Here is a 55,085-nt window from a genome sequence, read left to right as displayed (position 1 = left end):
GTCGTTCCACCCGCGCCGCGGCAGCTTCGGAGTCAATGCGTAGTAGCGGTTGAAGAACCGCCCGTGGTGTGCGCAAACGTTACGGACGACGTTCAGCGCACGGAGCCATGTCTTCACCTGCGCGGCCGAGATTCCGAAGCAGTCGGCGACCTCATCGCGCACAGCTATCGGCGCGCAGTTGTAGAGGTGTGACAGGCTCCCCCAGTCGAGCACACCGACAGCAACCCAGATGGGTACCACGGAGTCACGATGCGAGCGATGGTGCATTATGTATTCTTCGCGCGAGTCCCGGATTTTCTTGTCCAGGTCACGAATCCACCGGTCGTAATCTTCTCCGTGATCGATGGTAAGAAGCCCCGGCTTCGTGTGAATAAGAGGATCACGCGCGCCAAGCCTGTACGCCATGAGCGCACGCAGATATGTCTCGACGTGCTGAATTAACGAAAATGCGGCGGTGCGCAGTCGGCAGTCAAACCACTAAAGTGACCCAACTTGCTCGATCGAGGTGCCTTGACGAAAACGATCGGAGCGGCTGCCGTCCAGGTTCTTGAGTCGAAACGGGTAGGAGTATCCGCTGAGCGCATAGTAGCCAACCCGTTGCAGCAACGCGACAGCGTCTGCCTCGTCGGCGACGGCCAGGCCTCGAGACTTGAGGAGTTCGAGCTGTTCGGCGTAAGTCTTGTGTGGCTTCGGTTCCATCATCCATCCCCCGTCCCGACCCTCGTGCAGAAAAAAAAAGACCGGCCCTGGACCCCTAGGGGCGGAACCGGTCGTGTTGCAGCCAGGGTAGCACGCGAGGCTGACAGTCAACCACGGCGACGACACTCATCTACAGTGCGTGCTTCATACGCATCTGCGGGATGCCAGCATCGCCGCCGCGTACGCTGATCGCATGCCAGCCAACCCCTTGCGCCGCGTCGCCGTCCTTGTGCTCGAGGGGGCGAAGCCGCTGGATGTCGGCATCCCTGCGCAGGTGTTCTCAACCCGGGCGAGCATGCCATACGAGGTGCGCGTTTGCGGTGCTGCACCCGGCCTCGTGGCCGGCGGCGACGGCCTGTCGTATCACGTCGCGCACGGCCTCGAAGCGCTTACCTGGGCCGACCTCATCTTCATTCCCGGCTACCGATTCCCCGGCCGGGACGACCCACCGCAGGCGGTTCTCGATTCACTCATCGCCGCGCACACCCGGGGTGCGCGGCTCGCCGCCATATCGACGGGCGCGTTCGCACTGGCCGCAACCGGGTTGCTCGATGGCAAGCGCGCCACGACGCACTGGCACTACACGCGCGCGCTTGAGGCGAAGCATCCGCTCGTGCGGGTCGACGAGAACGTGCTGTTCGTCGACGAGGGAAGCGTGCTGACCTCGGCGGGGGCGGCATCCGGAATCGATTTGTGTCTGCACATTCTGCGCGGCGATCTCGGTGTCGCTGCATCCAATCACGCGGCCAGACGGTTGGTCGCGGCCCCATACCGCAGCGGCGGTCAGGCACAGTATGTGCCTCGTAGCGTTCCGGAGCCGCTCGGCGAGCGGTTCGCTGCCACCCGCGAGTGGGTGCTGCGGCAGCTCAGCGAACCGCTCACGCTCGCCGCACTCGCCCGGCACGCCGCGGTCTCGCCACGCACGTTCTCGCGACGCTTCGTCGACGACACGGGCTACACGCCGATGGAGTGGGTCATGCGGGCCCGCATCGACGTCGCCCGGGAACAACTCGAGCGATCCGAGCGCAGCGTCGAACAGATCGCAGCCGAGGTCGGCCTCGGCACCGGCGCAAACCTGCGGATGCATTTCCAACGCATCCTCGGCACCTCACCAAGCGAATACCGGCACACCTTCGCCGCGCGAGCACCCCGGCGCGAGTAAGTCGCTGCGGGCGCTACTCATCCGCGGTCGGCGAGCGCACGCAGCTTGCGCTCGAGTTCGCCCCGCTCCGCGGCGTTCCCGCAGAGGCGCACAGCCTCCTGGAGTGCCGACCGTGCCTCGTCCCGACGGCCGAGTCGCACGAGCAACTCGCCCCGGATGGCCGGAAGCAAGTGCGAACCGGATAGCTGACCCCGGGCATCCATCGCATCGATCAGTAGGAGACCGTTCTCGGGTCCATTCGACGGACCGGATGCCATCGCGACAGCGACCGCACGGTTCAGTTCGACGATGGGCGACGGCGTCAGACGGCCCAATGCGCCATACAGCACGACGATTCGCTCCCAATCCGTTTCGGCGACAGATGGCGCAATCGCGTGGCACTCCGCGATGGAGGCTTGCAAGGCGTATGCGCCGAGCCCACGATCGTTCGCGATCGCCTGCGCGAGTGCCGCGCGCCCGCGCCGGATCGCCGACCGGTCCCACATCCGCCGATCCTGATCTTCGAGGAGCACAGGATGGCCGGAAGCGTCGAGTCGGGCGGGGAAACGGGCTGCCGTGAGTTCGAGCAGTGCGAGCAGGCCGAGCACGTCGGGCTCCGGCGCGAGCTGCGCCAGCACGCGAGCAAGCCGAAGTGCTTCGGAAGCGAGCTCCGTGCGCATCCATTGGTCGCCACCGGATGCGGACGAGCCCTCGGTGAAAATCAGGTAGACAACCTGGAGCACCGAACCAAGCCGCGCGGCCAATTCGTTCCGTCGAGGAATGGCGAATGGCACGTTCTCGCTGGCCAGCGTTTTCTTCGCACGCGTGATGCGCGCCTGAATCGTGGGCACCGGCACGAGGAACGCCTTGGCGATCTCCTCGGTTGTGAGCCCGCCGACGACTCGCAACGTCAATGCGATCCGGGCCTCTTTCGACAACACCGGATGACACGCGACGAACATCAAGGCGAGCACATCATCATTGATCGCATCCGGGTCGAACAGCCTGTCTGCGCCGGGAGCGTGGCTGTCGAGTTCGCGAGCGAGCGCCGCGTAGCGTTCATCGAGGGCGGATCGCCGCCGGAACGTGTCGATAGCCCGGCGGCGACCGACGGTCTGCAACCATCCGATCGGCTGAGCGGGCACACCGTCGATCGCCCAGGAGACGAGCGCCTCCGCGAGCGCCTCCTGGGCGAGATCCTCGGCGAGTGAGAAATCGCCGGTGTAGCGGGCGAGCGCGCCGACGATGCGAGCGGACTCCATCCGCCACACCGCTTCGACGGCGGCCCTCGCCGAGCCCGAGCGCGCGCCGCGCGTGCTCGCCGAGCTTGCCCTCGCCGCGCTGGTGCTCGCGGAGCTGCTGCTCGCCGTGAGAGTCAGAGCTGGCCGGTCCGCTCGCGCCACGCTCGCTCCTTCTGAATCCACGTGTTGTCCTGCGGGAACTCGTCGATCGACGGAACCCTGCGAATCTCGGCTTTGCTCCCCTCCATCATCGGCATGCGCTTGGCCCATTCGACGGCCTCCTGCTTTGAGGCGACATCGAGGATGTAGTAGCCGTTGAACAACTCCTTCGTCTCCCCGTATGGGCCGTCGGTGACCACCGGTGTCTCACCGGTGAAGTCGACGACAACGGTTTCGCTTGCATCCTCGAGGCCCTCGGCCGCAAGCAGAACGCCGGCGCGGATCAACTCATCGTTGAACTGGCCCATGGCATCCAGAATCTCTGCGAAGTCGATGCTCGCGAACTTCGCGTACGACTCATCCGTCGGGCGCATGATCAGCATGTATTTGGCCATCTCGAACTCCTTGTTGTTGTGAAGGTTTGTGTTCTGGAAGGTCGCTTCTCAACCTTCTCACCACAAGGTCGAACGGCGCCATGCCGAATCGACAGCGGCTGTCGATTCACTGTCGACAATTCGACGAAGGCTGCTGGTCGTGGGCGTCGGCGCAGAACGTGTGCATCGTTTCGCAGGCACGGAACGCGACCGGAGGTCGCCGAAGAGACTTGAGGGCGCTGGCGCTCTGGCGCGATCCTTTCGGACCATGGCGATCGCGCCGCTGTCGTGAACGGACGCTTCGCGAGAGTCTGGTAACGAAAGACAAAGAATGAGGACTTCACCCATGACCACTCGCATTGCAATCAACGGATTCGGACGCATCGGACGCAACGTGCTGCGCGCACTGCTCGAACGCAAGAGCGACCTTGAGGTCGTCGCCGTCAATGACCTGACGGAGCCGGCCACGCTCGCACGGCTGCTCGCCTATGACACAACCGGCGGTCGGCTCGGCCGCCCGGTGACCGTCGACGGCAACACCCTCGTCGTCGACGGCCGGCGCATCCAGGTGCTCGCCGAGCGCGACCCGGCGAAGCTGCCGTGGGCCGACCTCGGAGTCGATGTCGTGCTCGAGTCGACCGGTCGTTTCACGTCGGCCACCGCGGCACGCGTTCATCTCGAGGCCGGGGCGAAGAAGGTGCTGGTCAGCGCTCCGTCGGACGGCGCCGATGTCACGATCGCGTTCGGGGTCAACACGGATGCCTACGATCCGGCCGCCCACACAATCATCTCGAACGCGTCGTGCACAACGAACGCGCTCGCTCCGCTTGCACACGTGCTTGATGAGCTCGCTGGCATCGAGCACGGGTTCATGACGACAATCCACGCCTACACCCAGGAGCAGAATCTGCAGGATGGCCCACATCGCGATCCGCGCCGCGCTCGCGCCGCCGCGGTCAATATCGTGCCGACGACGACCGGTGCCGCCAAGGCGATCGGCCTCGTACTCCCGAACCTCAACGGAAAGCTGTCCGGCGACTCGATCCGCGTACCGGTTCCGGTCGGCTCGCTCGTCGAACTCAACACGGTCGTCGCACGCGATGTGACGCGCGATGAGGTGCTCGCCGCATACCGCACGGCTGCGGAGGGGCCGCTCACCGGCATCCTCGAATATTCGGATGACCCGCTCGTCTCCTCCGACATCACCGGCAACCCGGCGTCTGCCATCTTCGACTCCGCACTGACTCGCGTCGATGGACGCAACATCAAAGTGGTCGCCTGGTACGACAACGAGTGGGGATTCTCCAACCGCGTCGTCGACACACTCGAGCTGCTCGCCGGTCGGTGACCGGGCCGGGCGCGAACCTGCGCTCACTCGACGCCCTTCACCTGGCAGCCGCCATCCGAATCGGAGTGGAACACGTCGTGACCTACGATGCACGGATGGCCGACTCCGCCCGAGCGCTGGGCCTGTCGGTATTCGCCCCAGCCTGAACATCGACCGCGAGGCAATGATCAGCGACTTGGCACCAGTACATCCTTCGCAAAATCGACGTGGCCGATACGCTGGCAACGACCGGTAATGACTGTCCGAGGCTGAGTATCGCGCGATTTCCGGGCATCGCCCATGATGAAGAGGACCCCCGATGAACCACGCACCGCTGCCCGCGAGCACACCGTCCGCACAGGGCGTGGATGCCCGCGGCATCCTGCGCTTTCTGGATGCACTTGAGGGCTCGCCGACGCAGGATCCGCACAGCCTGATGATCCTGCGCCACGGCCAAGTGATCGCCCAGGGCTGGTGGACGCCGTACGCGGCGCAGCGGCGCCACCTGCTCTATTCGCTGAGCAAGAGCTTCACCTCGGCTGCGGCGGGCATCGCCATTTCAGAGGGTCTTCTGAACCTCGATGCCACGGCGATCTCCTACTTCCCCGAATTCGACGCCGACGTGACGGATGCCCGCAGCCGCTCGATCCTCGTGCGTCACCTCGCATCGATGGCGACCGGCCACACCTTCGACACGCTCGCTCAAGCAGGGCAGGCAGATCCAGAAAACCTCGTCCGAGGCTTTCTGATGCTGCCGCCCGAGCGCGATCCCGGCACCTACTTCGCCTACAACCAGCCGGCCACCTACACGCTCGCGGCCATCATCCAGAAAAAGAGCGGCCTGTCGCTCGCCGACTACTTGCGCCCCCGCCTGCTCGACCCGCTCGGCATCGGCCCGATCGGCTGGCAGCAGTATCCGCCCGGCCAAGACCTCGGCTTCAGCGGACTCTTCGCCACGACGGATGCGATCGCCCGCCTCGGTCAGCTGCACCTGCAGCGCGGCACCTGGAACGGCACGCAACTGTTACCCGAAGAGTGGGTCGAACAGGCCGGCAGTTTCCAGATCGCCACGACCGTTCCGTTCCCCGACGACCCGTCCGCCGGGCCGGACTGGCGGCAGGGCTACGGATTTCAATTCTGGATGTCGCGCCACGGCTACCGTGGCGACGGCGCGTGCGGTCAGTTCTGCTTGATCCTGCCCGAACAGGATGCCGTAATCGCCATCACGAGCCAGACCAACGACATGCAGGAAACGTTGGACATCGTGTGGCGCGAGCTCCTCCCCGCGCTTTCGGGAGTTGGCACGCCGTCCGCCGATGCCGACGACCGGCTGCGCGCGCGCATGGACGCCCTGCAGCTGCCGCTACCTCCGGGGAGCGCCAAGTTGCCCGACTCCGTTGGTCACCTCCGTTGGTCGAGTAGCGAGGAACGAGCGTATCGAGACCAAGAGACCGCCGACGAGGTCTCGCTCCACTCGCTGATGCCCGTTACTCGACCAACTGAAGACGTGTCATTCACCCCGGTCGGCGGCAGCTGCGAAGCGCAGCCGTCTCTGCATGCGGTGCACGTAGCGCAACAATCGGCGACCTGGCGGGTCACACTGGTCGACGAGTCCGGCGAGCTTTCGGCGCTTCTCAAGGCCGGCGAGTGGAACGTCGCGGACGCCGCATCCGATCTCGTGCCGATCGCCGTCGCGGGCGGCTGGTCGGATCAGCAACATCTCCGGTTCGACGTTGTCTTCATCGAGACGCCGCATCGGTTGCAAATCGCCTGCGACATCACGACGCACGAGTTCACGGCGCACTGGGTCACGACACCGCTCCACCTGGAGTCGACGCCGCTCAGCGACCTGAAAACGCCGCCGCCCCTCGGTTAGCGGGCTCGGCTACCGCATGAAACTCCGCCTGGTCAGCGGCGCACCGCGGGGCGACCAATCCACCGCGGCGTCGACGCGCGGTACTTCTCGTACTCGCGCTTGAACGTTTTGCTGAGCGCCTGCTCCTCTGCGGGCACTTGTGTGCGATCGAGCACCGCCACGAACCCGGCCACGGCCCCGAGCGCGACAATCGAGCGACGCAGCACCGCGTTGGCGACGAGTATGCCCGCGAGTGCGAGGTACACAGGGTTGCGCGAGACCCGGAACGGACCTTCGGTGACAAGCACCGCTGACTGCTCCGGATGCACCGGGCTGATCTCCGCGCCGGCTCGCACGAGCGTCGCTACCGACGAAATCGCGAGCAGGCCGGACGCAGCGGTAATCACGCCGGAAACGGTTCGCGAAGCCGCAGTGGAGGCTCGATTTCGCGACAGCATCCGTTGAACGATCAGGGTGGCCGCGAACCAGACGGGTGGCGGAACGTGACTTCCTCGTACTGTTGGCATGTGTCCAGGCTACGCCGCGCCAGAAACGACGATGGATCTCGAGTAGCGCACGAGCGCAGCGAGTACGCGTACCAGGTCTCGATACGCTCACTAGCGCTCGCTACTCGACCACCGAGGTTGCTGGTCGAGTACCGAACGAGCGCAGCGAGTACGCGTACCAGGTCTCGATACGCTCGCTAGCGCTCGCTACTCGACCACCGAGGTTGCTGGTCGAGTAGCGCACGAGCGCAGCGAGTACGCGTATCGAGACCACACCGTGCAGCACGGAAGACCCCTGGTCTCGATACGCTCGCTAGCGCTCGCTACTCGACCACCGAGGTTGCTGGTCGAGTAGCGCACGAGCGCAGCGAGTACGCGTATCGAGACCGCACTGTGCAGCATGGAAGACCCCTGGTCTCGATACGCTCGCTAGCGCTCGCTACTCGACCAACGCGGGCAGGATCGGCGTAGCGTTGGAGAGGTGAACCGACCAACCATTGCAACCCTTGGTGAGCTTCGAGCATCCGGGCACGGGCAGAAGACCCTGCGCGCAGAGATCCGCGACAACCTGCTTGACGCTCTACGTGACGGGCGCGACCCCTGGCCCGGCCTGCACGGGTTTGATTCCACCGTCATCCCGCAGCTCGAGCGCGCACTGATCGCCGGGCACGACATCGTGCTGCTCGGCGAGCGCGGGCAGGGCAAAACGCGAGTGTTGCGCACCTTGGCCGGCCTGCTTGATGAATGGACTCCGGTGATCGACGGTTCGGAGTTGGGTGAGCATCCGTACCAGCCGATCACGACCGCCAGCATCCGCCGTGCCGCCGAACTCGGTGACGACCTGCCCGTGGCCTGGCGCCACCGCGACGAGAGGTACGCCGAGAAACTTGCCACCCCGGACACGAGCGTCGCAGACCTGATCGGCGACGTCGACCCGATGAAGGTCGCAGAAGGGCGCAGCCTCGGCGACCCCGAAACGATCCACTTCGGCCTCATCCCGCGCAGCCACCGGGGCATCGTGGCCATCAACGAACTTCCGGATCTGGCCGAACGCATCCAGGTTGCGATGCTCAACGTCATGGAAGAACGCGACATCCAGATTCGCGGCTACGTGCTGCGACTCCCACTTGACGTGCTTGTCGTGGCCAGCGCCAACCCGGAGGACTACACCAACCGAGGCCGGATCATCACCCCTCTCAAGGATCGGTTCGGCGCGGAGATCCGCACACACTACCCGACCGAGTTGGAGGACGAGGTTGCGATCATCCGTCAAGAGGCAGAGCTGGTGGCGGATGTTCCCGACTACCTTGTCGAAATCCTCGCGCGCTTCACTCGAGCGCTGCGCGAGTCGAGCACGGTCGACCAGCGCAGCGGCGTGAGTGCTCGCTTCGCGATCGCCGGGGCAGAAACCATCGCGGCCGCCGCGCTGCACCGAGCCACGCGGCAAGGCGAGAACGAGGCCGTCGCCCGACCCGTTGATCTCGAGACGGCCGTCGATGTACTGGGCGGGAAAATCGAGTTCGAGTCTGGTGAGGAAGGCCGTGAGAACGAGATTCTCGATCATCTGCTCCGCGTCGCGACCGCGGAGGCTGTCAGGGCGCATTTTGCGCGGATCGACTTCGGAGTTCTGGTCGACGCCATCGAGGGCGGAGTCATGGTCACCACCGGTGAACAGGTCGCGGCGCGAGACTTTCTCACCGGGCTGCCGGTGCTCGGTGAGTCCGAGCTCTACGACGAGATCTGCGAACGACTCGACGCCAACACGGACGGCCGGAAAGCCGGTGCGATCGAGCTGGCGCTCGAGGGCCTCTACCTCGCACGCAAGATCAGCAAGGAGACCGGAGGAGGCGAGACGATCTATGGCTAGGGCCAATCATCGACTGCGCCGGGATTCCCGCTACGGCAAATACGATGGCGGGCCCGATCCGCTCGCGCCACCGGTCGACTTGTCCGAGGCACTTGCTGCCATCGGCGAGGACGTGATGTCCGGCTCGTCGCCCGAACGCGCGATGAGGGAATTCCTGCGTCGCGGCCCTTCGACAGGCTCACCGACCGGAAGGAAACGTGTTGGGCTCGACGACATCGCACGTCGCGTCGCCGAGCGTCGACGCCAGTTGACGCAGAAGCACAACCTCGACGGCACTCTGCAGCAGATCAAGGAGCTCCTGGACCGCGCCGTGCTGAACGAGCGCAAGCAGCTCGCCCGCGATGTCGAAATGGACGACGCCGACCGTGCACTGGCCGAGTTGCAACTCGACAACCTTCCCGCATCGCCCGCGGCCGCGGTCAGCGAACTGAGCGACTACGACTGGCGCAGCCGCGAAGCACGCGAAGACTACGAGAAAATCAAAGACCTCCTCGGCCGCGAACTGCTCGACCAGCGTTTCGCCGGCATGAAGAAGGCACTGGAGAACGCCTCAGACGCTGATCGCGCCGCAATCAACGAGATGCTGAATGACCTCAACGAGCTCTTGGATGCGCACCGGCGCGGCGAAGATACCCCCGAGCAGTTCGACGAGTTCATGCGCAAGCACGGCGAGTATTTTCCCGAACAACCACGCAACATCGACGAGCTTCTCGACGCGCTCGCCCAGCGGGCGGCGGCAGCCCAGCGGATGCGTAACTCGATGACCCAGGAACAGCGCGACGAACTCGACGCGCTCGCGCAGCAGGCGTTCGGCTCTGACGAGCTGATGCAGTCCCTCGGCAGGCTCGATGACAACCTCAGATCGTTGCGCCCCGGCGAGAACTGGGGGGGCTCCGAGCGAATGGAGGGCGAGGAGGGCCTCGGCCTCGGCGATGGCACCGGAGTGTTCCAAGACATCGCCGACCTCGACGAGCTGGCCGAACAGCTTTCCCAGTCATACAGCGGCTCCCGCCTGGACGACGTGGATATCGACAAACTGGCGCGCCAGCTGGGCGACGAGGCCGCAGTCGACGCGCGAACCCTGCAAGAACTCGAGAAGGCCCTACGCGACTCCGGCACCATGAAGCGCGGCTCCGACGGAGCGTACAAACTCACACCCAAGGCGATGCGCCGACTCGGAAAGACACTGCTTCGTGATATCGCGAGCACGATGTCCAGCCGCCAGGGCAACCGCGACGTACGCCAGGCCGGCGCAGCTGGTGAGCGCTCCGGCGCCACCCGCGAGTGGGCATTCGGCGACACCGAACCGTGGGATGTGACGCGCACGATCACGAATGCGCTCACCCGTGTTGCAAGTGAGGGGGACCTGAACGACGGCGACCCGAGTGGCGCAGGCGCGAATGGGGTCGGCTCGCGTGGCGCAGGCATCCGGATCGAAATCGGAGACGTCGAGGTTCAGGAGACCGAGGCGCGCACCCAGGCGTGCGTGGCCCTGCTGGTCGACACGTCGTTTTCGATGGCGATGGATGGCCGTTGGGTGCCCATGAAACGCACTGCATTGGCGTTGCACACGCTGATCACGAGCCGATTCCGCGGGGATGACCTGCAGCTCATCGGGTTCAGCAGGCACGCAGAGGTGATGAAGATCGAGCACCTGATCGGGCTCGACGCGTTCTGGGACAAGGGCACGAATCTGCACCATGCACTGCTACTGGCGAACCGCCACTTTCGCAAGCATCCGAACGCGCAACCGGTGCTTCTGATCGTCACAGACGGCGAGCCAACCTCGCATCTGGAGCCCGACGGTGAGGTGTACTTCAATTACCCGCCCGACCCGCTGACGATTGCATATTCGGTGCGCGAACTTGACAATTCCGGGCGCCTCGGAGCGCACACCACATTCTTCCGGCTCGGGGAAGATCCCGGGTTGGCCCGGTTCATCGACTCGATGGCACGGCGGGTGGGCGGCACGGTCGTCGCCCCGGAACCCGACGATCTCGGCGCCGCCGTTGTGGGCTCGTACCTCGGCTCGCGACGCGGAGACTGGGCTTCAGGCTCCGGCGGTTTCGACGGTCTCTTCGGGCGTGGCTGGGGTGGTTGAACAATCCCGTTGATCGAGTAGCGGGCGGCCTACTCGACCATCGAACGGGTTGATCAGAACAGCGGCCAGGGCATCGCGGGCATCTCGCCATGCGGGGCGGGAAAGCGCCGTCGAGCCAGTAGACGGTCGCATCGGGCCTGCAGTGCGGCAACCTCGGGCTCGGTCAGTAGTACGGCGAGCGCGTGGCTCAGGTCGCCGGCGCGTTGCAGCTGCGACCGCACGCGTTCAATCCCGCTGAGTTCGTCGCCGTTCAGTGGTTCACCCAACCACCCCCACAGGATGGTGCGCAGCTTGTGCTCCGCATGAAACGTCAGCCCGTGGTCGACGCCGTGACGGTGCCCATCCGTCATCGTGAGAATGTGGCCGCCCTTGCGGTCCGCATTGTTCACGACGATGTCGAACACGGCCATCCGCCTCAGTGCGAGCGAGTCCTCATGGATGAGCACAACGGGTTGATCATCGTCGTCCCGCCCCTCGAACACGAGGCGCCAGCCTTCGCTGGGCACAGCATGCGCTGCGACCAGATCGACGGCGACCTGAGCTGAATCGACGTCCTGCCACAGCTGTACCATCCCTGGGCCGAACGGCCCGTCGCGCAGCCACGTGCGGGGCACAACATTCCAGCCGAATGCCTCGGAGACGAGATACGCCGCGGTCTCCCGGCTCGCCAGGTCGCCGTCGGGGAAGTCCCAGAGCGGACGCTCGCCGGCAATTGGCTTGTAAACCACCGTGACACCGTCGATGCTTCCGAGGAACGTCGCGTTCGATGCCGAGGTGATCCGACCAGTGAGCGTGAGTTCTGCATTGTCAAGCCGACCGCGCTCAAGCCTGCCACGCTCGATCTGTCCGTGCTCGAACTGACCGTCATCCGGGTCGACGTTCGCCACCATCAGAAGTCGTCAGGTAGCGGGCAGACGTGCCCGCTCGCATCCATCGGATTGCCACAGAACGGGCAAACGGGCCGGCCCGCCCCGACCACTTCGCGCGTGCGTTTGGCGAACGCCCGAGCGGTGCCGACCGGAATGCGCACCAGCATCATCTCAGCAGGCGCCGCGGTCGCCAGATCGGAATCGGGGTCCTCCGCATCGACATATGGAAAGACCTCGATGACGACCTGCGCGGTTGCCGGGTCCCAGCCGAGCGTCATGGTTCCGGCGCGGAATTGCACATCGACGGGCTGTCGCAGTGGATCGTTGTCGACGAGCTCGATCGGCGTCACGGCCGGCACGCTGAACGGGTTGCCCTCCCCCGCCATCAGCTGATCAAGAATCTCGTCGATCTTCTCCCCGAGCACTGCCGACTGTTCCTTTTCCAGCATGATGTTGACGATTCGGGCACCGGTGCATGCCTGTAGATAGAACGTGCGCGACCCCGGTTCGCCGATCGTGCCGACGACGATCCGATCGGGCCAGTCGAAGACGTGGGCAATAGTGGGCATGTCGTAATCCTACGAGCGGCGCCTTAGTCGGTGCCGGGGACTTCGCCAGCGCCACCGCCAACTGGGGCATCTGCGGCCGCACGCGCAGCCCGAAGCCAAGACAGATCGCCCGCGATCGTGTTGGCGGCGTACACGCTGGGGCTGTTCGGCCCGTATCGCACGATCGAGATCGATGCGGGAGCAACATTGATGCGCTGGAACAGATCCAGGTGCATGCCGAGCGCGTCGGCCAGGATCGACTTGATGATGTCGCCGTGACTCACCGCAACCCAGACTGCTCCAGGCCCGTGCTGGGCAGCGAGCGCCGAGTCGTGACGCCGAATTGCGGCAACCGACCGCGCCTGCATTGCCGCAAGCGACTCGCCGCCCGGGAACACGGCGGCCGACGGTTGCGTCTGCACGATCGACCAGAGCTTCTCGGCGGCGAGCTCGCGGAGCGCTCGGCCCTGCCAGTCTCCGTAGTCACACTCGGTGATGCCCTGCTCGATCGCCCGTACCGGTGCGCCGGTCTGCCGGTCGACAATTGCACGGGCCGTCTGCCGGCAACGCTCCATTGGGCTGGAGATCACGGCAACGAGCGGAACGACGGCCAGGCGTTCCGCCAGTCGTGCGGCTTGCTCCCGTCCGACGTCGTCGAGCGCGACCCCGGCCGTGCGCCCCGAAAGCACGCCGTCGGCGTTCGCGGTGGTGCGACCGTGCCGCACGAGGATGACCGTCGCCATGCGACAAGCCTAGACAGTGCGGCTGACGGCGCCCCGGTGGTCGAGTAGCGAGCGCACCACAGGTGGTCGAGTAACGAGCGCCAGCGAGCGCACCACCGGTGGATGGTCCTATAGATGTCAAGTCCGGTTGAGGTCGGTTTTGAGGTCGTTGAATACTTGGCGGGCGAGGAAGCGTTTCAGGGCGCGTTTGATGTCATTTTTGGACAGTCCCTCGGCGAGTCGACGCTGGAGGTAGGCGAGTGTTTCGGGGTGGTTTTTCATCCGGCCGACGATGATCATGTGGAGGGCTTTGTTGGCTTGTCGGTCGCCGCCGCGGTGCAGGCGCATTCGGTGGGTTTTGCCGGAGGATACCGGGACGGGGGCTGCGCCGCAGAGCCTGGCGAACGCGGCATCGCCCGGGAAGCGGTCGATGTTCGCCGCGGCCGAGATCAGGAACTGCGCGGCACTGTGGACACCGATCTGGGGGCGGCTGATCAGGGTCGGCGCGGTCGCGGCAACGAGCACGCTCAGCTCTTGCTCGGCCGTGTTGATCTCGGCGGTGAGGGCGAGGACACGGTCCCCGAGCCGTTTCAGGACGAGTTTGGCGGCCTGCTCGGGCTCGGCCAGGCGGGCGGGGTCGGGGCGGAATCGGGTGGCTTCTTTCGCGAGGGCTTTCAGGCTCAACCCGGCAACACGTTCGCGTAGCACCACCGGAGCGGTGACCCGCAGGTCCTTGATCTGGTTGAGCGCCTGGGTGCGGTTGCGGACGGCTAAATCCCTGACCATCGACAGCATCCGGATCGACTCGATGACCCCGGTGGTGTCTTTCGGCGTCGCGGTGGCCATCCCAGCGAGGACTTTCTGGCCGGCCGCGATCGCGTCGATGCGGTCGTCCTTGCCGCGCCTGGCCCGGGTGGCTTTGTCCGTGGTATTGACTTCGAGGACCTGAACGCCGACCGCGTTCAGGTGCCGGGTCAGTCCGGCGCCGTAGGAGCCGGTCAGTTCCACGCCGATCCGGTCGATGACCCCGTAAGAGCCAATCCAGTCCAGCAGGGCCTGGTAGCCGGCCGGTGTGGTCGGGAACTGGGCGTCGCCCAGCACACCACCGGTCAGGTCCAGGACGGCCGCGTGGTGGGTGCTTTTGTGGGTATCGACGCCGGCGACGATAATCCGCGCCTGCGAGGGTGCTACCTGTGTGGTTACCATGATGGTGTCTCCTATCGGATAAACGATTGGATGACCGCACCGGGCCGGGCGGACAAGACATTGACGAGTCTGTGGACAGGGTCCTATTAGGTCACATCCCACGCCCGGTCCGGCCTTCCGAACAAGGGTGAATCGGTGCTTCCGAGCAGGCCGACAAATCCAGCGCAGGACATCAGAAGCGAGTCTGTCGAGTAGTAGGTCAGACCCGCCCGGAACCACCACCTCTATTCTCAATGTCGAGTAGCGAGCGCCAGCGAGCGTATCGAGACCGGGTACGCCGGCGTGTCGGGGTCTCGATACGCGTGCTCGCTGCGCTCGCGCGCTACTCGACCAGCAGGGTGCTCGCGCGCCACTCGACCAGCGGGGTGCGTACTCGTGGGCAGCTCTGTTGTACTCTCTGCATTGCAACCCGGTCCGCGCGGATGCCACGGATGACCACCGCGACGCCGCAGGACCACGCACTGTTGGAAGTGGTGTCTCGCGCCGGCCAACGGGTCCCGCCGAGCCTGCGGCTCCTGCCCGAATTCGATGCACTGCTGTGCGCATATGATCCCAAGGCGCGCGACCGCTTCGTGAGTCGGAACCATCTCGCTCGGCTGTGGCTCCGAGATCAAGGTGTGCAGCCTGCACCGCTGCTGTGCGATGGTCGTCTCACCGGCTTGTGGCGGCTGAGCGGCGTCGGGCGCAAACGCAGCTGCAAGGTGATCGGGTTCGCCGGAACCCGTCGCCCACGCAAATCGGAGCTTGAGTGCCCGCTCGCAGCGCTCGAGGCTGCATACGGCATCACTGTGACCGGCACGACGCTCACACGCGAGCAGTGAGCGATTCGATCGCTACCGGGCGACCAGTTCTTCGAGCCGCTCGTAGCCTTCGCGCATGCCACCTTCCATGCCGCTCGCGACCATGCCATCGCGGGCCTCGACACTCGGGTAGGTCGCGTGCCCACGCAGCCGAGTGCGCCCATTGCCAAGATCGTCGAATGTGAAAGATTCGATGCTGACGACATCTGGAACGCCCTCGAATTCGAAGGTCTGGATGGCGAACTCGTTCTCCCGCACAACGTGGAACACGCCATTGAAGGCGTACTCCTCGCCGGTCGGGGTGCGGTGCACATAGCGGTAGCCACCCTGTGAGACGAAGTCGTAGTGGTCGATGTCCATCTCGTAGCCGCGCGGACCGAGCCACTGCTTGATCAGCTCCGGCTCCTTATGGGCGCGGAAGACAGCGTCGATCGGGGCATCGAACTCACGCTCGAATTCAACGTAGGGAAGCCCTTCCGGCGCCGTGACGGTGAGTGCGTTGGTCATTGTTCTGCCTTTCTCTTCTGATTGCTTTCGTTCGGATCGTCGGTTTTGGTTGATTCGAGCAGCGCATCCAGCGCCCGGAACTGCTGTTCATGGATCAACCGGTAACGATCGATCCACGCGGTCAGCGCTTCCAGTGCGGCGACGTTCAAGTGCACGGGCCGGCGCTGCGCGTCGCGCGTTCGCGTGACCAGCTGCGCCTGTTCGAGCACTTGGATGTGCTTGGAGACCGCCTGCTTACTGATCGTGAACGGCTCGGCCAACTCATTGACGGTCTGCGGCCCACGGCTCAGTCGAGCGACGATCTGCCGACGAACCGGATCGGCCAATGCCATGAAGGCTCGGTCGAGCCGATCGTCGCTCGCAGGATCATCAATCATAATCAATCAATTCCTTTATCAATCACTTGATTGATTACAACGGTACGAGTCATACGGATGCCTGTCAAGACGCAATCTGCGCGCCCGGCAACTATGCAGGCAACTACGCAGGCAACTACGCGCTGGGCGTGGGCGATACCCGGTCAGGCGTCACTTCGAGCGGGAAGACCTCGAGCACCGTCGAGAGTTCCGCCGTGGAGCTGCCGCCGACCCACACGTCGAGCGTTGTGGCATCCTGCAGCCAGCCACGCGTGGCCGCACTCCAGTAGCGCAGCTCGTCGGCCCCGAGGCCGAACGTCACCGTGCGCGTCTCGCCGGCGGCGAGGTTTACGCGGTCGAAGCCTTTGAGCTCTCGCACAGGGCGAGACGACGTGCCATGCCGCTGGTGGATGTAGAGCTGCACGACCTCGTCGGCTTGCCGATCAGACGTGTTCGTGACATCGACAGAGACGGTTGTCGCCTCACCGACGGCAATCCGCTCTCGGTCGATCTGCAATCCCTCATAGCGGAACGAGGCGTAACTCAGTCCGTGTCCGAACGGATACAACGGTGTTGACGCCTCATCCCAGTACCGCTTGTCCTGCGCTTCCGGCTGGAACGTGCGCAGGTGGGAGTAGATCATCGGCACCTGGCCGACGTGGCGCGGCCAGCTGAACGGCAAGCGCCCGGCGGGTGACACGTCGCCGAAGAGCAGCCCGGCGACGGCCTCGCCCCCGCGCGTTCCCGGGTACCAGACCTGCAGGATCGCCGGAATATTCGCATCCGCCCAGCGCAAGTCGAGGGGGCGCCCCGACATCACAAGCAGCACGACCGGTGTCCCGGTTGCGGCAATGCGCTGCAGTTGCTCGAGTTGACGGCCCGGCAGGTCGATGGTCGACGTCGACGCATTCTCGCCGATCTGGTTCTGCTGCTCCCCCACAACGACGACCGCGACGTCAGCCGCGGTCGCAATCTCGACGGCACGCTCGATCTCGGCGTCGTCGTCGTAGTCGGCCGGTGTGTTCTGCGTGCTCGGGTCCATGCTGTCGAACATCGACGGGAACATCCGTGGCGGGATGCCTGCGCCCGGCGCGTACTCGACGCTCGCCTGGTTCCCGACCCGCGTTCGGATGCCGTCCAGGATGCTGACGGTCTCTTCTACGTCATGGCCGAACACCCACGGGCCCAGGGTGTCGCGCTTGCTGCCGGCCAGCTGGCCGATCACCGCGATGGAACTGAGGGCAGAGGCATCAATCGGCAGTACCGCTTCGTTCTTCAGAAGCACAGCCGTGCGCTCCGCTGCCGCGCGCGCAATATCGCGATGACCCGCCGTGCCGAGCACACGCTCTGACGCGTCTTCATCCGCGTACGGGTTCTCGAACAGACCAAGACGGAACTTAGCAGTCAGTACGCGGCGCACAGCGGTGTCGATCGTCGCCTCATCGACCAAACCTTGCTCAACGGCTTCCGGCAAACGGCTGAACGCGGGATCGAACATGCACATCTCCATGTCGAGACCGGCGTTCAGAGCGCGGGCACCGGCATCCGTCGCGGACGCCGCGAAGTGCTGCGTCTCGAGCGACTTGACGGCGTTGGCGTCGGAGACGACGAACCCGTCGAAGCCGAACTCTGCGCGCAGCACGTCGGTGAGCAGCCACGAATTGCCGCTCGCGGGCACCCCGTTCAGGTCCATGTATGCACCCATGATGTTCGCGGCGCCGGCGTCGATCGCCGCCTTGAATGGCGGAAGGTAGACGTTGTGCAGCTCGGAGTCGGAAATCTCTGCGTCCTCGTAGTCACGACCGCCGCGGGCTGCGCCGTAACCGGCGAAGTGCTTGGGACCCGACAGCACATTTTCCGGGCCGAATTCGCCCTGGAAGCCGCGCACGTGCGCAGCCGCAACCGCTGAGCCAAGGTAGGGGTCTTCACCGGCGCCTTCGACGATGCGGCCCCAGCGCGGGTCCCGTGCAATGTCGACCATCGGCGCGAAACTCCAATGGATGCCGACTGCGCGCGCCTCGCGCGCTGCAACAGCCTCGCCCGCAGCGATCGTTTCGGGGTCCCACGAGGCTGCCTGTGCGATTGGCACAGGGAAGATCGTGCGCAGGCCGTGAATCACATCGAAACCGAAGATCAGTGGGATCCCAAGCCTGGTGCCATCGACGGCGAGACGCTGCAACCGGTTCGCAGTCGCGGCATCCTTCACGAAAAGCGCGGACCCCGCCCCGCCGGCCGCGATCGCGGCTTCTGCCATTTGCGGTTGAAGGGCAAACGCCTGTTGCTCCGGCGGCAGGGTCGCGATGTCGAGATCGGCCGGAAACCCGCCCATCCCGCCAAAGTAGAAGTATTGGCTCAGCTGGCCGGCCTTCTCCTGCAGCGTCAGTCTCCCGAGGAGATCCTCGACGCGTCGGGCAACGGTCAGCGCTTGGTCACGGTACGGGAGAGGGGTCGTCATGGCTGCTCCGCCTTCGGTGTCGTCATTCTTCGGTGTTGTCATTCTTCAGTGTTGTCATTCTTCAGTGTCGTCATTCTTCAGTGTTGCCTATCAGTCTTGTCTATCAGCATCAGCGACCGGTCTCGTCGATCAGTCTCGAAGCTCACGATCACAACGCCTGCATGATCCGACTGCAGAAGGTATGCCAAACACGATGTCAGCAGTGAACGCGGTCGGGTGATCGCCTCCGACTGTGGCTGGCCGGTGCAGTCTTCCGCGCCGGGACGCCACCGATTCCTTTGAGTTTTCACAGGTTTCTCTCAAACATAGACAAACCGGCAGCCGAGGAATAATTTACGAGCAAGACGAAACGACGGCAGCAACGTGAACGGGATCGAGCGAAACACGCTCTCTGCAAACGGATGCGGTGCGAGCGCCGCCGAAACATCCGAATATTCACCGTCGAACGGATCTTGTGACTCGCATCACCTGTCTTCAGTTGTCGCCCGCAGTCGCCGACCTTGACACGAATCTTGCCCTTACAAGCGCTGCGATCCGCGAGGCGGTTGCGGCAGGCGCGCGTGTTGTCGTCGTTCCGGAACTGGCGACGTCGGGCTACATGCTCAGCTCCGTCGAGGAGGCGCGGTCCGTTGCAATCGCGCCCGCGCATCCGGTATTCGCCGAGTGGGCTGCCGCAGTGGCAGACGTCGACGGCGTCGCAATCGGCGGGTTCGCCGAGCTCGGCGAGGATGGGCTCGTCTACAACAGTGCGGCGGTGGTCGATTCGTCGGGCGTGCGCGCCGTCTACCGCAAAGTGCATCTGTGGGACAGGGAGAAGCTGATCTTCACGCCGGGGTCCGTCGCGCCGCCAGTCGTCGACACGCCTGTGGGCAAGGTCGGCGTCCTGATCTGCTTCGATTTGGAGTTCCCGGAGTTTCCACGCAGTCTGGCGCTTCGCGGAGCTGAGTTGATCGCGGCTCCAACTAACTGGCCCCGCGAGAGCGTTCCCGCCGGCGAGCGCGTGCCCGAGGTGACCGTCGCGATGGCCACCGCTTACAGCAACCACGTTGCAATCGCCTGCTGCGACCGGGCCGGTTCCGAGCGCGGGCAAGACTGGAACGAAGCCAGTTGCATCATCGATTCGCACGGCTGGGTGATCGCAACGACGGATGCGTCCGGCACCGCCGTCGCGGAGCTCGATCTCGCGCTCTCCCGCGACAAGACCATGAGCGACCTGGTCGATGTTTTCGACGATCGCAGACCTGAACTTTATGGTGCCCTCACCGCCTCCACCCCCGCCACGCTCCACCCAACCCGCTAAGGAATTCAGTATGAGTGCAACCCAGACCAAGCCACGCACCGGTGGCCTCGAGGTACGGTCGATCGACTACGTTCCGAAGAGCGAACGACACGGCAAGGTGTGGCACATCGGCCCACTGTGGTTCATGAGCAACGCGCAGTTGGCCACGCTCGCTGTCGGGGTCACGAGCTTTGCGCTCGGAGGCAACCTGATCTGGTCGATCATCGCCATCGCGATCGGGCTCATCATCGGCACCATCTTCATGGCCGCCCACTCCTCGCAGGGGCCGAAGTTGGGCCTGCCGCAGATGGTGCAGTCGCGCCCGCAGTTCGGCTACATCGGTGCTCTCCTGGTGTGGTTGTTCGCCTTCCTGCAGTACGCGGGATTCAACGTGTTCAACACGGTGCTCGCCGCCTCGGCGATCGACCAAGGGGTCAAGACTCCGGCAAGCTTCGACCCTTTCTGGGCGATCCTGATCACCGTCATCGGCGCGATCATCGCCCTGTTCGGCTACGACCTCATCCACCGGATGGAGCGCTACCTCGTGTACCTGACGGTCGTAGTCATGGCGCTGCTGAGCATTTCGGCCCTCATCCATCTGCCGTTACCGGGGGATGCCTTCAACCTCGCACACTTCTCCCCTCTCGCATTCTTCGCCCAACTCGGCGTGGTCGCCGGCTACCAGATCTCCTGGGCGATCTACGTGTCGGACTACTCTCGGTACCTGCCGGCCGACACTCCGACGAGCAAGACCTTCCGGTGGACCTTCTGGGGCAGTGCGTTCGGCGGCGCCTGGATCATGTTCCTCGGCGCCTACCTCGCCGCAGCGGTGAAGGGCTTCAACGCGGGTGACCCCGTCGCCGCCATTGAGACGGTCTCCAACGATCTGTTCCCAGGCTTCGGTACGATCGCCCTGATCGTGTTCGCGTTCGGACTCATTGCCGTCATCGTGTTGAACATGTACGGCGGGTCGCTGACGCTGATCTCCTCCATTGACAGCTTCAAGAAGGTGCGGCCGACGCTGTCGATCCGAATTGTCACCGTTGTGATCACCGCTGCGATTTCGGGTGTGCTGGCGATCGTCATCGCCGGCAGCTTCGAGGCATTCTTCGCCGGTTTCCTGTTCCTGGTCCTCTACTTCTTCATCCCGTGGACGGCGGTCAACCTGACCGACTACTTCATTGTTCGCCGCGGCCACTACGCCATCGCTGAGATCTTCAAGCCGCGCGGCATTTACGGGCGCTGGGGCTGGCAGGGCATCACTGCCTACCTGGTCGGCTTCGCATGCATGGTGCCGTTCTTCGACGTCTCGGGCTTCTTCGAAGGCTTCATTTCGCAGGCGATGGGCGGGGTGGATATCTCACTGTTCATCGGCCTTCCCGTTGCGGGCGTTCTGTACTGGGCATTCACACTCAGACTGGATCTGAAGAGTGAGCGGGCTCTTGCCGAGCAACAGGCCGCAGCGCTTGAAAACCCGGACGACGAACTCGATGACCTCGCCGGCGCGGTCGTGGATTAGACGAACACGTGGATTAGACGAACACGTGGATTAGACGAACACGTGGATTAGACGAACACGTGGATTAGACGAACATTCGGGCCGCCGGGCTACTGCACACTCGGCGGCGACGGGATCGGGTATCCCGAGGGCGCCACGTTGGCGTCGAGCGACTTCTTCCAGGCGCCTGACGAGATGTACTCCTTGAGGGCCGCACGCACCTGATCGATCCGGTTGTCGCCCTTCTTCAGGCCGATTCCGTAGTCCTCGTTCGTGAATCCCTTGCCGATGACGCGCAGCACGCCCTTGTACTGGGATTGCGAGGCGAACCCGGCGAGGATAACATCGTCGGTCGACACAGCATCCAGCGTGCCAGCTGCGAGGTCGCGCGCACACTCCGACCAGGACGGAACCTTGACGACGGTGATTTTGCCTCGATAGTGCGAGGTGAGGTAGTCGATCGATGTCGTGCCGACCGCAGCGCACACAGTCTTGCCGTCGAGCGTCTGCGGCCCGGTGATCGTGTCGTCATTTCGGCGGATCAGCAGATCCTGATGCGCTTCGAAGTACGGCCCGGCGAACTCGACCTGCTTCTCACGCTCCGGTGTGATCGAGAACGTCGAGACCACCAGGTCGACCTTGCCCGAGGTCAGCGCGCTCACGCGCTCGGCCTGGTCGATGCGCTGCCAGACGATGTTCTTGGTCGGCACGCCGAGCTTGCCTGCCACGTAATTGGCTGTGTCGATGTCGAAGCCGGCGTAGCCGTCGCTGGTCTTCAGGCTGATCCCGGGGAGGTCGTCGGCGATCCCGATCGTGATCGTGCCGTCGCCAGTCGCACTGTTGGTGCCGGTGGTCGTCGGCTGATCCGACGAGCAACCGGCGAGAGCAAGCACGACTGCGAAGGCACCGGTGGCGACCGCTGCGAGGTGTCGCATCTCACTTCCTCTTCTCGGGTCGGCCGTTTTCGTCCTCGTCCTCGTCGAGGTTGTCCCACTCGTGTTCCTCGAGATTGCTCCACTCGCTCGATTCGAACTGCACCGTTCCGAGTGCGGCGATCGGCTCGGTTTTCGGTCGCAGATCAGGAGGCGGGTAACGCCGGCCGGTGTCTGTCCACTTGCCGAGCATCCGCCCGTGTGTCTGCTCGGCGACGCGCCGCTTCACGATCAGCCAGCCGACCTCGAAGATGATGAACAGGGCCGGAATGCCGATGACCACCACGATGAAGCCGGTCTTGAGCCAGAAGTACGGCGACGACTGCCAGCCCGAGATGGCCATGCCGGCGACGACGAACACGAGGAAGGCGAGGCCGATGTAGCCGGTCCACGGACTGCCGGGCATCCGGAACGCGCTCGGTGGGAGCACCCCCTTGTCGGTGAGTCTTCGCAGTCGTAGCTGACAGAGGAAGATCGTTGCCCAGGTGAACAGAATGGCGATGGATGCCGCCTCGAGCGCGATCTCAAAAGCATCCGGGCTCACCGCGTTAAGCAGAGAGCCGAAGACATAGACAACGGCCGTCATGACGATACCGGCCCACGGCACGCCCGATTCGCTCATCTTCAACGTGAACCCGGGCGCCTGCTTCGCCATGCCGAGGCTGCGCAGCACCCGACCGGTGGTGTACAGGCCGGAGTTGAGCGACGACATCGCCGCGACGATGAGGATCGCCTGAATGACGGTGGCCATCCACGGCATGCCCATGCGCCCGAATACTGTGACGAACGGGCTGATGCCCGATGTGTACTCGCTCGTCGGCAGAATGCACACGAGCAACAACAGGGAACCGCAGTAGAACACGCCAATGCGGATGATCACCGCGTTGACGGCCTTCGGCACCTCGCGCTTGGGGTCTTCCATCTCGCCGGCCGCGATGCCGACCATCTCGATCGCTGCGTAGGCGAACACGACGCCCGACATGACGATGATCGGCCCGTACCAGGCGAAGCCGTCGCCGCTCGGCCAGAACCCGCCGGGGTTCGCCCACAGGTTCTGGATGCCTGCACGGTGCCCGCCGACGTCGAGGCTGAGTGCGACGACGATGACGCCGACGACGAGGAAGACGATGATCGCGGCGACTTTCGCGACGGATGCCCAGAACTCGAACTCGCCGAAGGCCTTCGCCGACAGCAGGTTGACGATGAGCACCACCGCAAGCGCGATGAGCACAGTCAGCCACGCCGGAACCTGCGGCCACCAGTACTGGATGTACAGGCCGACTGCGGAGAGTTCCGCGATGCCTGTGAGCGCCCAGTTGGTCCAGTACATCCAGCCGGTGTAGTACGCCGCTTTCTCGCCGAAGAACTCGCGCATCCACGACACGAACGCGCCGGAAGTGGTGCGATACAGCACAAGTTCGCCGAGCGCCCGCATCAAGAAGTAGGCGATCACGCCCACGAACGCGTAGCTGACCACAAGCGCCGGACCAGTATTGTGCAGCCGTGACGCAGAGCCGAGAAAGAGCCCCGTTCCGATCGCGCCGCCGATCGCGATCATCTGTACTTGACGGCGATTGAGGGTCTTCTTGTAGCCGGCCTGCTCCGCGTCGTGTTCCGCCCCGTGGTCGTCTTCCGAGTGCGAAGTGTTCATGGCATCCGTGCGCGACATCTGTTCAGCCCTCCTCTGACCGGTGGGGCGGGTCGCATCGCGACTCGGAGCATCGGCGCTGACGTGCTATTGAGGATGACAGATGTGTCTACCCTGGTCAATGATTTGCGGAGGCGGGTTGCGGTGTCGGGCCTCGGTGCCCGTTCGTTGAGATCGGCTCGTCCGTTCCGACATCCGTTGTCGTTCGCGCGCAGCTTACGTGCGACGCGACTTCGGCTTCTTCTCGGGCAACTCCGCGACGTCGACCAGTGCGCGCTCGATCCACTGAGCAAGCAGCTCCGGCCGCTGTGACCATGCCGTCGGCAGCGCGAGATAGCCGCCCATCGGGCGCTCGACCGGCCCGAACGGTCCCACGCCGTCGATGGCCGACAGCTCTGCCCGAAGTCCATCGTGCAGCACGCGAACGCCGATCGAGTCACCGAACAATCCGGCGAACATATTGCCGTTCACAAACGCGCCCAGGTTGCCGAACATCGGCTTGACGGCGACGCCCGGGGCATCCGGAATCACCGATTGGAAAAGTGCCTTCACCTGGTCGCTGGGCTTTGGAATCTGCATGATCGCGCCTCCTTGAAGGCCAGCGTAGAGCCTAGACGCCCTCCTCGACGCCTCTGTGTTTGTTCGACGACCAATTAGAGCCTCGTGAATCCGTCTGCACTCCACTGCTCGCTGCCCACCCCGTTGTGCACGAAGAACAATCCTTGCGGATCATAGGTCTTCTTCACCGCTTGGAGGCGCGCATAGTTCGATCCCCAGTACGAGTGCCGCCAGTCCGTGTCGAAGTAGTTGCTCTCCGACACGTACGCACCCGCGTCTTGTTTCGGCACCAGGCGATAGACCTCGGCCATTGCCGCGTCGATCGCCTCGCCGTTGAGTCGCACCTCGGCGAAGAACGGATCCCAAATGCCGTGCACTGTCGCGTCGTCGAGTCCGGCCTGAGCCATCGACACAACGACGGAACGGTCGGGAACGACGTGAAGCTGCTCACCCCAGTGTTCGTTGAACAGGTTGTCCGCGTAGAAGTCCACGACCCGCGCGATCAGTGCGCGAAATGTCTGGTCGCTGTCGGCTGCGATCGAGGCAGAGACATGCCCGAAGTGCTCAGGCAGGCCGTGGGTCTGCAGCGTGACGCGCGTGACCACGCCCAGGCTTCCACCGCCGCCACCCTTCAGACCCCAGAACAGCTCCGGGTCTTGACAGGCGTTGACGACGTGAATCGCGCCGTCGGCTGTCACCACCTCAGCCTCGAGCAGGCTGCCCGCTGCCGTGCCGTAGCGCTTCGAGAAGCTGCCGAATCCGCCGCTCTGGATCAGCCCGGCAACCCCGACGGTGAGGCACCCGCCTCCTTGGACATAGCGGCCATGCTGTCTGGTGACGGTGTCGTAGGTGGGCCCCCACAGGCATCCGGCCCCGAGACTGACCGCAGGAACTGAATCGGCCGCCCCATCGCATCCGGCCCCGACGAACGCGTCGTGCGTGGTCAGCGCGTTCATCCGTCGCGTCCAGATCAGCAGCGAATCCGGAGCGCAGGACGTGCCCTGGTAGCTGTGCCCACCACCGCGGATGACGAGGCGCAAGGCGTGCTCGCTGGCGAAGTTCACGGCGGCGGCCACGTCGCCGGGCGTTTCGGCGGCCACCGCGAATGCGCTCGGTTGGGTTGTCCAGGCGTCAAGCCATCCGGTGGTCTGGGTCAGGCCCGGAGTGTCGCCGATGTAGTAGGGATTCTTCAGCGCGCGGAAGACGGGATCCGTGGCTGCTGCATCCGCACCGACACAGGATTCGAGCGGCGAGGTGACCGGCAGCAGTTGCCCGGCGAGCGACTTACCGAGCGCCGCCCATTCGCTCGCGGTCGGCCATTCTGCATCTGCAGGCCTGACCCGGCGAAGCGCGTGCGGTCCGGACGCGTCGACCTCGCTCACCGGTCCTGCCTCATCGGCGATCACCGTCTGCACCTGCCTCTCGGGATGCCGTGCCCCCAACCAGCGGGAACACGCAGTCGTGCGCCCATCCTACGGGCGGTGTCGCGGATGCTGCGGGTGGTGGATGCCGCGGCGTGCGGATGCCGCGGCGTGCGGATGCTGCGGTGTTCGGATGCCGCAGCGTGCGGATGCTGCGGCTGGCGGCCACGGCGTGGTGGCAGTTCGCCCGACAACACCGTTGACACTGCAATTGGGCGGTGGTCAAATAAGGCATGAGTCGCGTCACGTGCCATGTGTCGATGTCGCTCGACGGCTTCATCGGCGGTCCGAACCAGTCACTGGACGACCCGGTCGGGGTCGGAGGAATGCAATTATTGCGGTGGCAATCGAGCAAGGATGACGCCGACGTTGCCGCGCTGAGCGAGTTGCTCGGCCCGATGGGCGCATTCATCATGGGGCGCAACATGTACGGTCCGATTCGCGGCCCGTGGTCCGGTGATTGGCGCGGCTGGTGGGGCGACGATCCGCCATATCACGCGCCCGTATTCGTGCTGACGCAGTTCGACCGCGACCCGATCGAGATGGCCGGTGACACGACCTTCCACTTCGTGACGGATGGCTTCGCCGTCGCCCTCGATCGCGCCAGAGAAGTCGCCGGCGATCAAGACATTCGGATCGCCGGTGGTGCATCGACCGTGCGGCAGGCGTTTGCCGCCGGAGTGATCGATGACATCTATCTCGACATCATTCCGATGACTCTCGGCCAGGGTGAGACAATTTTCGACGGCCCCGAGGCCGGGGCGTTCACGCAGCTCGACGTAACGCACTCGACGAGATACACGCACATTCACTACCAGGTCGACCAGGAGCGCACGCGGCGCGCATAGATCCCGATCCGCCGCTCCATGAATCTTTTCGGGGGTTCCCGGACAATACAGGGCATGAGGCAGTCCGTCGTGAGCGATGGCACGACGGTGGTCGGCCAGTTCGTCGTCGGCTCGCAGTGACCCGGCGCACGGCCGCGGACCGGCTGCGTCGGCAACCCTCGTGCCAGCAGAAATGTTCATAGTGCGCATGATGTCGGAATCCCAGGTCAATTCGACATTTCGCGCACTATGAACGCGGGCCAGCCAGCCGGCCAGCATGGGCCAGGTCAATTGCGGAGCTCGCCCGAACTAAGCGGAGCGGCGTGCGACAAGATAACGAGCAAGACTGAACCCTAGATCTGAAGGTCGAGTCGATGCACACAATCCTTGCGATTGTGGAGACGTTGAGACAAGGGGCCGACGCGTGAATTCACCTGCTGGCCCAGCGCGATTCAGCCAGAGGCGGAGATTGTCGATCGTTCTGGCGCTGAATCTTGCGCTCATCGGCGGTCTCGTGATCGTCGGGCTCGCCGCGAACTCGCTGGGGGTGCTGGCGGCCGCAGGCGACACTTTGGCCGACTCGATCGCGTTGATACTGGGGCTGGTCGCTGTTGCGCTTCGCGATCGCGACCCGGATCGCCCGCAGGCCAATCGGCCGATCGCGATCGTCGCTCTCATCAACGCCGCGATTCTGATCGCCGTTACCGTCAGCGTCGCGATCGAAGCAATCACCCGACTATCCGAAGGATCCCCCGCTGTACTGGGGTTCTCGATGGCAGTGGTGAGCTCGATCACGCTCGCGGTCATGATCGCCGGAGCTCTGGTGCTTGGGCTATCCGCGCGCCGCGAGGACATCCACATGAAGTCGGTGCTCCTGGACACTCTCGCCGATGCCGCTGCTGCCGCCGGGGTGCTCGTGGCGGGACTGGTGATCTGGCTCACCACTGGGCTCTACTGGCTTGATCCGGTCATCGCTCTTGTTCTGGCGGCCGTGATCGGATATGCAGGCGCCCGGTTGGCTGCGCAAGCCGTCGCTGCACTGCGCGGAGCCGACGTCGATTTCGACGACGACTGACTGCAGATGTCCCTCCTCTTACGACCCGCCGACGTTCCTGTTCGACGCGACCCGTGCGAGCCACGCGTCGATGAGGGTGAACGGGATCGGGGCATAGTCGAATGCGTCAACGCCGACGTGGAATTGGGTGCCATCCGGCCCGTGGTCGCGAGCGTGGGTGTGGCCGTGAATCAGCGGCATGCCGCGGTCGATCGGTCGCTTGCTGAAGTGGCGCTCCTGTTCCTGCGAGTCACCGCGGTAGGGGTAGTGGCTGGCCAACAACACCCGACCGTGACGGGTGCCTTGGACGATCTCGGGGAGGATCGTCCAGCCGTACCGCTGGTACAGCGGGGTGAACCTTTCGACTGCCCTCTTCGTCTGAGTCGCGGTCGAGACGCGATCATGGTTTCCGGGCACCAGCAACTTCTGACCGGCCAGCCGCCCGGTGACGGCGACCGACTCCTCGATCCGACCCAATGCGAGGTCGCCGAGATGCAGCACCACATCGTCAGGGCCGACCACGGTGTTCCAGCGGCGAATCAGCTCGTCATCCATTTCATCGGCCGACCCAAACGGCCGGTGCGCCAGTGCATTGATGCGAGCATGACCGAAGTGCGTGTCCGAGGTGACAAAATCAACACGGTCGAAGTCGATCTGGCCGAAGTCAAATGGGGGTAGCGCGCCGGTCGCCATGCTTCCCCAATCTAGTGCCGGTGCGCCACATCAGAACCACGGCGGGCACCGTCGCGCACGCGGTGAGACCGAACGCCCACCAAAATGTGTGCCCGAATGCGTTTGCGATGTCCGCGGCGCTGCCGGCGGCATCCGTCAGCCCTGTTTGCAGTGCAAGAGCGAGCAGAGCGACACCGAGCGACGCCCCGAGCTGCTGCACGATGCGCAGGGCGCTGGTGGCGCGCGGGATGCTCGCCGCATCAAGGCCGCGATAGGCGATCGCGGTTGCCGACACGACGACTGCGCCGAAGCCGAGCCCGAGCACGAAGAGCGCTCCCGTGATGACCCAGCCATCGGTGCTCGGGTCGAGCACCGTCAGCCCGGCCAGCCCGCCGACGGCAAGAATCACTCCGCAAAGTGCGATCGGGGCGGCGGACATCCGGTCGACGAGTGACGAGCGCGCTGCGATGCCGATCGCTGCACCCAGGCCTTGGGGCGCCAGCAAGAGGCCGGCGAGTAGCGCGCTGTCGTCGCGTGCCAGCTGAAAGTACAGCGGCACGAGCAGCATCGCGCCCATCAGACCATAATGACGAAGAACAGCAACCCGGATGCCGCTGCGAACGACCGCGAGCGGAACACCCGGATATCGATGAGCGGCTCTCGCAGCTTTCTGTCTTCACGATGGTCTCAGGTGGTTCGCCGGATGCTTCGGGGTCGCGGGATGCCTCGCCCGGCGATTCGCGTGCCGATCACGTTTTCACGGACGGGCTCACCTGGTTGCTCGACGGTTTCGAGCACGAAGCGGCCAAGCAGTGATCTAGTCGCTGTCTTCTCGCCAGGGTGCGACGTCGACCTCGTTGCCCTCCGCGTCGGCGAGCGTCCACCAGTGCGGTGCGTACGCGTCGGTGACGATGTGGCCGCCGGCCGCCAGTGCCGCCGCGATGCGCGTCTCGACCAGATCGCGCGGAACCGAGACATCGATATGGATGCGATTGCGCCCGGGTCGGGGCTCATCCATTTGCTGGAAGGTGACCCACGGGCCGCGGCCCAGCGGGTCCACAACGTCCTCATCGCTGAACTGGTTGTAGCCGAGCACGGCGCTCCAGAACGGCAGAACCTCTGGAATGACGAGCGCGTCAATCGAGACCTGCACGGTCTGCACCTTGGACGGGTCGGCCGCGATGCCGAGCTCGCGGGCCGCCGTCGAGATCTGCTGCGCGAGCGCGACGTCGCGGTCACTGATGTCGCCGACCTCATGCGTGAACAGGCCCACCGTCACGCCGGGGTAGCGCAAATCGACGTCGGGATGATGGTTCGCGGCGTCAGCGAGCCGCCCGATGGCCTCGACCAGTTCAACACCTTTCGCAAACGAGCCGGTGGCGAAGTACGCCTTCGCTCCGTCAAAGAGCACCCGCCAGTCCTCGACTCCGTTCGCCGCATGAAACTGCTTGGGTGAGATGCGCTCGACCATCTGCGCCTCCAGTCGTGGGGATTAGTGAGTCAACTCTCCTCCGCCGGTCCGAACGGCGTCAACCGCACAGCCACATCCGTGGACTGCGCCGACCAACAGCTCGACGTCTTCGGGAGGGCACTACGCCCGGCGGAGTAGAGCGAGTGCCTCTGACGGGAGGACGCCCCCGGCGGCGCACGCGGCCAGGATTGGTGTCGTCCCACCCCATTCTTCGAAAGGATCTGCCATGACTGCTGCCCTCGAGAAGCGGATGTCTGTGCGCGCGCTCAGCGGATTACGACTCCAGCTGTACATCGCAGTCATCTTGCTGGTTGTCGAGTTCGCCCTCGGCACCTTCGTCAATCTCTACGCCAAACTACCTGCCGCCGACAAAGGCACCTCACTGTTCGCCGCGTTCGGCGCAGCGGTCGGATCAGGCCCGGTGAGCGTTGCCCTACACGCAATTCTGGGCACGCTGATCGTTCTGGCCGGAATCTCGGTGATCGTGCGCGCGGCGTCGATCCGCAGCATCCTGCATCTCGTTCTCGCGATCGTGGGCATGCTCGCGGTTCTGATGGCGTGGGTGTCTGGAACCGGTTTCATCGGCAGCCAGGCAGAGGGCGCCTCATTCGGGATGGCAGTCGCTACTGCTATCGCGTTGCTCTGTTATGCGACGTCGCTGTTCCTGTTACCGCGACCGGCCGCCGACGAGGTCAACTCGCAGCCGCGGCCGCATGAGAGCGACTGACGATGGCGCCCGGCCATCACGGCGGGTTCAGATGGCGCAGCAGGAAAGCATCGAAACGTCGGTCGTGTAGGACTGTGCCGCGATCTTGATGCCTTCGGCCATCGTCAGATATGGGCTCCACATGTGGGCGACTTGGTCGACCGTCATCCCGGCCTCAAGAATGTAGACACCAGCGGCGGCGATTTCTCCGGCGTCTTTCGCGACCGCTGTGATGCCGAGAATACGCCCGGAGTCGCGGTCGGCAACGAGCTTGATGACCCCGCGCGTATCGCGATTGACCAGTGCACGGGGCACGAACTCCAGCGGGATCACCCCGCATTGACAGCGGATGCCTGTCGCATTTGCTTGCTGATCTGTCATTCCCACCGCGGCCAATGCAGGGCTGGTGAACACAACACGAGGCAGGTGGCGGTAGTCGACCTCGCGGCCGGCGTTGGTGAACGCATTCTCCACTGCCAAGGCGCCGTTGTTCGCGGCGACGTAGACGAACTCGCGGTATCCGGTGACGTCGCCGGCGGCCCAGATCCTCGAGTTCGTACTCGCCAGCATCGTGTCGACCACCACCTCGCCTTTCTCCCCGACCTCAACACCCACGGTGGTGAGGTTCAAGCCGGCGGTGACCGGGCGCCGGCCGGTGGCAACGAGAAGCCGGTCGGCTCGGAACTCCTTTCGCCCGCCGTCCACAACTGCGGTCGCCACAACCTGACCGGATTGCCGGTCGGTGCGCACCGCGGTCATCCTCGCGCGAGCAACAACGCGGATGCCTTCGTCGGCGAAGACGTCGGCCAGCGCGTGCGAGGCTTCCGGCTCTTCCGCCGACGCCAGCCGTGATCGCACAAGCATTGTCACCTCCGAGCCGAGGCGGGCGAACAGTTGCGACTGTTCGAGTGCGACGTAGCCACCGCCGAGCACAAGCAGCGACTGCGGAACGTCTTCGAGCTCCATGGCGCTGGTTGAGGTCAGGTAATCGACATCCGCCAATCCGTCTATCGGCGGCGCCCACGGGGTCGACCCTGTCGCAATCAAGTAGTGGGCTGCGCGCACGGTTTGAACGGCACCGTCTGAGCCGGTAACCGCAAGCACCGGGTCGGTGGCGGACCCGGCGAAGGCAGCATCTCCGTGCAGCAGTTGCCATCCGTAAGCGTTAATGAGGTCCACGTATTTCGAGGCCCGCATATTCTCGATCAGCACGTTCTTACCTCGAATGAGCCCCGGCATGTCGACAGAGTCGGCGGTGGACCTGATGCCCGGAAACCGGCTCGCCTCCAGAGCAATGTGGCGTGCATCAGCCGCAGCCAACAGCGCTTTCGAGGGAATACATCCGGTGTTCACGCAGGTGCCACCGATCGTGTTGCGTTCGATCATGACGACCTGCTTGCCGAGGCTGGTCGCTCGAATAGCCGCAGCGAACGCTCCGCCGCCGGAACCGATGATGGCGAGATCGAATTCGAGTGTGGATGAATTGGACACGCGGCCTCCTTGAGTAGCGAATGCAGATAAGCGAATACGCCAGCCGGGGCCTCTGCGCGTAGTCGGTCCACGTCTGCTATCTCACACACTGCACCTTCCCCTATGCTGGAAGGTCAAGCGGCGGGGAACGCCCGACTGCAGGTTGAAAGGTGCATTGTGCGCATTGGAGAAGCAGCAGCGGCCAGCGGCACCACGACCAAGACCATCAGGTTCTACGAGGATCAGGACCTCTTGCCGACCCCGCGCCGAGCGCCGAACGGGTACCGCGATTACGGAGATGAGACGGTCGCGCGCCTGGATTTCATCCGCCGGGGCCGCAGCGCCGGTCTCAAGCTGGCGCAGATCAGCGATATTCTGCGGGTCCGCGACGCGGGGGATGCCCCCTGTACACACGTGGTCGACGTACTGGACCGGCAGATCGCAAGCCTTGATCAACAGATCGATGAGCTGACCGCGCTTCGCGCATCCGTCACCGAATATCGTGACACAGTTGCCGCCGCAGATCCTGTCGACTGCGACGCCGGTCGCATCTGCAGCTTTCTCTGACCTGCGCGGCGACGAGTGCCGATCGCACCTCCGCGGCCCTCATGCGGCTTCAGAGCGTGGCTATCGTTGTTCGGAGGATGCGAGCACTTCCCTATGCAGGCGGCTGACGCTCGAACGGGCTACTCCTCGCGGGTGAACGGTTCTCAGGCAAGCGCACTGAGTACAGCGAGATGCACCTGAACCGGCTTCGGCTGGTGCGCGCCATGCTTGAGGTGGGTAACCTCTCGACCGCATCCATTCTCGAGATCCTCGCGGCGCTGGACGCGCCTGAGCTGGACATCGTGTACGCATTCGAGATCGCGCAACGGTCGCTCGCGCGGCCTCTCGTCACGGTCACGGGCCAGCCGTCGGCGGCTGCGGTGGCGCGGGTGGACGCTCTGGTGAGCGCCCTAACCCGAGATTCGATGTCACCGCGCTCCTACCGACAAGAAAGCGACCACAGCCATGAACCCGATCAAACATCATGTCGTCCTCGGCGCAACGGGAGTCGTCGGACGAGAGGCCACCGCCGCGTTGCGGGCAATGGGGCGTGAGGTCGTTTGTGTGTCGCGATCCGGCCGACCGTCGCCCGGCAACGCGGCCCTCGCCGTTGACCTGCTCGACAGCGCCGCAACCAGGCGCGCGCTGCACGAGTCCGAGGTCGCCTACCTGACCGTGGGATTGGCGTATACGCGCAAAGCGTGGCGAATCGAATGGCCGGTGATCTTGCAGAACACCATCGACGCGTGCCTGGAACACGGCACGCACCTCGTCTACTTTGACAACGTCTACCCCTATGGGCGCGTGGAGCAACCCATGACGGAATCAACACCGATTCGGCCGACCAGCAAGAAGGGACAACTGCGCGCCCTACTGCTGCAGATGCTCGATACCGCGGCGAACGACCGGGGTCTCGCCTTCACCGTGGGACGCAGTGCGGATTTCTACGGGCCCGGAGCGGCCACAAGTGTGTTCAACGCGTTCGTCATCGATAAAGTCGCCGCGGGCAAAGACCCGACCTGGATGCTCGACACGCACCAACCCCACTCGATGACGTACACGCCTGACATTGGCAAGGCACTGGCCACCCTCGGAACCGAGCCGCGCGCACGCGGAAAAATCTGGCACCTCCCCACTGCGAGTGCACTGACTGGGGACGAATACATGTCCATGGCCAGTGGAACCCCCCGCGGTCATCGCACGATGACCTTGACGACCCTTCGTTTCGGGGCCGCTTTCAACCGAGCAGCACGTGAAGCGCTTGAGCTGTCGTACCAGAACAGTGCGCCATACATTTTCGACTCCACACTTTTCGAGAACACCTTCGCGATCCGCCCCACCCCCTACGCCGACGGAATCCACACCGCTGTCGAAGCCGCACGACTTCTGCGGCAACCAGCGTGACTTTTCGTCCGCTCGCATGACAACGGACAGGGGCATATGTCATGCAAATCAAACTCGCAGAAAAATAACGAACGTATAACTAGCATTGCGTTACCCTTTCGTTATATAGTTCAAGAGCGTTAGTTGTTTGCTGTGGCAACAAACGCGGAATGTGATTGCAGGACACTCTTGGTGCAAGGGAACGAAGGCCGGCCGCTAGCCTCTGCGGCCGGCCTTCAATTTTGCCCAGCCGAGCCGCGGCCTCTCGCCTACGTGGCGGATGCGCGCTAACGTCAGGAGCGCGCGTAAGGAGGCTCCGTGGTTCTTGGTATTGAGCTATTCCCTGCAACGACTCTGACCCAGCTGGCGCTCTTAGCCCTGTCGTTCGTCTTGTCCGCCACCGTGGGCATCGAACGGCAACGCCGGCTTAAGAGTGCAGGCTTGCGTACCCATACCCTCGTCGGTCTCGGCGCAACCGTGTTCACGCTGGTGTCCGCGTACGGGTTCTCATCTGTGCTCGGAACGGATGTCGTTCTTGACCCGTCTCGTATCGCCGCGCAGGTCGTCACCGGCATCGGCTTTCTTGGTGCGGGCGTGATCTTCGTGCGCCAAAATGCCGTCAACGGACTGACGACGGCTGCATCGATCTGGCTCACAGCCGCCGTCGGCATGGCATGCGGGGCCGGGATGCCGGTAGTCGCGATTGCGGCGACGGCGCTCTATCTCATCACGGTCGGCGGACTCACTGCGCTCGGCAACAGGATCCGTATTGCCAGCCAGGACGAGATCTGCATTTTGCAATACAAGGACGGCCGCGGAGTGCTCCGGGCGGTGCTCGCTCGCGCGACCGAACTCGGCTTCGATGCCGCGCTGACCGGAACACGAACCTTCGAAAGCCCTGGTAAGGCGGCGCGGGTAGAAGCGCGCCTGAAATTCCAAGGCAAAGCACCGCTGCACACACTGATCCAGGAACTCGCCGAAATCAAAGGCGTCACCGCCGTCACGTTCGGCAAGTCGGACAACGACTGATGCAGAATACGCGCCGCGATTCGCGGGCATAGGGTGGGCATCCCTATTGTTGAGAATCAGCAGCTGAGAATCAGCAGCTGAGAATCAGCGAGGGAGGTTGATCGTGAGCGAGCGGGCATCCGCCGTTGCAGCGTGGGAGTCGCTGTTTCGCGCGCAGGTCGCAGTCATGCGCAGTCTCTCGGCCGAGTTTCCGACCCGCGACATCTCGTTCAACGAGTACGACGTGCTGTTCAATCTGTCTCGCCAGCCCGACCGCAAGCTGCGGCTGCGCGATCTGAACCGGCACGTGCTGCTGACGCAGCCGAGCGTGAGCCGCCTCATCGATCGCCTAGTGATGCGCGGCCTCGTGGCGAAGTGTCCGGAACCAAACGACGGCCGCGGCACCATTATTCGAATGACGGATGCCGGTTTCGACCTCTTCAGACGCGTTGCGGTCGAGCACATGGCGTCGATCAGCGACCGCGTCGGCGGCCCGCTCTCGTCGGATGAGCTGAAGCAGCTTGCAGAACTCTGCGACAAACTTCGCGGCGAAGACGCCTGACGCGCGCGGGCACGCAAGCGGGATCGGACTACTCAGCCGGGGCCATCGCTCGCGCAAGATTGTCGAGCTGGCGCACCTCCGAGTCCATGGTCTTCTGAATCATCCGGCCCATGAGTCTCATGAGACCTTGTGGCTGAACGTCGAGCACGAAGAGCACCGACGTTCCGTCACCAGCCGGCGCCAACGTGAATCTGCCCGTCGGGCGCGCGGGGCCCGCGATCACATCGAATGCGAGAGTGGTAGGCGGCGTCGCCTCGGTGATCCGATAGTCACCCGCGATTTCGCGACCGCCCGGCCCCGTCAGGCGTTGGGCGTAGACTGCGCCGACGTCCCCGGCCGGGCCGGAGGCGAGCGAGACGGAACGCACGGCGTTGCGCCACCTTTGCTCGTTCATTCCGTCGGCGAGGAATGCGAACACCTCGGTCGGCGAAAACGGCACGGTCACCCGATATTCAGCATGCGACATAGCGCGAGTTTGGCACCGGACCGCGCCGTGGACAAGAGTCGTGTGGGAGGATCGCCTGATGGTCGACGTCGTGTTCATCAATGGAACCGTCGGCTCGGGCAAAACCGCCGCAGCCGAGGCATTGAGCGTGATCGAGGCCGAGCAGGGCCATCCGCACGCCCTCATCGACTGCGACACGATAAGAGGTCTGTGGCCGCCGCCAGCTGGCGACCCGTTCCAGCACGAGCTGGAGCTCGAGAACGTGCGCGATCTTGCCGCCAACTACCGACGCGCAGGTGCTCAGCATCTGATCGTCGCAGGCGTGATCGAAGTCGCCGCCGAAGTTGCGCGCTATGTCACCGCGTTCGGTGCCCAGCGGATGCTTGTGTGCCGGCTCACCGCCGACCCGAGCGTGCTCGAAGCACGCTTGATACGGCGACATGAAGGCGATGCGGCCGCACGTCAGTGGCATCTGCACCGCGCTGGGGAACTGGCTGATATTCTCGAGGCGGCCGAGATCGACGATGTCACAATCGACACGACGACCAGGCCACCAAGGCAGGTCGCCGAAATGATAGCTGCGACGGCGGAGTGGACGGTGGCGTCCGGTTCGCGCGACAGCCAGATCGTTTGATTGAGAAGCTCGACTGCACAATTCGATCGTAGAAAACAGTTGGACTTCTAAGCCGTGACCGTCCAGTGTTGAGGTATGGAATATACACACCTGGGCCGAACCGGCCTTTCCGTTTCCCGACTGTGCCTCGGCACCATGAACTTCGGAGCGTTCACGAGCGAGCCTGACGCACACGCGATCATGGATGCGGCGCACGAACACGGACTCAACTTCTTCGACACTGCCAACAGCTACGGCGGTGACGGCCATCACGGACGCACCGAGCAGATTCTCGGCACCTGGTTCGCGCAGGGCGGCGGACGCCGTGAGCGCACCGTGCTCGCCACGAAACTTTACGGCGACATGGGCAACCGCTGGCCGAACAGCGGAAAGCTTTCCGCATACAACATCCGTCAGTCGCTGGACGCCAGCCTGAAGCGCCTGCAGACCGACCACGTCGACCTGCTGCAGTTCCACCACGTGGATCGCGACACCCCGTGGGAGGAGATCTGGCAGGCAATGGAGGTCGCGGTTACCGCGGGCAAGGTGCTCTACGTCGGCAGCAGCAACTTCGCGGGCTGGCACATTGCTCAGGCTCAGGCCGCGGCGGCGGCACGCAACTTCGTCGGGCTAGTCAGCGAACAGTCGATCTACAACCTGCTCACCCGCGACGTCGAGCGCGAGGTGCTGCCCGCAGCCCAGCAGTACGGCCTGGGAGTCATCCCGTGGTCGCCGCTGCACGGTGGGCTGCTCGGCGGCATCATCAAGAAGCAGGCAGACTCTGCCCGCCGCGGCGAGGGCCGATCGGCCGAGGGTCTGGAGAAGCACCGTGGCCAACTCGAAAAGTACGAGGCCTTCGCCGACGAGCTCGGTGTGCAGCCGGCACAGCTCGGCCTGGCCTGGCTCCTGCACCAGCCGGCCGTCACCGCCCCGATCACCGGGCCGCGCACGATGGCCCAGTTCGAGGGCATCCTCGGCACCATCGACATCAAGCTCGATGCGGATGCCTTGGCTCGCCTTGACGACATCTTCCCCGGCTACAAGACCGCCCCGGAAGACTACGCCTGGTGAACTGAGCTAGCGCGCCCTCACCAGCACCAGAACGAACAGAAAGAATACGAATGCAACAACGCACAATCGGCAATCGAACAGTGAGCGCGATCGGACTCGGCGGCATGCCAATGTCCATCGAGGGCCGGCCCGAGGCATCCCGCTCGGTCGCGACGATCCACGCCGCACTCGACGCTGGGGTCACCTTCTTCGACACGGCGGATGCCTACCATCTGCTCGCGGGCGAGGTCGGCCACAACGAAAGCCTGATCGCTGGCGCAATCGCCTCCCACGATGGCGACACCTCGGGCGTGCTCATCGCCACGAAGGGCGGCCACCTTCGGCCCGGCGACGGGACTTGGACGATCGACAGCAGCCCCGATCACCTCAAGCGTGCCGCGGAGGCATCGCGCAAGCGTCTCGGCGTCGAACAAATCGGGCTGTACCAGCTGCACCGGCCCGACGCGCACGTGCCGTATGCGGAATCCGTCGGCGCCATCCGCGACCTGCTCGACACGGGCGTGATCGCGATGGCGGGAATCTCCAATGCCAACCCGGAGCAGATCCGCATCGCGATGGACGTTCTGGACGGCCGCCTCGTCTCTGTGCAGAACCAGTTCTCGCCGGCCTACCGGTCGAGCGAACCGGAACTCGAACTGTGCCACGAGCTCGGTATCGCGTTCCTACCCTGGAGTCCGCTCGGCGGCATCTCCTCCGCCGCCGCGCTCGGCGAACGATTCACGGCGTTCAACGACATTGCGGATGCCCGTGGCGTCAGCCCGCAGGTCATCGCACTCGCCTGGGAGCTGGCGAAGTCCCCACGCGTCATCCCGATCCCGGGGTCGTCACGTCCGGAGACGATCCGCGACTCGGTGACCGCGGTCGACGTCATCCTGACCGAAGAGGAGCGCGAGCGCCTCGACGCGGCCTGACCGACGCGCCGCTGCGCTCAAGGCCCTCCCCGCCCCGCTCGCGCCACCCCGCCCATCCCCATTCCGTGAGGTGCGGACTTCGGTCGCTTTTCCCGGAGGATAGCGACCAAAGTCCGCACCTCAGCGAGGGATTGGAACGCGGCGGCGTCCGCGCCGGCGTCGACGACTCCGGTCAGGCAGTCTCGAGCTGACCGAGCAAGGCGCGTGCCGCGGGGCTCGGCTGCTCCGGAATCGCGATCGCCACAGTCCACTCCAACCCGGTTGCGCGCAACGGCACCGCCGCGAGCCGTTCAGGGCGTTTGTGCGCGAAGTGCGCAGGCACGACGGCTACGCCCAGGTCGTGTTCGATGAGGTCGAGCAGGGTTCCGACGTCGTTCACTTCGAGTTCGACGGTGTGCCCGAGTCTTTCTGCGTCGAACGCACGGTCGACAAGCACTCGCGCAGCCCAGTCGGCCTGGAATCCAACGAACGTTTCCGCCGCGAGATCGGCGAGCGTGGTCGATCTCTCCGCGGCCAGCGCGCACCGGGGGCTGCACAAAACAACGAACGGTTCGGTCGACACGGTCTCCAGTCGCACACCCTGCGGGGTCGGACCGCACACGGCGAGTACGGCCAGATCCTGCCTGCCGGTTGCAAGCGCATCCAGCAGCTGGGTCGAACCGGCGAAGCCGAGGTTAATTCGAACCCCCGGATGCTGCTGCCTGAACCGCGCAAGCTGCTCCGGCAAATCGATGGCGCCAAGACACTGCTCAGTGCCGACGGTCAGCGTTCCGCTGAGCACGTCGCGAACCGCCGCGACCGCCTCGCGTGCAGCGGATGCGCTCGCGACGGTCCTGATCGACTCGGTGAGAAGCGCCACGCCTGCCTGCGTCAATTCGACGCGACGAGTGCTGCGCGTGAACAGCGACGCACCAAGTTCGGTCTCCAACGCCCTGATCGATGCCGAGAGTCCGGACTGGGATATGCGCAACGCATCCGCCGCCCTGGTGAAGTGCCGCTCTTGAGCGACGGCGAGGAAGTGCTCGAGCTGCCGAAGTTCCATACTCAGAAATGGTAGCGCTGAATGTGTTGCTTTTCAGGTGTCAAAATGGTCAATAGTGGGGCGCGAGTGGCCTGCCAGCAGGCCATGCGCCACTTGCCGCGGCATGCGCCACTTCACGTGGCGCACAGCGCACGAACTGGCGCACACCGGGCTCTGGCGCACGGGGCCTTAGCGCACCAGGCTGATCACGGCGCCGACGATCAGCGCGATACCGACGACCACTGCAGCCCAGACGAGAAACCCGCCAATACCGGTCTTCGCCGGAAACGTTCGATGATCGCTCATAGTCCGAGCGTACCGCGTGCCATTGATATGCGGACTCTTGTCGCCTTCCCCCGCGAAATGCCGACTGCAATATGCCGACCTAAGTCCGCGCTTCAGCGGGGGACACGGTGCGGGTCTCGATACGCGTATTCGCTGCGCTCATGCGCTACTCGACCACCGAAGGCGCTACTCGACCACCGAAGGCGCTACTCGACCACCGAAGGCGCTACTCGACCACCGAAGGCGCTACTCGACCACCGAAGGCGCTACTCGACGACGCGGGCTCGCGCCGCCTGCACCAGCCCAGCGAAGAGCCGTTTATCCGGCGCGGTCTCCGGATGCCATTGCACCGCCACCTCGAACCGGTCGCCCGTCGCCTCCATCGCCTGCAGCACCCCGTCGCCGTCCCGCGCCGTTGCAAGAAAGCCCGGATGTGCGTCGACAGCCTGATGGTGATGGCACGGCGCGATGAGGCTCGCCTCCACCAGCTCAGAGATGCGATGACCCGATTCAACCGTGACGCCGATATCGGCGTATTCCGTTGCCGTGCCCGAATGCCGGGCGTGGCCGAGGGCGTCTGGCAGGTGCTGCACCAGCGTTCCGCCGGAGTGCACGGCCATCACCTGCATGCCGCGACAGATCCCGAGAAGAGGTAACGAAGCATCCGCTGCAGCGTCGAGCAACCAGAGCTCGGTCGCATCCCGCTCGTCATACCATTTCGTCACATGGGGGTCGGGTGTCTGGCCATAGCGCGCCGGGTTCACGTCCGCGCCACCGGCGATGATCAAGCCGTCGAGTGCGCCCACAATCGCGCGCGCGGCTGCAGCGGATGACTGCACCGGCACCAGTACCGGAACCCCACCGACCGCACTGACCGACTCCGCATACGCGGCGGGCAGCAGGTCGGCTTCCACCTGCTGCCAGCTGCCCCAGTCGGCTGGCTGGTGGTACATGCTGATCCCGATCAGCGGCGGCGTTCCGCCGGCAGAAGCATCACTCAAAGTCGCTCTCCAACGACGTGACATAGGCGTTGGAGAGTCCTCCGTCGACGAGGAAGTCGGTCGCAGTGATGAAGCTCGATTCGTCGCTGCCGAGAAACGCGACCGCGTTGGCGATCTCATCCGGCTCGGCGAACCGACCCATCGGCACGTGGATCAACCGACGCGCTGCCCGCTCGGGGTCCTTCGCGAACAGCTCCTGCAGCAGTGGCGTGTTCACCGGGCCCGGGCACAGCGAATTCACCCGGATGCCCTTGCGCGCGAACTGCACGCCGAGCTCGCGGGTCATCGCCAGCACTCCGCCCTTCGACGCCGTGTAGGAGATCTGCGAGGTCGCAGCACCCATGATCGCCACGAACGACGCCGTGTTGATGATCGAACCCTTGCCCTGGTCGAGCATGTACGGCAGCACGGCCTTGCAGCACAGATACACGCTGGTCAGGTTGACCTGCTGCACGCGGTTCCAGGCCTCGATGCCGGTCTTCAGGATCGAGTCGTCGTCTGCCGGCGAGATGCCCGCGTTGTTGAATGCGACATCCACACTGCCGTAGGTGGAGTTGGCGTGAGCGAACAGCGCGTCGACCTCATCCTTATCCGTGACGTTCACCTTGACGAACGAGCCGCCCAACTCGTGGGCGATGCGCGGGCCGTTGGCTGTGTCAACGTCGCCGATGACGACCTTCGCGCCCTCTGCCACGAACTTCTTCGCCGTCGCCAGCCCGATTCCCGAGCACCCCCCGGTGATCACACCAACCTTGCCCTCGAGTTTTCCGCTCATTGTCTGCTGTTGCCTTTCGTTCGATGCTGCGTTCGGCACGATTCGGGTGCCGCTGAAGTTGGGGGAGCTATTTTGGGAGTTTACGTCTCGGTCGAGATGAAGACGTTCTTCACCTCGGAGAAGGAGTCCGGAGCATCCGGCCCGAGCTCGCGGCCGAGTCCGGACTGTTTGAAACCGCCGAACGGGGTCCAGTAGCGCACCGAGGAGTGCGAGTTGATCGAGAGGTTGCCGGTCTCGACGCCGCGTGCGACCCGGAGAGCCCGGCCCACGTCACGGGTGAAGATCGACCCGGACAGGCCGTATTCGGTGTCGTTTGCTTTGGCGATCGCATCCGCTTCGTCTGCGAACGGCATGACCGCCACGACGGGGCCGAACATCTCGTCGCGCCAGACCGGGTCGGCTGCATCCGCCGGCAGCACGACGGTCGGCGGCAACCAGAACCCGTCACCGGATACGCCATCAACGGTGCCGGCGTAGGCGATGTCGGCGGCGGCGATGTAAGCGGCGACCGAATCCCGCTGTTTTGCCGAGATGAGCGGCCCCATCTGCGAGTCCTGCGAAGCCGGGTCGGTGGCACGGAAGCCCTTGACGGCCGGCTCGAGCAGCTCGAGGAAGCGCTCGTAGACGTTCTGCTGAACCAGGATGCGGCTGCGCGCGCAGCAATCCTGGCCCGCGTTGTCGAATGCGCCGCCGGGTGCGCTCGCGGCAGCGGCCTCCAGGTCAGCATCGTCGAAGACGATGTTCGCGCTCTTGCCACCGAGCTCCAGCGTGACCCGTTTGACCTGGTCGGCGCAGCCGCGCATGATGCCCTTGCCGACCTCGGTCGACCCGGTGAAGCACACCTTGCGCACTTGTCGGTGCGTGACGAACCTCTGCCCCACGACAGAACCTTTGCCGGGCAGCACGGTGAACACGCCATCGGGTATGCCCGCCTCCAGCGCGAGCTCGGCGATGCGCATCGCAGTCAGCGGCGTCAATTCGGCCGGTTTGAGCACGACCGTGTTGCCCGCTGCGAGCGCCGGTGCAAAGCCCCAGCCTGCAATGGGCATCGGAAAGTTCCAGGGAACGATGATGCCGACGACGCCGAGCGGCTCATGGAACGTGATGTCGACGCCGCCCGCGACGGGGATCTGCTTGCCGACGTGCCGCTCCGGCGACGCCGAGTAGTAGTTGAGCACGTCGCGAACGTTGCCTGCCTCCCACAGCGCGTTGCCGATCGTGTGGCCAGAGCCGACGACCTCCAACTGGGCAAGCTCGGCCTGGTGTGCCTCGACGGCGGATGCGAATGCGCGCAGCAATCGCGCCCGCTCCCCCGGGGCGATCCCCCGCCATTGGCCGAACGCGCGGTGGGCGCGTTCGATCGCGGCATCCGTCTCGGCGAGGGAGGCGAGGCCGAGTTCGACGACCGGTGCGCCGGTGGCCGGATTGATGACCGTCGTGCTGCCGCCACCGCTGACGGCCGACTGTGGAAATGCGGTAGTTACTGCAGCCAACTCAAAGCCTCTCGAATCCGCGCCGCAGCTCCCAGTCGGTGACGGCCGCGTCGAACGCGGCGCACTCGATGTCTGCGTAGTGCAGGTAGTGGTCAACGACGTCATCGCCGAATACCTCGCGTGCGATGGTCGAGTTCGCAAGCGCCTCGCGCGCTTCACGCAGGGTGGTCGGCACGGTTGGGGCACCCGACTCGTATGCATTGCCGGGTGTCTCCGGCTCGAGTTCGAGTTCGTGTTCGATGCCGTACAGGCCGCCGGCGAGCATCGCTGCCACCGCCAGGTAGGGGTTGACGTCGCCGCCGGGCAACCGGTTCTCCATGCGCGCACTGGCGCCGTGCCCGACCAGGCGCACCGCGCAGGTGCGGTTGTCCATGCCCCACGCCACCGCCGTCGGCGCGAACGAGCCGGGCACGAACCGCTTGTACGAGTTGATGTTCGGCGCGTAGAACAGCGTGAACTCGCTCATCGTCGCGAGCACTCCTGCGATGAAGTGGTCATACAGCGCCGTGCGCGCGTGCTTCTTGTCATCCCAGAAGACGAGTTTGCCTCCGTCCGCCTTGCCATCCGTGCCCTTAGAATCCAAGCCGCGCAGCGACATGTGGATGTGGCACGAGTTGCCCTCGCGCTCGTTCGGCTTGGCCATGAACGTGATCGACTTGCCCATGCTGTGCGCAATCTCTTTCGCTGCCAGCTTGTAGACGGCGTGATTGTCGGCCGTGGCGAGCACGTCGGCGTACTTGAACGCGATCTCGTGCTGGCCCAGGTTGCACTCGCCCTTTGCGGACTCCACGGTCATGCCGGCGTCGTACATCGCATTACGGATGGCCCTCAGCAGCGGTTCGACCCTGCCGGAGCCAAGCAGTGAATAGTCGACGTTGTACTGGTTCGCTGGCGTAAGGTCCGCGTAGCGCTTGCTCCAGGCATCCTCATAGCTGTTCTCGTAGATGTCGAACTCGAGCTCAGTGCCGGCAACAGCCTGCCAGCCGCGTTCGGCGGCCTTGTCGATCTGGCGGCGAAGCACCGCACGCGGTGACATCGGAAGCGGCGTGCCGTCGACAAGGCTCAGATCGCACTGGATCAGCACCGATCCCGGGCGGTACGGCAGCCGGCGGATGGTGTCGAGGTCGGCCTCGAACAGCATGTCGCCGTAGCCCTTCTCCCACGACGTGATCTCGTAACCGTCCACCGTGTTCATGTCGACGTCGACCGCGAGCAGATAGTTGCAGCCTTCCGTGCCGTGCTCCAGAACCGAGTCCAGGAAGAACTGGGCGTGCAGTAGTTTGCCCTGCAGTCTGCCCTGCATGTCGGTGAAGCCGAGGATGACCGTGTCGATCTCACCGGCTTCGATGGCGGCGCGCAGTTGGTCGACCGTCAGCATCCGGTCGTTGCGGGGGTGTTGTGTCATTCGCACGTTATTTCAGCAATCCCTTCAAAAGCGCCGCAGTTGCGTCGCAGTGTTCTTCCATCACGAGTCGCGCCGTGTCGCCGTCGCCATCGAGGATGGCGGCGACAATGGTGCGGTGTTGTTCATCCGAGCCGGTGATGTTGGCCCGCAGGAACGGAATCTCGGCCAGGTATTGGTGCACCTTGGTCTGCACGGTGCTGCACGCGTTGGACAGTTCCGTGGAACCACAGGCGGATGCGATTGCCAAATGCAGTCGCGCATCCGCCTGTCGATAGGCGGCCGGCGACTCGACCCCGTCGAATTCCTGCAGGCACTTCGTGAGCAGGTCGCGGCCCGCCGCGTCGACCGGGCGAATGGCTGCTTGATAGCATGCGCCCGGCTCGACTACTGCGCGGAACACGAGAATATCGTTCATCTCGGTCTGCCGGTCACGGCCCTGTGTTGGGTCGCTGAGTGCGGGGTCCAGCGGTCGAGCGTTCTCCAACGGCTCGACCACTGTTCCTCCCCCACGGCCGCGCGTCGTCGACACGAAGCCGGCGGCGCGAAGTGCGCTGATCGCTTCTCGGAGCGTGGCCCGGGAAACGTTCAACCGTTCTGACAGATCCCGCTCATTCGGCAGCTTGCTGCCTGCCCGAAACACCCCGAGCTGAATTGCAGAACCGAGCTGTTCGACACAGGACTCGAAGGCCATATGCCCGCGCACGGGTTGCAAAACAGTGTCGACCAACGGTGTTGCCACCGTGAGTGTTTCAGACATCGTGAGCGCTCCGACTACTGCTCGAGCAGTTTGTCGACCGGGATCGTCAGCTCGGCAGCTTCATCCCGTGTCATGAAGTGCTTGCGCCCTCTCGCGTACCACATCACGATGGCGAAGATCGCAACGAAGACCACGGCGATCGGTGAGTAGTTGAAGGTGTCGACCGTGATCGGGGCCACCGGAGGCAGGACGAACAGGATGCAGATGATCACGACCCAGACCACGGCGATCCAGCCGATGATGCCGCTCCATTTGCCGAGGTGCCAGGGGCCGGGCTCGAAGTTCTTGTTGAGCCGCCTCAGGAACACCGGGGTCACGTAGGCGATGTACAGACCGATGACCGCAATAGAGGTCACCGCGAGGTAGGCCGTCGTGTTGAAGAGCGCCGGAACGGTCAGGATGATCGAGAGCACGACGCACAGCCAGATCGAGTTGGTCGGCGTGCCGGTGCGCGGGTTGACCTTTTTCCACAACCGCGAGCCCGGGATGGCGTTGTCTCGCGAGAACGCGAAACTCATTCGCGAGTTCGCCGTGACGGATGCCATTCCACAGAAGAACTGGGCACCGCAGACGATGAAGAGCAGGAACTTCGCCATCGTCGGGTTGTTGAGCGCGTCGAGGAAGATCTGTGCGGGCGGAAGACCAGTGGATGTCGCTGCCAGCTTCGTCAGACCGGCCTGCGTGCCATCCTGAATCGCCGCGGTGATCGAGAACAGCAGGATCCAGCCACCGATGATCGAGATCACGACGCTCATCACGATGCCCTTGGGCGCCGATCGCGATGCATTCTTGGTCTCTTCCGCCACGTGAGCGGATGCGTCGTAGCCGGTGTAGGTGTACTGCGCCATCAGGAGACCCATCAGGAACACATACGGCCCGAACGAGAAACCGGTTTCGTTGTGCCATGCGGTCATCGTCCAGTCGAACGATTGGTGGCTGGTCGGAATGATCCACAGCGCGCCGACGATGATCAGCACACCCACGATGTGCCACCAGGCAGACAGGTTGCACAGCCAGCTGACCAGCTTGACCCCGAACGTGTTCAACGCACCGTGGATGACGATGATCACGATGAACAGAATGAACGTGTTCGCGGCGGTCGGCGTGACGCCGAAGGTCAGTGCAGCAAAGGCCATCATCGTTGTCGCTGCGCCGAAGTCGATGGCCGCCGTGACAGCCACCTCGCCGAGGAAGTTGAACCAGCCGACGAACCAGGCCCATTGCCGCTTGTTCTTCTTCGCGAGGCGCCCGGCCCAGAAGTACAGGCCGCCTGCGGTCGGATACTTCGAACAGACCTCTGCCATCGCCAGTGCGACGAAGAGCACAAAGACACCGACCAAGGGCCAGCCGATGTTGATGGCTGCCGGTCCGCCGGACTTCAGCGCAATCGAGTACGACGTGATACAGCCGGCCAGGATCGAGATGATCGAAAATGAAACGGCGAAGTTCGAGAATCCGGACATGCCGCGATGGAGTTCTTGTTTGTAGCCGAGTTTCGCGAGATCCGCGGCATCCGCCTCGGCGGATTGCTGAGCTCTCGACTTCGTTGTCGCTTCTTCAGTCATTGGTTTGCGTACCTATCGGGGAGATGTGGTGGCACCTGATGATGCTGAGGAGAGTCTGGACCCTGAGAGGTTCATGTGTCAATGGCCTGATGTTAGACATTTGAATCTCGCCGCAGGAAAGTCGCCCGCACGACAATCGACCACGCGACAATCGACCACGCGACAATCACCCACAGGACGGCCGCACGCAGATCAAAGCGGTCGACGAATTACGACGCCCGCTCCTGGCGCGGAATCACAACCTTCTTGATGATCAGCAAGATCGCCGCGGTCACCGGGATGGCGACGAGTGCTCCGAGCATGCCCAGGAGCGTGCCGCCGGCGAGCGCGCCGATCACCACGAGCGAACCTGGAACGTCGACTGCCTTGTTCATGATCCGAGGCGTCAGAACATATGCCTCAACCTGCATGTAGATCAAGTAATAGACGGCGATCTCGATGGCGGTCGTCGGCGAGTTGAACAGCGCCACGATCGTCACGAGGATCGTGGCCAAGATCGAGCCGACCAACGGGATCAACGCGAGTAGAAACACAATGATCGCCAGAAGCCCAGCAAACGGAACACCAAAGATGAGCATCGCAATAAACCCGAGGGCGGCGTTGATCGCGGCGAGCAGCACCATCCCGTTGAGGTAACCGCCGATGCTGACGAAGATCTGTTCGGAGAGGTCAATGAAGCCGGGGCGTGAACGCCGGGCGACCAGTGCGTAGACACCCTGCTTCATCGACGGCAACGATGCAAGAAAGAAGATGCTGAGGATCAGCACGGTGACGCCTCCGACGCTGCCACCGATCAAGCCCGCGCCGAATTTGAGCAGCCCGCCGGTCGCCGCCGCCCAGACCTTGGGGTCCTGCGCCGCGGTGCGAATCCAGTCCGCGATCACGTTGAGGTCGATCGTCTCGCCGAGATTGTTGTTGAGCGTGACGAACCACACTTGGTCCTCAATGTCGTGCAACGCCGTTGGGGCCAGCTCAATCAGTGAGACCAATTGGCGCACCAACGGCGGAACGAAAAAGATCAGCCCGGCGACGACGATGATGAGGATCACGACGAACACGATGACCACCGCGAGCGGTCTCGAAATGCGGTGTGCCTGCATCCGTCGAACGATTGGATCAAGCCCCAGGGCGATGAACAGTGCAAGCCCGACATAGGTGAGGATCGTCGCGAGCGACGTCACGATCAAGCCGAGCACGATGGCGGCGAGCGCACCAAGCGTCACGACGAGGCCGACCACGAACGGGCGTCGCAAGCCGGCGTTGACTTCCGTCGGCGGATGCGATCGCAACCGCGGCCACCTGCGGGCGGATGCCACGGGCCGGCTCACGCGCGGCCCTCGCGACCGCAGTTGAGGCGGGATTCTCATTCCTACGAGAGCGCCTTGGCCTTCAACTTCGCGAACTCGTCGGCGTCAATCGCACCGGAATCGAGCAATGCCTTGGCCTTCGCAATGTCATCGGTCGCGCTGGTCGAGGCCACCTCGCGAATGTATTGGTTCGCCGCCGCCTGCGCCTGCTGCACCTGCGCGACCTTGCGCTCCTCCATGCCGCGACCGCGCGCGATCAGGTAAACCAGCACGGTGAGGAACGGCAGGAAGATCAGGAAGATGATCCACAGTGCCTTCCACCAACCGTTGAGCTTGCCGTCGCGGAACAGATCACCGATGACGTTGAACAGCGCCATCAGGTAGGCGAGGAAGGCGAAGACCCAGAAAAAAAGCCAGATGACGTTCCAGATGTTGCCCCAAAAAGCTCCCACGTCGGATTCCTTTGCTCGCGTCATGCTGCGCTCACGACCTGAGCGCGGCTGGTAACCCCAACAGTAGCGGTGCGAATGCGCACGTGCAGGCCGAACTCCCCGGCCAAGTGGATATCAGTGGACAACGTTGTGCACTACCGCCGATTACACGTCGCCGCGGTCTCGTGGCTTCCAGCTCGGACCCGTACGAACTTCGAGACAAGCAGCAAAGGACTGATCCAGCACCGGGCTCGACTCCCGCGCGTTTTGTCACGGCACCCGGGCAACCGTGGTGGCGCCGATCCTGGCCTCTCCCGGTCGGCGCAGCCGTCATCGCGCTGGTCGCCGGCTTTCTCGGCGAATTCGGCGTCGGCTCGATCTCGGCGGCGTCTCAGAGGCCATCCGGTTCTGGCGGGGCCGGCGGGTGAGCAGGCGGGGCCGGCGGATCGTGCAACGCCGCGCATGTTGCGGATGACGTGATTACGACGATCGACGGGCGATCGGCCACACGCGCCGACGTGCTCACGGCGGTCACGCTGACGAAGAAGGCCGGCGACCCCATCACGGTCGGTTACGTGCGCGACGGGGCAGACAAAACGACGACCGTGACGCTCGGGGCGATCCCACAGGGCTAACCCCGTCGGTGGTCGAGTAGTGAGCGCTAGCGAGCGTATCGAGACCTCGTTGCCGGGTCCCGATACGCTTCGCCACTCGACCAACGACAGGGCTACTCGACTGGCGGCGATGAACTACGGGCGGAACGCCACCGCGAACTCCGCCAGCAGACGGGCGCCGAAGCCAGTCGGGCCCTTCGAGCGCCACGAGCTGTCCTTACCCGACATCATCGGCCCGCAGATGTCCAGGTGCGCCCACGGGGTCTCGCCGACGAAGTGCGCCAAGAACAACGCTGCGGTGATCGAGCCGCCATACGGCCCGCCGAGGTTTGAGATGTCGGCGATGTCCGAGTTCAATTGGTCGCGGTACCGACGTTCCAGCGGGAACTGCCAGAGCGCCTCGTCCGTCACAGCGGACGCCGCCAGCACCTGATCGACAATCGATTGATCGTTGCCGAACACCGGTGCCATCATCGTTCCGAGTGCGGACATCGCAGCCCCGGTGAGAGTCGCGATGTCTACGATCGCGTCAACCCCCGCCTCTTTCGCGAGCACAATCGCATCCGCCATCACCAGGCGACCCTCGGCATCCGGATTCTTCACCTCGACGGTCGTGCCGCCGTGGATACGCAGCACGTCGCCGAGAGCGATCGCGCTGCCGGAGGGCAGGTTGTCCGTGCACATCAGGTAACCGGTGACCGTATTGGTGCAGCCGAGCTCGGCGAGCGCCGTCATGGCGGCGAAGACAGCGCCGGCGCCCGACATGTCCATCTTCATCGCCGCGTGCATCGCGTTGTTGGGCTTGAGTGCGAGGCCGCCCGCGTCATAGGTGATGCCCTTGCCGACCAACGCGAGATTCCCGGTCGCCGGGCCGACCGGCCGGTAGCGCAGCTGGATCATCCGTGGCTCCTCGACACTGCCGGCGTTCACTCCGAGAAGCCCGCCGCAGCCGAGTTCGATCAGCTGTGCCTTGTCGAAAACGGTCACCTCCAGGCCCGTTTGTGCGCCGACGTCGAGCGCGAAGTCCGCAAAATTCGTCGCGGTCAAGTACGCAGGCGGTGCGGATGCGAGATCGCGGGCAAGCATGCCCGCTCGCGCCAGCGTGAGCCCTCGGCTGGCTCCGGATGCGACAGGCTCATTCTCGGTACGGCCGATTCCAAGCAACTCCAGCGTTTCGAGCGGGACGGTTTCCGCCTTGGTCTTGAGCTCGTCATAGCGGTAGCGGGCCAGCAGCACACCTTCGACCACGACGGATGCCGCCACCTGCGCATCGAGCGCCGCCGCTTCCATCGCTGCGGCAACGAGGTCGGTCGCAAGGTGCCGCTCGTTCTTGGCCGCGCGTGCCAACGCCGCAGCTGCGTCACGCAGTGTTGCGGCCGTGAGCGCGCCTGCCGCGCCGATTCCGACGGCGATCAGCACCGGCGCGTTCTCGTGGGGCAGCGCGAGCGCCTGGCCGACCTTACCCGTGAACCCGACGGCCCTGAGCGCTTCGCGGTCCAGGCCGATGACCTCGGGAACGGGCCCGGAATCGGGAACGGCGTAACCGAGGGCATCCGTCCCCGCGCCCGGCGTGTCGACTCGATTGATCGTCGGAGTGAGGACGTGCGATGGCCCCAACTGAAAGCTGTCGGGAATGAGCATGTGCGGCGTGAACGGCATCGAATGTCCTTGTAGTCAGTTGTGGCTGTCAGCCTATCCGTCGGCACCGCAGCGTGCTGACCTCAGGCGGCGCAGTCCAGGCAGGTCGACCCGAGTTGTTCCGTGTGATCAATCTGTGAGCGATGTTTCACGAGGAAGCAACTCACACAGGTGAACTCATCAGCCTGCACGGGCACGATCACAACCTCCACCTCCGCGCCCGACAGGTCCGTGCTGAGCAGTTGGATGCCGACGATCTCGTCGGCGTCATCGAGTTCAAGGAACTGCCCGTCGGCCGGTGAACGACGATTCTTCGCGGCATTGACGGTTTTCGCATCTTCCTCCTCTTCACCGGTGCGTCGCACGTCGTAGTCGATTGCCATGACCATCGGTCCTTTCTGTCAATTCGCGCCGGGCCCCGGTCGCGGGTGCCGGATTGTGCCTGCAGGAGGCGGTTCGTGCCGAACTCAGCTGTGTTACCGGTCTTGGGTGTGGGCGGCGATGCCATGGATCACGTGGTTGACGGCCTGAGCGAGCGTCGGTAATGACACCCAGCGCAGTCCGTCTTCCGGGTGCATCACCTCGAAGTGGTCGCCGTGTTCTTCAACGAAGCCCATCATGCCGACCATCTCCTTTCCTCGTTGTGCTTCAGATGTCGTGTTTCACGTGGTAATTCTTCAAGTCTGCTTACGGCTGCGACGGCGCGCCCGCGGCAGTGACCAGGCACGCTGCGGCTGTGTCCCAGACCAGGGATTGCCCACATTCCACCGCGCGATCCAACCGGGCACCGGCCAACGCCACAAACGTGTGCCCGGCGCGATGGATGAATCCGATCACTCGGTCGCCTACCCGGATCTCGTAGTCGACGCCACCCAGGTAGATCACCGTCGGCCGGATCGTCCTCGCCACGCCATGAGCATCCGTCATCCGCAAGGGCACGGTGACTCTTCTCGCAGACCCGTTGCCATCGTGCCTAGCCCTCTGCCTCACTTCGGCTCGCCTGTCGCCATGCGCAGAGCGCGCAACTGACCAGACGGGTCGGGCTCGAACACGCTCTACTCGTTCCTTTTAAAGACGGGCGGCGATTGAGACTCGCTGAGGCCGCCGTGAGATTAAAGGCCGGAAATATGCCGAAGTTTAGGCTCCTCGACAGCAAACATGGAATCTGACAGACGCCTTCGTCGTTCCTTTTAATTCCTTCCTTTATACAGACAGACTGATCTGTTCGTCAAGGGCTCGGGCCTAGCTCACAGGCTGCGGGGGCAAAACCAGTTGCGGCGCACGGCGACACACTATGATCAGGTTCGATGATCAGGGTCAACGCGAACGGAACCGTTCCGTCGGGGGAAGCAGGGGTGCATCGCGTGGATGCCAAACGTGAAACTCCACGTGTCGAGCCGCGTGAACGCATCCTCAGCACTGCGTACGAACTCTTCGCCCGACGCGGTATCCAGAACGTCGGCGTGGACGAGCTGATCAGACGCTCCGGGGTGGCCAAGGCCACGTTCTACCATCACTTCCCGTCGAAGGAGGCACTGGGGCTTGCATTCCTGGAACGCCACGACGCGCACTGGACAACCGAGTTCACGCGGTCCGAAGCGGTCAAGGCTTGTACAACCCCAACGGAGCAGCTGCTGGCCGTTTTCGAGGTGTTCGACAACTGGCTGCGACGAGATGACTTTCAGGCTGGATCGTTCATCAAAGTGCTCTTGGAGATGGGCCCAAACCACCCTTTGGGACAGGCGAGCATCCAGTACCTCGCTAAGACGCGCACGATGGTCGAGACCCTTGCCGAGCGCGCCGACCTCCGTGAACCCGCGGAGTTCGCCAGCTCATTCCACCTGCTGTTGAAGGGCGCACTCGTTTCGGCGACGGAAGGCGACCTTCAAGCCCCGCAACGCGCCAAGCGGATGGCCGCCGCGCTCATCGCCGACCACCGAAAGTGACCTGTCTGCCCGGCAGTGGGAAGCACGATCGCCCTCGCTCGAGGCCGATCGCGGCGGGAACGGGCCCGGACTCCGCGACGGCGTAGCTGACGGCATCCACTCGTTGACTGGGCACCTCGACGCGGCTGACATTCGGGGCGGCAGCCCAAGAAGGGTTGAACTGAAAACTGCCGGGAATGAGCATGTGCGGCTGGAACGGCATCGATGGTCTTTCTGGTAGGCGAATCGAAAGTAACGGTCAGCTACTTCGTGTCGCGTGCAAGGGCGTCTTGTAGGATGCGGAGCGCTTTTGGGCCGACGCCGTGCAGCTTTGCGAGTTCACCGAGCGAAGCCCGGCGCAGGTCGTCAAGGGTCACGATTCCGACATTCGCGAGCGCGCGAGTTGCCGGCGCACCGATCTTCGGTAAGTCGCCGGTGTCACCTGAACTCATGGCTTCGACCATACAGCGTCGAGTGGAAAGCAAGCCCTTGCCGCGTGCTGCGTGCTGCGCACCACAAGCTTTGTGTATTGCGTATTGAATGTCGTGTATCTGGCGGTGTCATTGTGGCCATTGGTTGAGGATGGCTTGCTTGACTTTGGTGTCGAGTTGGGTGACGAGGGTTGTGCGTGCTTTGCTGGCGGGTCGCCAGGTGGCGTTCGGGTTGATCCAGGGTGGTGCTTTGATCTGCGGTGTGCCGTTGATGAAGCGGATGCTCCAGCCGGCGGTGTCGATGGTGCGGTGATGCCACCAGCACAAGTAGACACCATTGTCTACCTGGGTGGGTCCGCCATCTCGGTCGGGAACAATATGGTGGACTTCGCTCCAGTTGGCGGGGATGGTGCAGCCGGGGATGATGCAGCAGCCGCCGTCGCGGGCGGCGATCGCCCGGCGTTGAGACCGGTTGAAGCAGCGTTGCTCCGTGTACAGGGTGAGGATGCCACCGGTGTCGTCGATCAGGATGGGTTGGCGTCCGCCGGTGCAAGCGAATTGTTTCACGGCCTGCATCGAGATCGGCACATCTAACCCGTCGATGTGACCGCCGCCGTGCCCGGCGGCTAGATCCTTAGCTCGGACGGTGACCATGACGGTGGGTGCGGCCCCGCCGACGGTGGGCACCTGCCCGGAACGGGCGATCCCGTCGATCAGGGAGGCGAACACGTCGTGGCGTTTCTGCCCGATCGTGCGGGTATCCGCCGCCGCAGCCTCCGCGGCCGCCTCAGCCTGATCAGCACCGTCGGCAGCGTCAGCGGCGGCATCTGCGCTGCCGGGAGTGTTGGCGGTGTCGGCGTCTTCGTCTTTCGCGGTGAACGCTGGTCCGGTGCGGGGGGACAGGCAGCCATCCAGCAGGGTGGTCAGTTTGACCGCGATCTCCGGCAGCAGTCGGCCGTGGACCGGGACCAAACCATCGGTGACGCGGCCCAGGCGTAGGTCCCGGCGGGGCAGGGCGCGTTCTTCGGCCAGGTCAGCGCCGTCGGGGTTCAATGCGAGCTGCCACACCTGGGCTTGGATGCGGATCTCGTCGGCGCTGAACGGGATCGGTGAGGTGTCCCCGGTGCCGGTCGCCGCCGCGACGAGTTCTTCCTCCGCGATCTCCCGGGCGGGGATCGCGGTGTGGTCGAAGACCGGAAGCAGGCCGGTGATGATCGCCTGCGCCGCATCCACGCCCAACGCCCCCGATGACAGTGCGGCGGCGATGCGCGGGAACAGGGGTGGCGTGTCGAAGCCGACCAGGGTCGGCCGGAACCGGGTGCGCCCGCCGAGCCGGATCCTCTTCTCTGCGGTGACGGCGGAAACCCCGGTGAGGCGTTGTAACAGTTCGTTGGCGTTGCGGGAGCCTTTCCGGGCGGCCAGCCCGGCGGTGCCGAGTTCTTTCCGGGACCGTTCGGCGGTTTCGGCCGCGCCGGCGACGCGGGCGGCGTCCACAATCCGGCCGAGCGCTTCGATCGCCTGCACGGTGACCAGCAGGTCCTCCTCACCAAGAACCCGCAATTGGGCGCCGGTGAGTTCACCGGTCAGGTCGCCGGTGACCCGGGTGAGGAGGTCCAACGGGTTGTTCAT

At 64.3% G+C, this 55,085-nt stretch carries 62 protein-coding genes and 1 pseudogene (1 of these 63 running past the window's edge); 24 read left to right on the top strand and 39 right to left on the bottom strand.

Features of this window, described 5'->3' with window-relative positions:
* Together QU604_RS03025 and QU604_RS03020 are read right to left on the bottom strand one after the other, a co-directional pair.
* Positions 1-462 carry the 5' portion of an Abi family protein gene (locus QU604_RS03025; protein WP_308469022.1) on the bottom strand. It extends 210 nt beyond the left edge of the window, so 462 of the gene's 672 nt are visible here — the first part of the coding sequence; the start codon lies at positions 460-462; the stop codon falls past the left edge of the window.
* Positions 463-477: 15 nt separating this feature from the next.
* Positions 478-702: an Abi family protein gene (locus QU604_RS03020; protein ID WP_308467323.1), complete on the bottom strand. Its 225-nt coding sequence runs from the start codon at positions 700-702 to the stop codon at positions 478-480.
* A 190-nt stretch (positions 703-892) separates the two neighbouring features.
* Here QU604_RS03020 and QU604_RS03015 point away from each other — a divergent pair, with 190 nt between their 5' ends.
* Positions 893-1,861 carry a GlxA family transcriptional regulator gene (locus QU604_RS03015; RefSeq protein ID WP_308467322.1) on the top strand — a complete coding sequence of 323 codons (969 nt, stop codon included), beginning with the start codon at positions 893-895 and terminating at the stop codon, positions 1,859-1,861.
* 17 nt (positions 1,862-1,878) lie between these two features.
* Here the strand turns inward: QU604_RS03015 and QU604_RS03010 are convergent, their stop codons facing one another.
* Both QU604_RS03010 and QU604_RS03005 read right to left on the bottom strand, forming a co-directional pair.
* Positions 1,879-3,102, bottom strand: coding sequence for an RNA polymerase sigma factor (locus QU604_RS03010; RefSeq protein ID WP_308469021.1), 1,224 nt, complete (start codon positions 3,100-3,102; stop codon positions 1,879-1,881).
* Between the two features lie 113 nt (positions 3,103-3,215).
* Entirely contained in the window at positions 3,216-3,635 is a 420-nt protein-coding gene (locus QU604_RS03005; RefSeq protein ID WP_308467321.1) for a YciI family protein, read from the bottom strand.
* Between the two features lie 325 nt (positions 3,636-3,960).
* Between QU604_RS03005 and gap the strand changes: the two genes are divergently transcribed.
* The 3 genes from gap to QU604_RS02990 all read left to right on the top strand — a co-directional run bounded on the left by gap (position 3,961) and on the right by QU604_RS02990 (position 6,817).
* Positions 3,961-4,962, top strand: coding sequence for a type I glyceraldehyde-3-phosphate dehydrogenase (gene gap, locus QU604_RS03000; RefSeq protein ID WP_308467320.1), 1,002 nt, complete (start codon positions 3,961-3,963; stop codon positions 4,960-4,962).
* On the top strand, positions 4,908-5,108 hold the full coding sequence (locus QU604_RS02995; protein WP_345784275.1) for a PIN domain-containing protein: 201 nt from the start codon (positions 4,908-4,910) through the stop codon (positions 5,106-5,108). Before gap ends, QU604_RS02995 begins: the two co-directional genes overlap by 55 nt.
* A gap of 152 nt (positions 5,109-5,260) precedes the next feature.
* The gene (locus QU604_RS02990) at positions 5,261-6,817 is read left to right on the top strand and encodes a serine hydrolase domain-containing protein (protein ID WP_308467318.1); all 1,557 of its coding nucleotides are present in this window, start codon (positions 5,261-5,263) and stop codon (positions 6,815-6,817) included.
* A 32-nt stretch (positions 6,818-6,849) separates the two neighbouring features.
* Here the strand turns inward: QU604_RS02990 and QU604_RS02985 are convergent, their stop codons facing one another.
* Positions 6,850-7,323 carry a methyltransferase family protein gene (locus QU604_RS02985; protein WP_308467317.1) on the bottom strand — a complete coding sequence of 158 codons (474 nt, stop codon included), beginning with the start codon at positions 7,321-7,323 and terminating at the stop codon, positions 6,850-6,852.
* Positions 7,324-7,423: 100 nt separating this feature from the next.
* Complete coding sequence (locus QU604_RS02980; protein WP_308467316.1) at positions 7,424-7,588, bottom strand: hypothetical protein; 165 nt, start codon at positions 7,586-7,588, stop codon at positions 7,424-7,426.
* 195 nt (positions 7,589-7,783) lie between these two features.
* On the opposite strand from QU604_RS02980, the gene QU604_RS02975 reads away from it, so the two are divergent.
* Together QU604_RS02975 and QU604_RS02970 are read left to right on the top strand one after the other, a co-directional pair.
* On the top strand, positions 7,784-9,169 hold the full coding sequence (locus QU604_RS02975) for a magnesium chelatase ATPase subunit I (RefSeq protein WP_308467315.1): 1,386 nt from the start codon (positions 7,784-7,786) through the stop codon (positions 9,167-9,169).
* Complete coding sequence (locus QU604_RS02970; RefSeq protein WP_308467314.1) at positions 9,162-11,270, top strand: VWA domain-containing protein; 2,109 nt, start codon at positions 9,162-9,164, stop codon at positions 11,268-11,270. Before QU604_RS02975 ends, QU604_RS02970 begins: the two co-directional genes overlap by 8 nt.
* A 53-nt stretch (positions 11,271-11,323) precedes the next feature.
* On the opposite strand, the gene QU604_RS02965 is transcribed toward QU604_RS02970, so the two are convergent.
* The 4 genes from QU604_RS02965 to QU604_RS02950 form a co-directional block, all read right to left on the bottom strand.
* Positions 11,324-12,160: an Rv2133c family protein gene (locus QU604_RS02965; protein ID WP_308467313.1), complete on the bottom strand. Its 837-nt coding sequence runs from the start codon at positions 12,158-12,160 to the stop codon at positions 11,324-11,326.
* Positions 12,160-12,708, bottom strand: coding sequence for an Rv2134c family protein (locus QU604_RS02960; RefSeq protein WP_308467312.1), 549 nt, complete (start codon positions 12,706-12,708; stop codon positions 12,160-12,162). Before QU604_RS02960 ends, QU604_RS02965 begins: the two co-directional genes overlap by 1 nt.
* Before the next feature lie 23 nt (positions 12,709-12,731).
* Positions 12,732-13,430 (bottom strand): histidine phosphatase family protein, encoded by a 699-nt coding sequence (locus tag QU604_RS02955; RefSeq protein ID WP_308467311.1) that lies wholly within the window; start codon positions 13,428-13,430, stop codon positions 12,732-12,734.
* Between the two features lie 117 nt (positions 13,431-13,547).
* A complete protein-coding gene (locus QU604_RS02950; protein WP_308467310.1) occupies positions 13,548-14,615 on the bottom strand; it encodes an IS110 family RNA-guided transposase in 1,068 nt (355 codons plus the stop codon).
* Positions 14,616-15,046: 431 nt separating this feature from the next.
* Here QU604_RS02950 and QU604_RS02945 point away from each other — a divergent pair, with 431 nt between their 5' ends.
* Positions 15,047-15,436, top strand: a complete 390-nt coding sequence (locus QU604_RS02945) for a DNA glycosylase AlkZ-like family protein (protein ID WP_308467309.1) — start codon at positions 15,047-15,049, stop codon at positions 15,434-15,436.
* Between the two features lie 12 nt (positions 15,437-15,448).
* On the opposite strand, the gene QU604_RS02940 is transcribed toward QU604_RS02945, so the two are convergent.
* The 3 genes from QU604_RS02940 to QU604_RS02930 form a co-directional block, all read right to left on the bottom strand.
* Positions 15,449-15,922 carry an SRPBCC family protein gene (locus tag QU604_RS02940; RefSeq protein ID WP_308467308.1) on the bottom strand — a complete coding sequence of 158 codons (474 nt, stop codon included), beginning with the start codon at positions 15,920-15,922 and terminating at the stop codon, positions 15,449-15,451.
* Positions 15,919-16,299: an ArsR/SmtB family transcription factor gene (locus QU604_RS02935; protein ID WP_308467307.1), complete on the bottom strand. Its 381-nt coding sequence runs from the start codon at positions 16,297-16,299 to the stop codon at positions 15,919-15,921. The genes QU604_RS02940 and QU604_RS02935 overlap by 4 nt, the downstream gene beginning before the upstream one ends.
* Positions 16,300-16,414: 115 nt before the next feature.
* Positions 16,415-18,733, bottom strand: coding sequence for a glycoside hydrolase family 3 N-terminal domain-containing protein (locus QU604_RS02930; RefSeq protein WP_308467306.1), 2,319 nt, complete (start codon positions 18,731-18,733; stop codon positions 16,415-16,417).
* 454 nt (positions 18,734-19,187) lie between these two features.
* Between QU604_RS02930 and QU604_RS02925 the strand changes: the two genes are divergently transcribed.
* Together QU604_RS02925 and QU604_RS02920 are read left to right on the top strand one after the other, a co-directional pair.
* On the top strand, positions 19,188-20,033 hold the full coding sequence (locus tag QU604_RS02925; RefSeq protein WP_308467305.1) for a nitrilase-related carbon-nitrogen hydrolase: 846 nt from the start codon (positions 19,188-19,190) through the stop codon (positions 20,031-20,033).
* A gap of 10 nt (positions 20,034-20,043) precedes the next feature.
* Positions 20,044-21,531 carry a purine-cytosine permease family protein gene (locus QU604_RS02920; protein ID WP_308467304.1) on the top strand — a complete coding sequence of 496 codons (1,488 nt, stop codon included), beginning with the start codon at positions 20,044-20,046 and terminating at the stop codon, positions 21,529-21,531.
* An 89-nt stretch (positions 21,532-21,620) separates the two neighbouring features.
* Here QU604_RS02920 and QU604_RS02915 read toward each other — a convergent pair whose 3' ends face one another.
* From QU604_RS02915 to QU604_RS02895, 5 genes are all read right to left on the bottom strand, one after another.
* The gene (locus tag QU604_RS02915) at positions 21,621-22,445 is read right to left on the bottom strand and encodes a glutamate ABC transporter substrate-binding protein (protein ID WP_308467303.1); all 825 of its coding nucleotides are present in this window, start codon (positions 22,443-22,445) and stop codon (positions 21,621-21,623) included.
* A gap of 1 nt (position 22,446) precedes the next feature.
* Positions 22,447-24,111, bottom strand: coding sequence for an amino acid permease (locus QU604_RS02910; RefSeq protein WP_308467302.1), 1,665 nt, complete (start codon positions 24,109-24,111; stop codon positions 22,447-22,449).
* A gap of 195 nt (positions 24,112-24,306) precedes the next feature.
* A complete protein-coding gene (locus QU604_RS02905) occupies positions 24,307-24,669 on the bottom strand; it encodes a TfoX/Sxy family protein (protein WP_308467301.1) in 363 nt (120 codons plus the stop codon).
* 74 nt (positions 24,670-24,743) lie between these two features.
* A complete protein-coding gene (locus QU604_RS02900; protein WP_308467300.1) occupies positions 24,744-26,054 on the bottom strand; it encodes an FAD-dependent oxidoreductase in 1,311 nt (436 codons plus the stop codon).
* Complete coding sequence (locus QU604_RS02895) at positions 26,041-26,238, bottom strand: hypothetical protein (protein WP_308467299.1); 198 nt, start codon at positions 26,236-26,238, stop codon at positions 26,041-26,043. The genes QU604_RS02900 and QU604_RS02895 overlap by 14 nt, the downstream gene beginning before the upstream one ends.
* Before the next feature lie 64 nt (positions 26,239-26,302).
* Here QU604_RS02895 and QU604_RS02890 point away from each other — a divergent pair, with 64 nt between their 5' ends.
* A complete protein-coding gene (locus QU604_RS02890) occupies positions 26,303-26,917 on the top strand; it encodes a dihydrofolate reductase family protein (protein ID WP_308467298.1) in 615 nt (204 codons plus the stop codon).
* 448 nt (positions 26,918-27,365) lie between these two features.
* Positions 27,366-27,971 carry a cation diffusion facilitator family transporter gene (locus tag QU604_RS02885; RefSeq protein WP_308467297.1) on the top strand — a complete coding sequence of 202 codons (606 nt, stop codon included), beginning with the start codon at positions 27,366-27,368 and terminating at the stop codon, positions 27,969-27,971.
* Positions 27,972-27,989: 18 nt separating this feature from the next.
* Here the strand turns inward: QU604_RS02885 and QU604_RS02880 are convergent, their stop codons facing one another.
* A complete protein-coding gene (locus QU604_RS02880; protein WP_308467296.1) occupies positions 27,990-28,643 on the bottom strand; it encodes a metallophosphoesterase in 654 nt (217 codons plus the stop codon).
* Positions 28,615-29,232, bottom strand: coding sequence for an MFS transporter (locus QU604_RS02875; protein ID WP_308469020.1), 618 nt, complete (start codon positions 29,230-29,232; stop codon positions 28,615-28,617). Before QU604_RS02875 ends, QU604_RS02880 begins: the two co-directional genes overlap by 29 nt.
* Positions 29,233-29,303: 71 nt before the next feature.
* Here QU604_RS02875 and QU604_RS02870 point away from each other — a divergent pair, with 71 nt between their 5' ends.
* Positions 29,304-29,438 (top strand): hypothetical protein, encoded by a 135-nt coding sequence (locus QU604_RS02870; RefSeq protein ID WP_308467295.1) that lies wholly within the window; start codon positions 29,304-29,306, stop codon positions 29,436-29,438.
* Position 29,439: 1 nt separating this feature from the next.
* Here the strand turns inward: QU604_RS02870 and QU604_RS02865 are convergent, their stop codons facing one another.
* Positions 29,440-30,093: a 4a-hydroxytetrahydrobiopterin dehydratase gene (locus tag QU604_RS02865; protein ID WP_308467294.1), complete on the bottom strand. Its 654-nt coding sequence runs from the start codon at positions 30,091-30,093 to the stop codon at positions 29,440-29,442.
* Between the two features lie 226 nt (positions 30,094-30,319).
* Here QU604_RS02865 and QU604_RS02860 point away from each other — a divergent pair, with 226 nt between their 5' ends.
* The gene (locus QU604_RS02860) at positions 30,320-30,820 is read left to right on the top strand and encodes a hypothetical protein (protein WP_308467293.1); all 501 of its coding nucleotides are present in this window, start codon (positions 30,320-30,322) and stop codon (positions 30,818-30,820) included.
* A 27-nt stretch (positions 30,821-30,847) separates the two neighbouring features.
* On the opposite strand, the gene merA is transcribed toward QU604_RS02860, so the two are convergent.
* Positions 30,848-32,290: a mercury(II) reductase gene (gene merA, locus QU604_RS02855; protein WP_308467292.1), complete on the bottom strand. Its 1,443-nt coding sequence runs from the start codon at positions 32,288-32,290 to the stop codon at positions 30,848-30,850.
* A 156-nt stretch (positions 32,291-32,446) separates the two neighbouring features.
* Here merA and QU604_RS02850 point away from each other — a divergent pair, with 156 nt between their 5' ends.
* From QU604_RS02850 to QU604_RS02835, 5 genes and pseudogenes are all read left to right on the top strand, one after another.
* Entirely contained in the window at positions 32,447-32,836 is a 390-nt protein-coding gene (locus tag QU604_RS02850; protein ID WP_308467291.1) for a heavy metal-responsive transcriptional regulator, read from the top strand.
* A gap of 131 nt (positions 32,837-32,967) precedes the next feature.
* Positions 32,968-33,369 (top strand): annotated as a pseudogene (locus QU604_RS22135) (hypothetical protein); the annotation flags it as partial.
* Positions 33,281-34,219, top strand: a complete 939-nt coding sequence (locus QU604_RS02845; RefSeq protein WP_308467290.1) for an NAD-dependent epimerase/dehydratase family protein — start codon at positions 33,281-33,283, stop codon at positions 34,217-34,219. The pseudogene QU604_RS22135 and the gene QU604_RS02845, both read left to right, overlap by 89 nt.
* Positions 34,220-34,516: 297 nt before the next feature.
* Complete coding sequence (locus QU604_RS02840) at positions 34,517-35,227, top strand: MgtC/SapB family protein (protein ID WP_308467289.1); 711 nt, start codon at positions 34,517-34,519, stop codon at positions 35,225-35,227.
* A 103-nt stretch (positions 35,228-35,330) separates the two neighbouring features.
* Entirely contained in the window at positions 35,331-35,768 is a 438-nt protein-coding gene (locus tag QU604_RS02835) for a MarR family winged helix-turn-helix transcriptional regulator (RefSeq protein WP_308467288.1), read from the top strand.
* Between the two features lie 28 nt (positions 35,769-35,796).
* Here QU604_RS02835 and QU604_RS02830 read toward each other — a convergent pair whose 3' ends face one another.
* Complete coding sequence (locus QU604_RS02830) at positions 35,797-36,234, bottom strand: SRPBCC family protein (protein WP_308467287.1); 438 nt, start codon at positions 36,232-36,234, stop codon at positions 35,797-35,799.
* Between the two features lie 58 nt (positions 36,235-36,292).
* Here QU604_RS02830 and QU604_RS02825 point away from each other — a divergent pair, with 58 nt between their 5' ends.
* The 3 genes from QU604_RS02825 to QU604_RS02815 all read left to right on the top strand — a co-directional run bounded on the left by QU604_RS02825 (position 36,293) and on the right by QU604_RS02815 (position 38,808).
* A complete protein-coding gene (locus QU604_RS02825; protein ID WP_308467286.1) occupies positions 36,293-36,847 on the top strand; it encodes an adenylyl-sulfate kinase in 555 nt (184 codons plus the stop codon).
* A 75-nt stretch (positions 36,848-36,922) separates the two neighbouring features.
* Complete coding sequence (locus QU604_RS02820) at positions 36,923-37,897, top strand: aldo/keto reductase (protein ID WP_308467285.1); 975 nt, start codon at positions 36,923-36,925, stop codon at positions 37,895-37,897.
* A gap of 50 nt (positions 37,898-37,947) precedes the next feature.
* A complete protein-coding gene (locus QU604_RS02815; RefSeq protein ID WP_308467284.1) occupies positions 37,948-38,808 on the top strand; it encodes an aldo/keto reductase in 861 nt (286 codons plus the stop codon).
* A 172-nt stretch (positions 38,809-38,980) separates the two neighbouring features.
* On the opposite strand, the gene QU604_RS02810 is transcribed toward QU604_RS02815, so the two are convergent.
* The 9 genes from QU604_RS02810 to QU604_RS02770 form a co-directional block, all read right to left on the bottom strand.
* On the bottom strand, positions 38,981-39,850 hold the full coding sequence (locus QU604_RS02810) for a LysR substrate-binding domain-containing protein (protein WP_308467283.1): 870 nt from the start codon (positions 39,848-39,850) through the stop codon (positions 38,981-38,983).
* A gap of 530 nt (positions 39,851-40,380) precedes the next feature.
* The gene (locus QU604_RS02805) at positions 40,381-41,115 is read right to left on the bottom strand and encodes a gamma-glutamyl-gamma-aminobutyrate hydrolase family protein (protein ID WP_308467282.1); all 735 of its coding nucleotides are present in this window, start codon (positions 41,113-41,115) and stop codon (positions 40,381-40,383) included.
* Positions 41,108-41,890, bottom strand: coding sequence for a 3-oxoacyl-ACP reductase (locus QU604_RS02800; RefSeq protein WP_308467281.1), 783 nt, complete (start codon positions 41,888-41,890; stop codon positions 41,108-41,110). The genes QU604_RS02805 and QU604_RS02800 overlap by 8 nt, the downstream gene beginning before the upstream one ends.
* Positions 41,891-41,970: 80 nt before the next feature.
* Positions 41,971-43,383 (bottom strand): aldehyde dehydrogenase family protein, encoded by a 1,413-nt coding sequence (locus QU604_RS02795; RefSeq protein ID WP_308467280.1) that lies wholly within the window; start codon positions 43,381-43,383, stop codon positions 41,971-41,973.
* Between the two features lies 1 nt (position 43,384).
* Entirely contained in the window at positions 43,385-44,788 is a 1,404-nt protein-coding gene (locus tag QU604_RS02790; RefSeq protein WP_308467279.1) for a glutamine synthetase family protein, read from the bottom strand.
* Between the two features lie 7 nt (positions 44,789-44,795).
* Positions 44,796-45,545: a FadR/GntR family transcriptional regulator gene (locus QU604_RS02785; protein WP_308467278.1), complete on the bottom strand. Its 750-nt coding sequence runs from the start codon at positions 45,543-45,545 to the stop codon at positions 44,796-44,798.
* 14 nt (positions 45,546-45,559) lie between these two features.
* Positions 45,560-47,110, bottom strand: coding sequence for an amino acid permease (locus QU604_RS02780; protein WP_308467277.1), 1,551 nt, complete (start codon positions 47,108-47,110; stop codon positions 45,560-45,562).
* 209 nt (positions 47,111-47,319) lie between these two features.
* On the bottom strand, positions 47,320-48,438 hold the full coding sequence (locus QU604_RS02775) for an AI-2E family transporter (protein WP_308467276.1): 1,119 nt from the start codon (positions 48,436-48,438) through the stop codon (positions 47,320-47,322).
* Between the two features lie 41 nt (positions 48,439-48,479).
* Entirely contained in the window at positions 48,480-48,869 is a 390-nt protein-coding gene (locus tag QU604_RS02770; RefSeq protein WP_308467275.1) for an SHOCT domain-containing protein, read from the bottom strand.
* A gap of 164 nt (positions 48,870-49,033) precedes the next feature.
* On the opposite strand from QU604_RS02770, the gene QU604_RS02765 reads away from it, so the two are divergent.
* Together QU604_RS02765 and QU604_RS02760 are read left to right on the top strand one after the other, a co-directional pair.
* On the top strand, positions 49,034-49,276 hold the full coding sequence (locus QU604_RS02765) for a hypothetical protein (RefSeq protein WP_308467274.1): 243 nt from the start codon (positions 49,034-49,036) through the stop codon (positions 49,274-49,276).
* A gap of 48 nt (positions 49,277-49,324) precedes the next feature.
* Positions 49,325-49,483, top strand: coding sequence for a PDZ domain-containing protein (locus QU604_RS02760; RefSeq protein ID WP_308467273.1), 159 nt, complete (start codon positions 49,325-49,327; stop codon positions 49,481-49,483).
* Positions 49,484-49,597: 114 nt separating this feature from the next.
* Here QU604_RS02760 and QU604_RS02755 read toward each other — a convergent pair whose 3' ends face one another.
* From QU604_RS02755 to QU604_RS02740, 4 genes are all read right to left on the bottom strand, one after another.
* Entirely contained in the window at positions 49,598-51,121 is a 1,524-nt protein-coding gene (locus tag QU604_RS02755) for a leucyl aminopeptidase family protein (RefSeq protein WP_308467272.1), read from the bottom strand.
* Positions 51,122-51,183: 62 nt separating this feature from the next.
* Entirely contained in the window at positions 51,184-51,483 is a 300-nt protein-coding gene (locus QU604_RS02750) for a DUF4193 family protein (protein WP_308467271.1), read from the bottom strand.
* Positions 51,484-51,576: 93 nt separating this feature from the next.
* Positions 51,577-51,720: a hypothetical protein gene (locus tag QU604_RS02745; protein ID WP_308467270.1), complete on the bottom strand. Its 144-nt coding sequence runs from the start codon at positions 51,718-51,720 to the stop codon at positions 51,577-51,579.
* Positions 51,721-51,787: 67 nt separating this feature from the next.
* Positions 51,788-52,009 (bottom strand): hypothetical protein, encoded by a 222-nt coding sequence (locus tag QU604_RS02740; protein ID WP_308467269.1) that lies wholly within the window; start codon positions 52,007-52,009, stop codon positions 51,788-51,790.
* A 398-nt stretch (positions 52,010-52,407) separates the two neighbouring features.
* Here QU604_RS02740 and QU604_RS02735 point away from each other — a divergent pair, with 398 nt between their 5' ends.
* The gene (locus tag QU604_RS02735) at positions 52,408-53,046 is read left to right on the top strand and encodes a TetR/AcrR family transcriptional regulator (protein ID WP_308467268.1); all 639 of its coding nucleotides are present in this window, start codon (positions 52,408-52,410) and stop codon (positions 53,044-53,046) included.
* Here QU604_RS02735 and QU604_RS02730 read toward each other — a convergent pair.
* From QU604_RS02730 to QU604_RS02720, 3 genes are all read right to left on the bottom strand, one after another.
* The gene (locus tag QU604_RS02730) at positions 53,024-53,248 is read right to left on the bottom strand and encodes a hypothetical protein (protein WP_308467267.1); all 225 of its coding nucleotides are present in this window, start codon (positions 53,246-53,248) and stop codon (positions 53,024-53,026) included. The genes QU604_RS02735 and QU604_RS02730 overlap by 23 nt on opposite strands.
* 40 nt (positions 53,249-53,288) lie before the next feature.
* The gene (locus tag QU604_RS02725; protein ID WP_308467266.1) at positions 53,289-53,477 is read right to left on the bottom strand and encodes a helix-hairpin-helix domain-containing protein; all 189 of its coding nucleotides are present in this window, start codon (positions 53,475-53,477) and stop codon (positions 53,289-53,291) included.
* Between the two features lie 108 nt (positions 53,478-53,585).
* Entirely contained in the window at positions 53,586-55,085 is a 1,500-nt protein-coding gene (locus QU604_RS02720) for an HNH endonuclease (RefSeq protein ID WP_308467265.1), read from the bottom strand.

The sequence above is a fragment of the Rathayibacter sp. SW19 genome (assembly GCF_030866825.1).
GTDB classification, from domain to species: domain Bacteria; phylum Actinomycetota; class Actinomycetes; order Actinomycetales; family Microbacteriaceae; genus Rathayibacter_A; species Rathayibacter_A soli.
This window is presented reverse-complemented; position numbering and strand designations above follow the sequence as displayed.

Excerpts from the sequence above, each read along its gene's own strand:
- QU604_RS02915 (WP_308467303.1), bottom strand. The coding sequence starts at position 22,445 with ATGCGACACCTCGCAGCGGTCGCCACCGGTGCCTTCGCAGTCGTGCTT.
- QU604_RS02930 (WP_308467306.1), bottom strand. The coding sequence starts at position 18,733 with ATGACGACCCCTCTCCCGTACCGTGACCAAGCGCTGACCGTTGCCCGA.
- QU604_RS02745 (WP_308467270.1), bottom strand. The coding sequence starts at position 51,720 with ATGATGGGCTTCGTTGAAGAACACGGCGACCACTTCGAGGTGATGCAC.
- gap (WP_308467320.1), top strand. The coding sequence starts at position 3,961 with ATGACCACTCGCATTGCAATCAACGGATTCGGACGCATCGGACGCAAC.
- QU604_RS02920 (WP_308467304.1), top strand. The coding sequence starts at position 20,044 with ATGAGTGCAACCCAGACCAAGCCACGCACCGGTGGCCTCGAGGTACGG.
- QU604_RS02935 (WP_308467307.1), bottom strand. The coding sequence starts at position 16,299 with ATGATTGATGATCCTGCGAGCGACGATCGGCTCGACCGAGCCTTCATG.
- QU604_RS02790 (WP_308467279.1), bottom strand. The coding sequence starts at position 44,788 with ATGACACAACACCCCCGCAACGACCGGATGCTGACGGTCGACCAACTG.
- QU604_RS02945 (WP_308467309.1), top strand. The coding sequence starts at position 15,047 with ATGACCACCGCGACGCCGCAGGACCACGCACTGTTGGAAGTGGTGTCT.
- QU604_RS02860 (WP_308467293.1), top strand. The coding sequence starts at position 30,320 with ATGACTGCTGCCCTCGAGAAGCGGATGTCTGTGCGCGCGCTCAGCGGA.
- QU604_RS02955 (WP_308467311.1), bottom strand. The coding sequence starts at position 13,430 with ATGGCGACGGTCATCCTCGTGCGGCACGGTCGCACCACCGCGAACGCC.
- QU604_RS02970 (WP_308467314.1), top strand. The coding sequence starts at position 9,162 with ATGGCTAGGGCCAATCATCGACTGCGCCGGGATTCCCGCTACGGCAAA.
- QU604_RS02725 (WP_308467266.1), bottom strand. The coding sequence starts at position 53,477 with ATGAGTTCAGGTGACACCGGCGACTTACCGAAGATCGGTGCGCCGGCA.
- QU604_RS02750 (WP_308467271.1), bottom strand. The coding sequence starts at position 51,483 with ATGGCAATCGACTACGACGTGCGACGCACCGGTGAAGAGGAGGAAGAT.
- QU604_RS02825 (WP_308467286.1), top strand. The coding sequence starts at position 36,293 with ATGGTCGACGTCGTGTTCATCAATGGAACCGTCGGCTCGGGCAAAACC.
- QU604_RS02720 (WP_308467265.1), bottom strand. The coding sequence starts at position 55,085 with ATGAACAACCCGTTGGACCTCCTCACCCGGGTCACCGGCGACCTGACC.
- QU604_RS02985 (WP_308467317.1), bottom strand. The coding sequence starts at position 7,323 with ATGCCAACAGTACGAGGAAGTCACGTTCCGCCACCCGTCTGGTTCGCG.
- QU604_RS02910 (WP_308467302.1), bottom strand. The coding sequence starts at position 24,111 with ATGTCGCGCACGGATGCCATGAACACTTCGCACTCGGAAGACGACCAC.
- QU604_RS03020 (WP_308467323.1), bottom strand. The coding sequence starts at position 702 with ATGATGGAACCGAAGCCACACAAGACTTACGCCGAACAGCTCGAACTC.
- QU604_RS02780 (WP_308467277.1), bottom strand. The coding sequence starts at position 47,110 with ATGACTGAAGAAGCGACAACGAAGTCGAGAGCTCAGCAATCCGCCGAG.
- QU604_RS02870 (WP_308467295.1), top strand. The coding sequence starts at position 29,304 with ATGGTCTCAGGTGGTTCGCCGGATGCTTCGGGGTCGCGGGATGCCTCG.
- QU604_RS02880 (WP_308467296.1), bottom strand. The coding sequence starts at position 28,643 with ATGGCGACCGGCGCGCTACCCCCATTTGACTTCGGCCAGATCGACTTC.
- QU604_RS02890 (WP_308467298.1), top strand. The coding sequence starts at position 26,303 with ATGAGTCGCGTCACGTGCCATGTGTCGATGTCGCTCGACGGCTTCATC.
- QU604_RS02960 (WP_308467312.1), bottom strand. The coding sequence starts at position 12,708 with ATGCCCACTATTGCCCACGTCTTCGACTGGCCCGATCGGATCGTCGTC.
- QU604_RS02730 (WP_308467267.1), bottom strand. The coding sequence starts at position 53,248 with ATGCCGTTCCAGCCGCACATGCTCATTCCCGGCAGTTTTCAGTTCAAC.
- QU604_RS02865 (WP_308467294.1), bottom strand. The coding sequence starts at position 30,093 with ATGGTCGAGCGCATCTCACCCAAGCAGTTTCATGCGGCGAACGGAGTC.
- QU604_RS03005 (WP_308467321.1), bottom strand. The coding sequence starts at position 3,635 with ATGGCCAAATACATGCTGATCATGCGCCCGACGGATGAGTCGTACGCG.
- QU604_RS02785 (WP_308467278.1), bottom strand. The coding sequence starts at position 45,545 with ATGTCTGAAACACTCACGGTGGCAACACCGTTGGTCGACACTGTTTTG.
- QU604_RS03010 (WP_308469021.1), bottom strand. The coding sequence starts at position 3,102 with ATGGAGTCCGCTCGCATCGTCGGCGCGCTCGCCCGCTACACCGGCGAT.
- QU604_RS02940 (WP_308467308.1), bottom strand. The coding sequence starts at position 15,922 with ATGACCAACGCACTCACCGTCACGGCGCCGGAAGGGCTTCCCTACGTT.
- QU604_RS02820 (WP_308467285.1), top strand. The coding sequence starts at position 36,923 with ATGGAATATACACACCTGGGCCGAACCGGCCTTTCCGTTTCCCGACTG.
- QU604_RS02815 (WP_308467284.1), top strand. The coding sequence starts at position 37,948 with ATGCAACAACGCACAATCGGCAATCGAACAGTGAGCGCGATCGGACTC.
- QU604_RS02990 (WP_308467318.1), top strand. The coding sequence starts at position 5,261 with ATGAACCACGCACCGCTGCCCGCGAGCACACCGTCCGCACAGGGCGTG.
- QU604_RS02965 (WP_308467313.1), bottom strand. The coding sequence starts at position 12,160 with ATGGTGGCGAACGTCGACCCGGATGACGGTCAGTTCGAGCACGGACAG.
- QU604_RS02755 (WP_308467272.1), bottom strand. The coding sequence starts at position 51,121 with ATGCCGTTCACGCCGCACATGCTCATTCCCGACAGCTTTCAGTTGGGG.
- QU604_RS02810 (WP_308467283.1), bottom strand. The coding sequence starts at position 39,850 with ATGGAACTTCGGCAGCTCGAGCACTTCCTCGCCGTCGCTCAAGAGCGG.
- QU604_RS02735 (WP_308467268.1), top strand. The coding sequence starts at position 52,408 with ATGATCAGGGTCAACGCGAACGGAACCGTTCCGTCGGGGGAAGCAGGG.
- QU604_RS02950 (WP_308467310.1), bottom strand. The coding sequence starts at position 14,615 with ATGGTAACCACACAGGTAGCACCCTCGCAGGCGCGGATTATCGTCGCC.
- QU604_RS03015 (WP_308467322.1), top strand. The coding sequence starts at position 893 with ATGCCAGCCAACCCCTTGCGCCGCGTCGCCGTCCTTGTGCTCGAGGGG.
- QU604_RS02830 (WP_308467287.1), bottom strand. The coding sequence starts at position 36,234 with ATGTCGCATGCTGAATATCGGGTGACCGTGCCGTTTTCGCCGACCGAG.
- QU604_RS02800 (WP_308467281.1), bottom strand. The coding sequence starts at position 41,890 with ATGAGCGGAAAACTCGAGGGCAAGGTTGGTGTGATCACCGGGGGGTGC.
- QU604_RS02905 (WP_308467301.1), bottom strand. The coding sequence starts at position 24,669 with ATGCAGATTCCAAAGCCCAGCGACCAGGTGAAGGCACTTTTCCAATCG.
- QU604_RS02845 (WP_308467290.1), top strand. The coding sequence starts at position 33,281 with ATGAACCCGATCAAACATCATGTCGTCCTCGGCGCAACGGGAGTCGTC.